This window comes from Brevundimonas sp., from assembly GCF_027484365.1.
In the GTDB taxonomy this organism is placed as follows: Bacteria; Pseudomonadota; Alphaproteobacteria; order Caulobacterales; family Caulobacteraceae; genus Brevundimonas.
In genome coordinates, this window is record NZ_JAIXTC010000019.1 from 110665 (window position 1) to 165991 (window position 55327).

The window sequence follows — 55327 nt, forward strand, 5'->3', positions numbered from 1 at the left end:
TTCGACCTTCGACTCTCGCCGGACGGCGGCCACGCGGCCCTCATTGAGGACGCCGAGGATCTTCAACCCAGTCCCGGCAGGCCATTGAGGGTCGGCGACCCTCTCCGCCGCCGTCGGCTGACGCTCATCGACCTGGAAACAGGCGCAACCCGGCAGCCGCTGCCGGATGAAGACCTGGCCATGTACCTGCTGTCATGGTCACCGGACTCGGCCCGCCTTCTGGTCTTCGGACGCCCTCTCGGCGGCGACTTCGACCAGGACGGGCGTTACTGGCTGGTCCCGGCGGACGGTCGCGCCCGACCGCTGGTCATGGGCGAGGACGCGCCCTGGATAGAGCGGACCTGGGACGGCGTCGCCGTGCCCCTGGCGAGTTGGGACGGCCCCCAACCTGTCGTCCAGGCACGCTCGCCAGCCGGCGCCAGGGTCTGGTTGCGGCCGGAAGCGGCAGGCGACCTTCGAGTCCCGGTCGTTGAACCGGCCGAACGCCTGGTGTCGCTTCACGGACGCGCGGCGATCCAACGGTCGGACGGCGTCTATCGCTTCGGCGGCGACGGCGCCCGCCTCGTCGCCGGGCGGCTCTGGGGCCAGGGTGCGAGTGGCGATGGCGGAAATCCGGAGCGGTGGAACCCCAGCGCGCTCGAGGCCGGCTCGCACACCGTCGTCGAGGGCGCGTGCCTGTCTCGCCTCGCCGGCGGCGGCCAGACGTGCGTGACGCCGTTGCAACCCGACGAGCGAATCCTCGCCGCCGGCCCGGACGCCAGTTTCCTCGTGACGCATTATCTGACCGATCGGGGTGACAGCGGTCTTCGCGTCCACCGGTCGGGCGGCGTTGAAGCGATCGCTCCCGCGAACGCAGGGTGGCGGGACATCGACTGGGGCCGGATCGTGCCGGTGCCTCACCCGGGCCCGGACGGGCAATCCCTGACCAGCTGGCTGCTGCAGCCGCCGGGCTTGCCGGAGGGCGCCCGGCCGCCGGTCGTGGTCGTGGTCTATCCCGGCTCCGCGCCGCGCTCGGCGCCGGCGGCCCTTTCGCCGGGCACGACACAGCTCCAGAACAACCCCGTGGTGCTTGCCGGGGCCGGCTATGCCGTCCTGGTCGTCAGCCTTCCCCTTAAGCCCGGCGGGCCTCCGGCGGCGGAGGGTCTCGCCGACCGCATCCTCGCGATCGTGGACGAGGCCGGCCGGCGGGGATTGATCGACGCGGATCGCGTCGCCCTGATCGGACACAGTTTCGGCGGATACGGCGTCCTGAGCGCCGCAACCCAGAGCGATCGGTTCCGCGCCGTGATCGCCTCGAACGGTTATGCGGACCTGAGCCGCTCCATGGAGTTGCCCGCCTTCTATCGCGTCGCGCCAGACGAGGGCGTTCCGGTCGGCCAGATGGCCGGCTGGGGCGAGACCGGCCAAGGCTCGATCGGCTTTTTCGCACAACGCCCAGAGGCCTATGTCGAGGCCAGCCCGCTGTACCGTGTGGATGATCTGCGCGCGCCCGTTCTCCTGATCGAGTCGGACCTGGACACGGCAAGGATGGGCTCGCTTTTCGGCGCACTCTACCGGCTCGACCGGGAAGCGGCCCTCCTCACATATTTCGGAGAGGGCCACACCTATGCGAGTCCGGGAAACCTGCGAGATCTACATGACCGGATTCTCGACTGGCTGGCGCGCTATCTGGGGCCGCCCACGCCGCTCGATCCGCTCAGTCCAGTGCCTGGCCCAGGTCTCCAGGACCGCCAGCAGTAGGGGACGGTTGCTGAGAGGACTCCATACCAGACGCTCCGGCGTCAGTTCGCGCTCCAGATCGACCCGGTCGATAAGGCGGTGTTCACTCAGCAGACCGTCGAGGAGAAACGGACGGAGCTCGGCGAGGCTGGAGAGGACGACCCGGCCATAAAACTGGCTGAGGTCGCCCTTGTCCCGGCGTTCGAGAATCGAGGGCGGCAACCGCTCGAAGAAGGCGACGCGAGCCAGTCCCCGATCTCTGACGCCCAGGATCAGACGATCCGCAGGGACCGCCATGACATGCTCGATCACCGGCTGGGTGAGGAGGGGATGCAGGAGTTGGGCCGCCCTCGCCCGTCGGCAATCGCTCCAGAACAGCTGGCAGTTCGCCAGCCGGAGGATCTGGCCGCGCTTCGCCGGTGGTATGTCATCGGCGTCGGCGAGCCAGGGATGGCGGCGGCGGACCGGGCTCGAAGGCCGCGGCGGCCAAAGGGCCAGGCCGCCCAAGGTCCAGGCCGAATGGCGCGTCCAACGTCCGACGTCGGCCCAGTAACGCGGGTCCAGACCACCCAGCCCTTCTCGGCGACGTCGGTCGATGACCACCTGGGGATCCGGAGCCTGGAAAAATACGGCATCCCCGCCCTGTCCCGTGATCAGGGCGGTGGCTCCGAGGCGGCCGATACGCTGGGCCACGTCCTCGTCGTAAGCTACGTCGACGCCATGAAGCGCGGGACGGAAACCCCAGCCGAGGGGCGCGAGCTTCTCCGGCGTGATGGGCGCGACCGGCTTGCGCGCCATCGTAAGGCGCGCACCACTTTTGTCAGCCGCAGCCTTTGCATAGGCGCGTTCGTCGCCCTCGGCCCAGTCCCCGAAATAATTGACGTAGGACGCCTTGGACCCTGCACCGACGGCCGCAAGGCTGCTGGAGACGATCGCGGAGTCCAGCCCGCCAGAGATTTCGCCGAGCAGGATCGAATGCCCTTCCGATACGCCGGCCACGGCGCCATCGACCACGCGGCGTAGGGCGTCGGGCGAGTCGTCCCAGGACCGCCCCCGGCAAGCGTCCGCGGGACGCCACACGGCGTGCGCCTCAAACTGATCACCGACCAGGGCGACGTCGCCCGGCGTAACCGAGGTTAGTCCACGCAGGGGCGGCCGATCGCTCAACAGACCGGGCTGGTCGGCGATCTCGTCCAACACGGGCCAGTCGATCGCGACCGCCTCCGGCAGAAGCAGATCGACCTCGGGCGGCAGTTGATCTGCGGCGACACGAAGCCCCCCGCGACGCCAGGCCAGGCAGTCGATCGCCCCGCTCGGGTCACGCAGCAGGCCGAGGCGGTCGTCGTCGGTGCCCCAGGCCAGGATGTATCGCCCCCAGCCGGCCCGGACGGCGCTGCGGCCCAGGTCGATCGGACCGCGGCTGCCGCCAATGACGGCGGACAGGGCCTGATCACGCCAGCGATACTCCCCGATAAGGACATGACGGCGTTGCACGAGACGCACGTTCAGCGGCGAGCGCGGTCCCAGATAGACCTCCAGGCCTCCCACCGAGATCGCGCATCGCCACCCGACCGCCTGAAGGGCTCCGCGCGCCCGGTCCAGGACGGCGGCGTCTTCGGCGCTGGGCCGGCTCGTCTGAATGACCAGATACCCGCGATCGGCCCAGGTCATCGGCAATAGATCGGGCTGTAGGCGGTCAGCCGTTCCACATCGTCGTTCAGACACAGACCGTCGGTCTGAACCCAGCAGTGGGCCATGAACGGGAAGAGCCTCACGCCGAAGACCCAGTCGGCCCGCAGCCCGCGTCGGCGAAGGAAACGCATCAGCAACGCCGATCGAACGAGACATTCGCCCTCGATCGGAAGCCAGGGCGCGAGCCGCCAGAAGGTCCGCGCCGCTTCGGCGACGCGGTCTGGCGTCCGATCATTCCCATCGTCGGCTGCGCCGGCGAGGTAGGCCTCGACCCCGGCCCCCGATCTTATGCGGCGCATCTCAGCCGTGGCGGCCAATGCCGCCCCCCAATCGAGAAGGCTCGCCGCCCGGGAAGGCCGCCCGTGGATCACGGTCTGTGTCGGCCGGGGCGGCGGCGGCGGCATGCGCGGTCGTGGTCCCTCAGCCAGAAGTCCGGCCTCAGCCAGGGCTCGCCCGACCATCCCCGCGCCAAAGATCGGGGCGCCGTCCGCGCCGCGGATCAGGTCACCGGCGCCATTGGGCAGGCAAAGATAGCTGTCGGCGGCCAGGTCGAGCAGGACCATGGCGTCGCCGACATAGGCGACATGCACATCGCCTCTCAGATCAGAGCCCATCGCCGTATCCTTCAAGGCGACAAGGCGCCGGCCTCTGGGGCCGACGCCTTGCGACAGGTCAGCGGGCTGCGCCGCCCATTTCCCAGCGCTGCACCGGGATCAGCTCCAACTGGCCTTCCTCGGAGTCAGCCCGCGTCCGCGTTTCGGCCGCGCCCAGGCGGACGACCTCGGCGCGCACCCCGGTGTCTTCGTAGGTGAAGACAGGGTTGAGCTCGGTCTTCGGGCCGGGACCGGTGGCGCGGGTTTCCTGGCCGGCGGCGCCGAGGCGCTGCAGGCCGATGCGACCGCCATCGTCGTCGTAGTGATAGATCGGATTGAGTTCGGCCTTCTCGACGCCGACCTCCGCGCGGGTTTGGCTTTCGGCCGATCCGAGGCGGATCAGGCCGGACAGGGTCTTCAACATGACATTGCCTCCTAAAGCCGGAACGGGATGCTCCGGCTGGACAGCAAGTCGTCCAACGCCCTCTATTTTCAATCTATATTTGATCAATACTTTCCGCTGATTTTCGCATCATGGCGAACACAGGCTGCGCATGCGCTGCTCGCTCACTGTGGTAGGTCTCGACTACCGGTGAGAGATGATCGAGCCGCGCCTGAGAAAGCAGGCCTTCCATGCGATCGACGACCTCGGAGGGAAGCGGCGCCACACGCTCCTCAACGATGCGAATCGGCCTTAGCTGCGCCACCGTTCGGCGATGAGCGCGGACAAGAGCTCCGTTTCCGGACGCCTCGACGAGTTGGGCGAAGAGCCGTTCCAAGCGCTCCTGCGGGGCCCCCGCTTTCTCCGCGACGGGCCAGACGAGGCTGCTCCCGCAACGGATGAGCGCCCATTGCGCCAATCGCCCGTGGAGCTCGTAAAGTTCAATGATATCCGACGAGCTGGGACTGAGCGCGAAATACCCGCGCCCAGGTCGATGCTCGATGACGCCCTCGCCGGCTAGCCGCGCGAGCGCCTCGCGTACGGGCGTCGGGCTTAGCCCCAGTTCCTCGGCGACGGCTGTCGTGACCAGCGGCATGCCCCAGCCGAACCGGCCGGCTCCAGCGAACTGGGTGAGGGCCGTCAAGGCGAGGTGATAGGGATCCCTTATCTTCACGACGTTTCGCCTTCCGTCTCCGGAATCGCTACGCCCAGGAAGTCTTTGGCATGGCGGATCATCCCGCTCGTCCCTTGGCGGACGTGGATCGAACGAAAATTCTACAGGTTTCGTTAGCAACCCGCATGTTGTTTGCGCCTTTCCGCAAGCTTTAAACACCGTTTCCTTGGCGCCTTTCATTTGAAGCGTCGTTGGCGCATTTTTCAACCAGTAGGGGTTCTGAGGCGTAAGTCCGGCAGCCTCGAGAACGACGAGGAAAGCCGACCGATGGATCGTGCCGAACGCCAGTCCCAGAGCGAAACCCTGTCGGCTGCGCTTCGCCTGATCCGGACCCATCGCCGGATGAAGACAACCGAGATTGCTCAGGCGATGGGCATGGCCCTTCGATCATACGAACATTTCGAGTCCGGCGGCGGGCGCGTGAATCTCGAACGAATTCATCGCTTCGCCGAAGCGACGGATTGCGACGCCTACGCGATCCTGGCCGCGCTCGCTCTTGGATCACCGGAGTTCGCCCTGCGAACCGCCGACAACAAGTTGATGACGATTCTGATGGTCGCTTTGCAAGAGTTCGATGCCGAGGTCGGCGACGTGCTTGGCGAACTCGACGCCCGCACGATCATAAACACCTTCACCAAGGCGCTTAAGGATCTGGCCCTGCAGTCCGTGCGCCGCGACAGCGCCGCCAATGCATGGTTGCAGCAAAGGTTGGGAAAGTTGGTTGCGCCCGGCAACGGCGAGGACGGAGAATCCTCCGGGAATCCGACACCGTAGACGTCCCGCCGAGAACCTGCGGGCTTGCCGCAAACCCGCCGCTGGGTCTGTGTTTGAGCGCATGTCCGCGTATTCGTCCAGTAACCCGTTTCCCGGTTCGGACCTGACCGAACGTCTTTCCGACCGGCAGCGCCAATGTCTCGCCCTGGCGGCCCAGGGTCTGAGCTCCGCCCGGATCGCCGAACAGATCGGCATCTCGGGGCGGACCGTCGACGAACATCTGATGCTGGGTTGCCGCGCGCTCGGCGTTCGCACGCGTATCCAGGCGGTGGCGCGCCTGGCGGGCCAGGCGCGGCGACCCGGGGAACCGCGGACCTTCCTACCGTAGATTTCCGGCGGGAGGCTCGCGGGTCGTCAGCTCTCGGGCCGATCAGGTTTGCTTGGGGCTCTCGATGGAGCCCGCCTTGTTGGACCTCAACCTGATCCTCAGCCTGTCCCAGGCCTGCGCGCCGCAGGTGGCCCCGGAAACCCTGGCCGCCATCGCCTATGCGGAAAGCCGCTTCAACCCGGTCGCGATCGGGGTGAACCGGGGTCCGCGCCCATCCCGGCCGCCGCGTGACGCCGCCGACGCGGCGCGCATCGCCCGCGGCCTGCTGGCGCGCGGGGCGAATCTCGATCTCGGGGTGGCCCAGATCAACAGCGACAATCTGGATTGGCTCGGCCTGTCGGTCGAAGCGGCCTTCGACCCGTGCCGCAACCTCGCCGCCGCCGGCGTCGTCCTGCGTGCGGGCTATCGGCCGGCCGAGGGCGTCGATCGGCAGACGACGCTGAGGGTCGCGCTCTCCCGGTACAACACCGGCCATCCCGAGCGCGGCTTCCGTAACGGCTACGTCGGCCGGGTCGAGGCCGCCGCCGCGTCCCTGGGCGTCCTGCCCCTGGGGGACGTTCGTCCTGCAACGGACGACAGCCCCGCGCAGCCGGCCACGCCGCAGTCCCCGCCGCCCGACTGGGACGTCTTCGCACGCGCCCGGATCAGCGCCGTCCTCACCTTCACAGCCGCCCCAGACACGGAGTTCTGAGATGACCGCACGCGCGAACGCCCGCAGGGTCGGCGCCGCCGGCGCTATCGCCCTCGCCGCCAGCCTTCTCGTGGTTCAGCCGGCGCTCGCCTCGGCCAATGTCGAAGGCCTTCTCCAGAACGTCGTCGACATGCTCACCGGCAATACCGCCCGTCTGTTGGCGGTATTGGCGGTCGTGATCGTCGGCATCCTGTGGATGTTCGGCCTGTTCGACCTGCGCCGGGCGGCGATCGTCGTGCTCGGCATCGTCGTGGTCTTCGGCGCGGCCGAGATCGTCAACCTCATCACGGGCGGCGCCTGATGACCGTCGCCCCGCCCTGGCTGTGGATCGGGTCGGCGTCGGCCTTTCTCGCCCTGTGTCTGATGCTCGGCCTGAAGCTGATCTCGCCCAAGCGGTTCGCCCAGATCCTCGCCGGTCTCGGCTCGGGCCTGGCGATCGGCTTGGCCCTGACGCGCCTGTCGGCGGGAGGGCCCCATGGCTAGCGAACGTCTGACCGAGGATCCGCTGTTCCTGGCCTGCACGCGGCCGGCGATGATCCTCGGCGTGCCCATGGAGGCGATGGGCGTCAATGTCATCGTGTCGGGCGTCGTCTTCCTCGTCGGCGGCAGCCTGCTTTATCTGCTCGTCGCCCCGGCCCTGCACCTGGTGTTCCGGGCGATCTGCCGGGCCGACCACAACGCCTTCCGGCTGCTCTTCGTCTATGTCGACACCAAGGGCCGGTCGCGCAACGCGGCGCTCTGGGGCGGGAGTTCGGCGTCGCCCCTTCCCCTCGTCCGCCGCTATCGTCTGGCGGAGCTGTCCCGTGGCTGAGGGCGGCGTTGCTCCGGCGCGGCTGCGGCGCGAGGCCGACGCCCGACCGCATCTGCCCTACGCCCGTCACGTCTCGGACCATGTGGTGGCGCTCGACAGCGGCGCCCTGATGATGGTGTTTCAGGTCGACGGGGCCAGCTTCGAGACCGCCGACGCCCGCGATCTCAACGACTGGCACGTCAAGCTCAACCAGGCCTGGCGCAATCTCGCCGACGACCGTCTGGCGGTCTGGCATCATGTGGTGCGACGCCCGGTCGAGCTGGAGCGGTCGGCCGGCTTCCGCTCGGCCTTCGCCGGCGAGCTCGGCGCCCTCTACGACGACCGTGTCGCGGGACGGCGGCTCTGGATCAATGAGTTGTTCGTCACCCTCGTCCTGCATCCCGGTCGGGACGCCGGCGACCGCGCCGCGGCGCTCGCCAAACGCCTGAAGGCGGCGCGCCGCCACGACGCCGAGGTCGAACTCGCCCATCTCCAGCGCATCGAGGAGGCCGGGCGCGATCTGGTTCAGTACCTCGGGCGCTATGCGCCGCGCCGGCTCGGCCTCTACGAACGCGGCGGCCTGTGGTTCTCCGAGCCGATGGAGGTCATGCGGCTGGTCCTGACCGGGCGCCGGTCGTCGGTCCCGATCGTGTTCGGCCACCTCGGTTCGGCGGTCTATACCGTGCGCGCCATCTTCGGGCGCGAGACCCTCGAGCTGCGGGACGCCGCCGAGGCGCGCTACGCCGGCGTCCTCGCCGTCAAGGAGTATCCGGCCACGACCCGGCCGGGACTGTGGGACGAACTGCTGAGCGTCCGGTTCGGCTTCGTGATCAGCCAGTCCTTCGCCTTCCTGTCCAAGGCCTCGGCCCGCGCGGTGATGGAGCGCAAGCAGAACCAGATGGTCTCGGCGCGGGACCGCGCGGCCTCGCAGATCACCGGCCTGTCGGACGCGCTCGACGATCTCGTCAGCAACCGCTTCGTCATGGGCGAGCACCAGGCCTCGATCCTCGTCCATGGCGACACCCCGACGGCACTGGCCGAGCACCTGTCCAAGGCCCGCGCCATCCTCGCCGATTCCGGCCTCGTCGTCGCGCGCGAGGACCTCGGCCTCGAGGCGGCCTTCTGGTCCCAGTTCCCCGGGGCTTTCGCCCGTCGCACCCGGCCGGCGGCGATCACCTCGCGCAATTTCGCGGCCCTGGCGCCGTTCCACGCCCATCCGGTGGGCAAGGCGCGCGGCAACCACTGGGGCGAGGCCGTCGCGGTGCTCCGCACCACGGCCGGTTCGCCCTTCTGGTTCAACTTCCATGTCGGCGATCTCGGCCACACCTTCATCTGCGGGCCTTCGGGGTCGGGCAAGACCGTGGTCCAGAACTTCATGCTGGCGCAGTTGGAGCGGTTTGACGCCCAGCAGCTCTTCATCGACAAGGACCGGGGCGCCGAGATCTTCGTCCGCGCCTGTGGCGGGACCTATCTCGCCCTGCGCAACGGCGAACCGACCGGCTTCGCCCCGTTCAAGGCCCTCGCCCCCAGTCCCGCCAACCGCGCCTTCCTCGTCCGCCTGGTCCGGACCCTCGTCGCCCGGCCGGACGAGACCCTGACGGTGCCCCAGGCCCGCGCCATCGATCAGGGCGTGGCCGCGCTGGAGGCCCTGCCGCGAGAGCGGCGATCCATCGCCGCCCTGCGCAGCCTCCTCGGCCAGGGCGACGCCAGCGGCGTGGGCGCGCGGCTGGAGCGTTGGCAAAGGGGCGGTCCCCTCGGCTGGGTCCTCGACAATGACGAGGACGCCCTCAGCCTGGAGGCCCGCTTCGCCGGCTTCGACATCACCCAGGTCCTCGACCACGACGAGGTCCGTACGCCAGCGATGTTGTATCTGTTCCACCGCATCGCCGACCGCGTCGACGGTCGTCGCCTCGTCCTCGACATCGACGAGTTCTGGAAGGTCCTCGGCGACCCGGCCTTCACGGAACTGGCCCAGGATGGGCTCAAGACCTGGCGCAAACAGAACGCCCTGATGGTGTTCGGCACCCAGTCGCCGGCCGACGCCCTGCGCTCCCCGATCGCCCACGCCATCCTCGAACAGTGCGCGACCAAGATCTTCCTGCCCAACGCCCACGGCCAGGCGCGCGACTATATCGACGGCTTCGGCCTCACCCAGGAGGAGTTCCGTCTGGTGCGGGAGGTCCTGACCCCGGAGTCGCACCGTTTCCTGGTCAAGCAGGGCCACGACAGCGTGGTCGTGGAACTGGACCTGAGCGGCATGGACGACGCCCTGGCGGTCCTGTCCGGCCGCACCGAAACCACGGCCCTGCTCGACCGCCTCCGCGCCGAGGTCGGCGACGACTACGCGCTGTGGCGCGATCCCTTCCATGACCAGAGGAGGTTCCTGTGAGAGCCCGCATCCCCTTCGCTGCGGCGGCCGCCGCCCTCGTCCTCGCCTGCGCGCCGGCCGTCCAGGCGCAGCAGATCGTCCACGACCCCCGGGCCCTGGCCCAGATGGTCGAGGAGGCCCGCACCACCCTGGACCAACTGAGAGCGCTGCAGACCCAGATCGAGCAGGGCCAACAGCTCTTCGACAGCCTGAACGACCTGTCGGGCGTCAACGCCTTGGCCGCTGAACTCGGCCTGCCGACGGTGCGCAATCCGCTGCCGGACATGCGCGCCTTGCGCGCCGCGGCCGACGGCGATCTCTCCGCCCTCGGCGACCTCGCCGACCGCGCCGACGCCATCCGCCGCGACACCCGGCTCTACACGCCGCCGGCGGGCGATCCGGGTTCAGCGGAAGCCTATTATCGCGACAGCCTCGAACGCGCCGGCGCCCGCACCGCGCGGGATCTCGCCATCGGCGAAGCCGTCGGCGGCGCGGCGGATCGCCGCCTGCAGGGTCTGGAGACGCTTCGCTCCGCCCTCGACACCGCGCCCAACGCCCGCGCGGTCATGGACCTGGAAGCCCGCCTCGCGGCCGAACAGGCCCTGATCCAGAACGAGCAGGTCCGGCTGCAGGGTCTCGCCCTGACCCAGGCGGCCGAGGCGCGGCTGGAGGAGCAGCGCGCCCGGGAACGGGCCGAGGCCGCCCGGGCGGCCCGCATGGATGTCTACGAACGGGCGTTCCGGTGAAACGGTCCGCGCTGCTCGTCGCTCTCGGCCTCGTCGGCTGCGGGGCGACCGACCGGACCGCTGAAGACTTCGCCGCCGATCCCGAAGCGGCCGAAGCGATCGTGGCGGCATGCGACGCCGGCCGCACCAACGACGAATGCGAGGCGGCGCGGCGCGGTCTGGCCGACGCGCGGCGCGAGGCGCGGATGCGCGCCTATGAGCGGGCCTTCTGAGGAACCCGACGATGAGCTTTCGCGTCTTCGAGCCCAGCTACGACTTCATCGACGAACGGCTCAACGTCTTCCTCGGCGACCGTCTGTCGTCGGTGATCGCCGAGGTCGAGGGACCGCTGCGCATCGCCCTGGTCCTCTATGTCGTGCTCTATGGCGTCGCCATCCTGAGGGGCGCGATCAGCGAACCGGTGATGGATTTCGCGGTCCGGTCGCTGAAGCTGGCCTTCCTGTATTTGCTGGCGACCACGGCCGCCTATTCGACCTTCGTCACCGAGCCGCTGTTCACCGGCCTGCCCAACGCCCTGACCCGGGCCGTCAGCGGCGCGGACACGCCCAGCGTCGGCGCGGCCTTCGACCAGTTCTTCGCCTATGCGGCCTGGCTGGGCGAGGACATCTCGCGCGAAGGCTCGGCCTTCAATCCCGGTCCCTGGGTGGTTTCGGCCGCCGTCTTCATCATCGGCGCCCTGGCCGCCGCCCTCGGGTTCGGCGTGGTGCTGGTGGCCAAACTGGCTCTGGCGCTGCTCGTCACCCTCGGCCCCATCTTCATCGCCTGCGCCCTGTTCGACGCCACCCGCCGCTTCTTCTTCGGCTGGCTCAGCCAGGCGGTGAACTATCTCGTCCTGTTCGCCCTGATCATCGTCATCTTCCAGCTGGTCCTGTCGCTCGTGCGCGACCAGTGGGGCGCGATCCAGGGAGCCGACCCGATGATCGGCGGGCTGATCTTCATCGCCCTGTGCCTGCTCGGGGCGATCTTCTTTCTGCAGACCCCGGCCATCGCCGCCGGCATCGCGGGCGGCGCCAGCGCCGGCCTCGCCGACTTCGCCAACGCCGCGGCCCTGGGCGGGAGCGGCTCGGGCCGCTCCCAAGGTCCGCAAGAAGCCAGCCGCCAGCCGCCCAGGGGCGGCGGCACCATCCGACCGAGAGGCGCCTGACATGACCTATCGCTCCCTCCTGTTCGCCGGCCTGATGCTGCTGGGCGCCTGCGCCCACCGGGGCGATCCGGCGTTGCCGACCTGCGACGGCTCGGCCCGGCGGCCCGCCAATCCCCACGGATCGGTGCTCGCGCCGCAGACCGAACCCCCATCGGTCCCCGAGGCCGTAAGCTCGGACACGGGAGGCTGCGCATGAGCGGCGTCCCCTCCCCTGAACTGAAGCGCTACTTCACCGAGGCGCGACGCTGGGATCAGGACCGGCTGGCCTCGGCGCTCCGGTCCCGACGCCTGGCCTGGTCGGCCGCCGCCCTGGCTACGGGGCTAGCAGTGATCGCGACCGGCGCGGTGGCGATGCTGACCCCGCTGAAGTCCACCGAACCTTTCGTCATCCGGGTGGACCAGACGACCGGGGCGGTCGATGTCATGCGCGGCCTCTCGGCCGAGGATGGGCCGGTCCGCTACGACGAGGCCGTCAGCAAATATTTCCTCGGCCAATATGTGCGCCAGCGCGAGGGCTACCTCGATCCGGCCGCCGAGGACGCCTTCCGGCTCGTCTCCATCCTGTCGGCCCCGGCCGAACAGCGGCGCTGGGCCGATCTGTTCCGCGGCTCCAATCCCGCCAGTCCGCAGAACCTCTACGGCCGAGACGGCGAGGCCATCATTTCGATCCGCGCCATCGGCTTCATCAACGACGGCGTCGCCAACGTTCGCTTCCACCGCACGGTCCGTCAGGCCCAGCAGACCGTGGAGAGCGACTGGATCGCCACCATCGCCTTCACCTACACCCGCGCGCCGATGTCCGAGCCGGATCGTCTGAGGAACCCCCTCGGCTTCCAGGTGACGTCCTACCGCGCCGATCCGGAGGTCATCCGATGAGACGCTCGCCTTCCCTCCTGGCCCTGATCGCCGCCCTCGCCCTCGCGTCCCCGGCCGCGGCGCAGGCCCCGCTGGACCCGCGGATCCGCGAGCTCACCTATGATCCGGCGGCCGTCTACCGGATCGCCGGGGCGTTCCGCACGGCGACCCAGATCGTCTTCTCGCCGGAGGAGACCATCCGCCATGCCGCCATAGGCGACAGCGTCGCCTGGGAGGTGGCCGCCGAAGGATCGGTGCTCTTCCTCAAGCCTCGGGAACGTCATCAGGCGACCAACCTTCTGGTCGTCACAGAGCGCGAGGGTGCGGTCCGGCACTACGCATTCGAACTGCTCGCCCGCGAGCCCGGCGACCGGACGGCGATCGCCTATCAGGTCCGGTTCCGCTACCCGGCCGACGAACAGGCCCAGGCGGCCGGTGCGCTGGCCGTCCAGGCCGCAGCCGTCGAGCAGCGCCTCATCGGACTGGAGCTGGAGCGAGGCGTGGTCGAGGGTCCCCGCAACCTGGCCTGGTCGGCCCAAGGCGACGCCGCCTTGCAGCCGAGCGAGGTCAGCGACAACGGCCGCTTCACCGTGCTGCGTTTCCCTGGCGTCCAGGCCCTGCCCGCTGTGTTCGAAGTCGGCGAGGATGGATCGGAGCGCCTGGTCCCCTACGACGTCCGCGGCGAGTTCGTGGTGATCCACGGCGTGACGCGGGGTCTGCGGCTGAGGCGGGGCCAGTCGGTCCTGTGCCTGTTCAACGACGCCTATGACGCCCGTGGGGTCGGCGTGGGCACCGGGACGGCCTCGCCGGTCGTCGATCGCGCGCCCCTCGGAGGCCGGTCATGAGTGCGCCCGACCCCACGCCGCCGGCCGACGCGCCTCGCCCGCCCTCCGCGCCGGCCGATCGCGGCGTCTCGCCGATTGCCGGACGGCTCGGCGGTCGGCAGGGCAAGGTCATCACCCTGGCCGCCCTGGCCGTCGGATGCGGCGTCTTCCTGATCGCCAGCTGGGATCGCGGTGATGCGGGCAACGCCGAACCGGCCCGTCGCGACGAGCCCGCCCGGCAGACGACGCCGTTCGAGCCCGCCCGCCGCGAGGCGCCGCCCTTGCTGAGCGACGCCGTCGTCGATCCCGACGCGCCGACCCTGACCGGCGAAGAGGCCATCCCGCCGCTCGAAGCCGCCCCCCGGGATGGCGCGACACCCCGTTCCGGCTCCAGTCCGGTGGAACAGCGGCGCGCCCTGGCCGAAAGCGCCCGGCGCGCGCCCGTGCTCGCCTATAGCCGGGCGGCGGGCGGCCAGCCGGGGGCGCCGCCGATCTCGACGACGCCGACGCCTCCGGGCGAACCGACGTCGCTCGACCAGCTGCGTCAGCTCACGCCCGTGGGCCAGACGCGCGCCGGCCGCCTGCCGGACCGCAACCTGCTGGTCACGGCGGGGACCAGCGTGCCCTGTGTCCTGCAGACGGCCCTGGACAGCACCACGCCCGGCTATGTGACCTGCGTCCTGCCGCGAGACGTCTGGTCCGACAACGGCGCCGTGGTCCTGATGGAGCGCGGCACCCGGGTTCTGGGCGAGTATCGCGGCGGCCTTCAACAGGGCCGCCGGCGGCTGTTCGTGCTCTGGACCCGGGCGGTGACCCCGACCGGGGTGGCTGTCGCCCTGGCCTCCCCGGCCGCCGACGCCCTGGGCCGATCGGGGTTCGACGGCGTGGTCGACACCCATTTCTGGGACCGGTTCGGCGGCGCCCTGCTGCTCTCCATCGTCGACGACGGCGTCTACGCCGCCGCCGGCCGGAACGACGGCGCCTCCTCCATGGCGCGCGTCCCGTCCGACGCGGCGAGCATCGCCCTCCAGGGCTCGGTCGAGATCCCGCCGACGCTGCGCAAGGGCCAGGGCGCCGAGGTGTCGATCTTCGTGGCCCAGGACTTGGATTTCGCCGGGGTCTATCAGCTGCGGTCGCGCTGATGGACGACACCTCGGTCCTCGATCACTACCTCGCGCCGCTCCGCCCTTTCCTGGAACCGGCGACCGTCACCGAGGTCGTCATCAACCGGCCCGGCGAGGTCGGGGTCGAGGCCGACGGGGTCTGGCGCTGGTCCGAAGCGCCGGAGCTGACCGAGGCCTGGCTGCGCACCCTGGCGGTGGCGGCCGCGGCCTATACCCGTCAGGACGTGGGCCCTGAACAGCCGATCTGTTCGACCACCCTGCCCGGCGACGTGCGCTGCCAGATCGTCCTGCCCCCGGTGGCGGCGGACGGCGGCCTCTCCCTGACCCTGAGAAAGCCGTCGCGGCGACGCCTCGGCCTGGCGGAGTTCGCGGCGGCCGGCCTGTTCGATCAGGTCGCGGACGCCCAGGCGGAGGCCACGGACCTGGCCGACGCCGAACTGGTGCGTCTGCGCCAGGCCGGGGATTGGCCGGGGTTTCTGACCCTGGCGGTCGCGGCCCGACGCAACATCCTGATCTCCGGCGCGACCGGCTCGGGTAAGACCACCCTGGCCAAGGGGCTGATCGAACTCATCCCGGACCATGAGCGCCTGCTGACCATCGAGGACACCCGCGAGTTCGTGGTGCCGCACCGCAACGTCGTCCATCTGGTCTATTCCAAGGACGGACAGGGTCTGGCCCGGATCGGCCCCAAACAGCTTCTGGAAAGCGCCCTGCGCATGCGGCCGGACCGCATCCTGCTGCAGGAGTTGCGCGACGGCACGGCCTTTTTCTACCTGCGCAACGTCAACTCCGGCCACCCCGGCTCGATCACGACGGTGCATGCGGATTCCGCCGCCCTGGCCTTCGAACAGCTCACCCTGCTGGTGCGGGAATCCGAAGGCGGGCGAGACCTGCCGCGCGAGGACATCCGCGCCCTGCTGCATCTGCTCGTCGACGTCGTCATCCAGATGAAGAAGGTCGACGGGCGCTTCCGCGTGACGGAGGTCTGGCATGACCCGGTTCGCAAGCGCCAGCCCGGGGGCTAGGGCGGCAGCGGTCGCGCTCAGCGGCCTGCTCGCCTTGAGCCTTCTGGCCGTCCTCGCTGTCCTCGTCGCCCTGGTCGGTCTGGGCCAGTTCTCCGGCGCCATCGATCCGGCCAAGGTTCCCGGTTGGCTCTGGTACTATCGCCAGGACCCCGAGGTGCGCCGCTGGTTGACCGTCGGCGCCTCGGTTTCGGCACTGGTCGGCGGCGTTCTCGTCGCGGCCGTCCTGCTCGCCCGACGCCGGCCCCTGCACGGCGCCGCCCGGTGGGCCTCAGGGTCGGAACAGCGGCGCGCGGGTCTGCGGGCGCATCGCGGCATCGTCCTGGGCCGGGCCGACGGCGACTTCCTCATGGCCGACGGTCCCGAGCACGTCATGCTCTACGCCCCGACCCGCACCGGCAAGGGCGTCGGCGTGGTCATCCCCAATCTCCTCGCCTGGCCGGACTCTGTGGTCGTGCTGGACATCAAGCGCGAGAACTTCCTCGCCACGGCGGGCTATCGCGCCGAGTCCGGCCAGACCGTGCGTCTGTTCGATCCCCTGGCGCGGGACGGCCGCACGGCCCGGTTCAACCCGCTGGGCCATGTCGATCGCACGGACCCGATCGCGGTGCTGGACGAGCTGCAGCGCATGGCGGCGATGCTGTTCCCGGTCCACGAGCGGGCCGATCCCTTCTGGGCGGAGGCGGCGCGGACCGGGTTCATCGGCGTGGGCGGCTATGTCGCGGCCACGCCCGAACGCCCCTTCACCCTTGGCGAGATCTTCCGCCAGCTCACCGCCGGCGACGCCCGCGCGCGGCTGCCCCGGATCGTCGCGGCCCGGGATCAGGAGGGTCGCCCCCTGCCCGGACCGGTCGTGGCCGCGCTCACCGATTTCACCAGTTCCAGCGAGAACACCTTCGCCTCGGTGCGCCAATCGATCACCACCCGGATGGGGCTGTGGCTCAATCCCCGGGTCGACGCCGCCACCGCCGCGTCGGATTTCGACCTGCGCGACCTGCGCGGCGGCCGTCTCTCCCTCTATCTGGGCGCCACGCCGGACAACATGCTGCGCATCCAGCCGCTCTACGCCCTGCTCTTCCAGCAACTGGTCGACCTGAACAGCCGCGCCCTGCCCGGCCCCGCCGACCGACCCGCCCTGATCGTGCTCGACGAGTTCGCCCGTCTCGGGCCGGCGCCGGTCCTCGCCCACGCCTTCGCCTGGGTCGCCGGCTACGGCCTGCGGCTGCTGGCGGTGCTTCAAAGCCCGTCGCAGCTGAGGGCGATCTACGGCCCGGACGTGGCCGAGGAGGTGATGACCAACTGCGGGGTCGAGATCGTCTTCGCGCCCAAGGAGCTCAAGATCGCCCAGGAGCTCAGCGATCGGCTCGGCGCCTATACGACGGACGGCCGCAGCCGCAGCCGGCCGACGGGGCTCAGCCCGGGTCGGCGCAGCACGACCGTCTCCGACCAGCGCCGGGCGCTCATGCTGCCCCAGGAGCTGATGCAGCTGCCGCAAACGGCCCTGATCGTGCTGAAGGCCGGCCTGCCCCCGGTCCGGGGCCGGAAGATCGCCTATTTCCGGGAGCGCGTCTTCCAGCGCCGGCTGCGGCCCGCCCCCGACCTCGCTCCGGTCGCCGCGCCGACATCGCCCCCCGCTCTGGAGGAGGATCCCATGGATTTCGACGTCATCGCGCGCGCCTTCGCCGCCGAAGGCCTGCCGCCGCCAGAGGCCGGGGCGGATGAAGACGCCATCGGCGCCTGGCTGGACCGGGTCGTCGATACGGCCGTGCTGGAGCGAGAACCGTGAAGGCGCCCGACGCCGCCGCGCCGTCCAACCGCCTCGGTCCCGCGGGCCCGGCCGGATCGCGCCGCTCGACCGCCAAGGGCGACGTGCCCGAGGCGGTGCTGGACCGTTATCTGGTCGAGCGCGACCTGCGGGGCCGGCCGGAACGCTTCTTTCGCGATCATCGCGCGGCCGAGCCGATGTTCCGCGACCGCGGCGGTTCACTCGTCTCAAACCAGGCCTATCCGGACGCCGTCATCGACATGCTCAAGATCGCCCGGCATCGCGGCTGGGACCAGGTTCGGGTGTCCGGCGATCCGGCCTTCCGTCGCGAGGTCTGGATTCAGGCCCAGGCTCTGGGAATGGAGGTGCAGGGTCATAGACCGCGCGAACGCGATCGGCAGGCCGCCGGCCTCGACCGTCCATTGCCCGGGCGAAACCCTGAATCCTCGAAGGCGCGCGACGCGTTCGCCGAGCGTCTGGCGAAAGCCGCCATCGTGGTGGCCCGGCTGGTCCCCGATCCCGCGATCCAGACGCGCCTGCTCGAGGCCGCCTGGGCGCGCGCGGGCCGATCTCGCCCGACGGAGCGCGAACCGGCGCGCGGACGCGACCGGCAGCGCTAGCGGCGCGCCGCTTGCAAGGGGTTCTTCAGGATCCGCGCGCCGAAGCTGAACTCGATTCCGCCGGGGGAAGGTGCTTCGTCGTGCACCCACTATTCGGCGACCAGCCAGCGAGATCTTCGGAGAACGCTGGTAAGCTTAACGGCAAGTCTCTACCATTGGTGGAGAACACCCCACGTAATGAGGGTGGAGCAATAGGTCGAGGATGGCCCAAGCGGATCTTTTTGCAGTCGATCAGACAATCAGCCTCGATCTGCCAATTCTGAACTACGGTCCGGTCCAACTCGGCATCGGCCAGGTTCGCCGTATTGTCAGGTTCGACGAGAAGGTAGAGGCCAGGTCCGAGGGCGAGGTCTTCGTCTCCGCGCGCATCAAGGAGCCGCTGTACCGGCTGCCATCCGGCGAGACGGTCGTCGTCACCACGCGCAAGATCGCCACGCGCCCGCCGGAGGCGGACGCAGTCTTGTTTCGTGAGGCCGACGGCACATTGCGCTGGCTGAAACACCGCGCCCTTGAGGCGATCGATCAGCGTGTGGCCGAGGCGGGATGGAAAGTTGCTCTCGACGAACTGGCGAACGCATGGAACGGCCGGTTCTTGTTCCAGGCCGAGCGCCCGGAAGCCGACGGAACTGTCCGTCCCGGCAATGAAGGTCTGCGACCGCCGCAGGTCGGGGCGCTTCATGCGATCGGTGCACACTGGAGCCTGTACCAGCAGCCTGCCACGGTCGTGATGCCGACCGGCACCGGCAAGACCGAAACGATGCTGTCGACGATGGCTGCCTACGCCCGCAAGCCGGTGCTGGTCATCGTGCCGTCGGATGCCCTGCGTTCACAGACCGCCAGAAAATTCCTCAGCTTTGGATTGCTGCGGAGGCTCGGCGTCCTGCTCGACGGCGCCCCTAACCCCTATGTCGGCGTCATCACCAAGGTCCCCAAGAAGGCCGAGGATCTCGAGATCTTTGAGCGCTCGAACGTCGTCATCGGGACCATGAGCGCCTTGGCGGACGCTGAGGCGCTGTGGCCGCGCATCGCGGATGCCGTCGGCCTTCTGATCGTCGACGAAGCCCATCACATCGGCGCAAAGACCTGGAGCGGATTTCGGGAGGCCTTTCGTGGCAAGCCCACGCTTCAGTTCACGGCGACGCCCTTCCGGCGCGACGGCAAGCTCGTCGATGGTCATGTAATCTACAACTACCCCCTGCGGATGGCGCAGACTGACGGCTACTTCAAACCGATCACGTTTGACCCCGTCTACGAGCCGATCCTGGATCATGCCGATGAGGCTATCGCCACAGCGGCCGTGGCGCGGCTACGCGACGATCTCGCGGGTGGCTTTAACCATCTGATGATGGCCCGGTGCCGGACGATCGAGCGCGCGACGGCGGTGTTCGCGATCTACCGGCGCCTCGCACCTGATCTCAATCCGATCCTGCTGCACTCGAAGCTGAACGACACCGACAGCCGGGTGGACGATCTGCGCGCGGGCAAGCACCGGATCGCCGTCTGCGTCAACATGCTCGGCGAGGGGTTCGACCTTCCTGAACTGAAGGTCGCGGCCATTCACGACCTCCACAAGAGTCTTGCCGTCCTCCTCCAGTTCACCGGGCGCTTCACGCGCAGCACCGGCGACCGGATCGGCGACGCCTCGGTGGTTGCGAACATCGCCGAACCGAACGTGTCCAGCGCGCTGGAGCGGCTCTACAGCGAAGATGCCGACTGGAACCAGCTCCTGAGCGAGTTGAGCTCACAGGCGGCCCGCGAACACGCGAAGCTGATGGAGTTCCTGAATGCGTCCAAACGGCTTGACGACAGCCTCGACGACGACACGGCGATCTCGCACCAGTTGCTGCGCCCAACCTTGAGCACGCTGTTCTATGAGGCCCCGAATTTTAAGCCCCGAAGCTTCCATGCAGGACTTCCGGAAAGCATGATCCCCCATGCGGTGTGGCTGAACGAGGCGAGCAACACCCTCTTCTTCGTCACCCGCACCGAACCGTTCCTGAAATGGACGCGAGCACGCTCGGTTCGCGACCGAACCTGGGACCTCTTCATCCTGCATTACGACGAAGCCAGGAAGCTGCTCTACCTCTCGTCAAGCGACCATGATTCCGCGTTCGAGGACCTTGCGAAGGCGGTCGGCGCGACCAGGCTGATATTCGGCGACGTCATGTTCCGCAGCCTCGGCCGCATATCGCGTCTGCTGTTCCAGAATGTCGGGGTGAAGAAGCACGGTCGGCGAAACCTGTCCTACGCGATGTATACCGGCGCGGACGTGAAACAGGCGCTTGGCCTCTCGGAAAAGGCCGGCTCCGTCAAATCCAATCTCAGCGGCACCGGCTGGGAGGGCGGCCGTCAGATCACCATCGGCTGTTCTTTCAAGGGTCGGGTCTGGTCGCGTGAGCAGGGCTCGATCCCGCGCTTCACTGAATGGTGCGAAACCGTCGGCGACAAGTTGCTGGATGGAAGCATCGACACGTCGAAGCTCATCGACAATGTGCTGATCCCGAACGAGGTCTTCGCGCTGCCGGCGGCCGACCCGTTCAGCATCGAGTGGCCGCTTGAAATGCTGCGGCAGGCCGAAGAGCGAGTCACATTCAGGAACGGTACGAGCGAAGGCGCGATGACGAGCTTTGAGCTTGTCCTGGGGACGACTGATCGTGCGGCCGACGCCATCGACTTCGAGTTGGTCGAAGCGACGCGCGGAACGTGGGGAACCTTCCGTTTCAGGCTCGGCGGGGAACATGGATTCTCGGTCAGCCAGGTTGCCGGCGCCACGGTCCGCGTGACCGTGGGCAAGCTGCAGCAGACGCTCGCCGAGTATTTCTCGAACTACCCGCCGCTCTTCAGGTTGGTGGACCTGACGGAACTCGATGCGAACCTGCATATCGGGCCGCAAATCCCGCAGACCCTCGTCATCTCGGAGGATCGGTTTGAGACCTGGGAATGGGACGGCGTCGACTTCAAGAAAGAGAGCCTGTGGAAGGCAGGTGTGGAGCGGGCGGACTCCATTCAGGCGCACGCCGCCCAGCACTATATCGAGAGTGGCTTTGACGTCGTTTTCGATGATGACGCCGCCGGCGAAGCCGCTGACCTAGTGTGCATGAAGATCGAAGACGGATTCATCCGTGTGGCGTTCGTGCATTGCAAGTTCGCGGGCGGCGCGACGCCGGGGGAGCGCATCAAGGATGTTGTGGAGGTTAGCTCACAGGCGGTCCGATCGGCGAAATGGAGCGGCAAGTTCCCTCAACTTTGCCAGCACATCCGGAACCGCGAAGCGACACTGCGCCGGGCTGACCGGCCCACCCGATTTCTGGCGGGCTCGGCAGCCGATATAAACAAGATGGTCAAGCTCAACCGCGCGATGCCGGTAAAGCCCGAAGTCCTGATCGCGCAGCCCGGGCTGTCCAAGGCCAATCGCACGCCCGATCAGACGGTGGTGCTGGCGGCCGCCCTTACCTTCCTCCGGGAAACCATCGACGTCGATCTCACCATCGTTTGCAGCGAATAGGTACGGATATGCTGAAATGGTTGTTCGGCGCCAATGAGCGCGCCACAGGGGAGCCGGAGCCGCCGGCCGGGTCAAGACGGCGCATCAGCCGACAGTCGCTGGATGATGTCAGCCCTATCGTTCACATTCCCGAGCTGAATTTCATCGGCCATCAGGTGCGATCGGCGAACGGTCGTTTCATCCTGCTATGGCGCGACGGCAACGACGCCGGGACGGTCGGGGGCGCCAGACAGTCAGGCTTGGGGCGCTACTACCTTATCGACGGGGATCTTGTCGTAGCCGAAGGCCGAGTGGAGCGCCCCAATGACGGCCGGGTCGCAAACAACGGCACCTTCACGCTGAACGACTGGCGCTTCACGTCAGAACTCTGCGGCATGTTTCTGGCCTTCCGCGCCGATGGAAGTCCGATCATCGCGCGGACCTTCGCCGCCAACATCTTTGACAGCGGATTGTCCGACGATGGACGCTACGCCGTTTGCCAGGCCTGCAACGCGCCGAATTCAGAAGACAGTTCACGCCTGGTCATCTTCGACCTCGAAACCGGGATCGAGACGGGAAGCTGTGTGCCTGAATCGGGTTGGGCGGCGCGCTATGAGTTCCCGACGGATCGCCCGGTGGTGCGATTGCTCTACCTTAAGGGCGAAGGATTCGACTACGGCCTCGACGGTGCCTTCCTGGATCGTGACGCGTGGGTTGAGGCCTCACTGGCCAAGGGCGATGTGTATCTCGTGCAGAAACTGTTCCGTGCGACGGGCGATGCGCCCTCCCCGGAACTGGCAAACCGGCTTCTGATCAGCCTGAACGGCTTTCTCATCAACGCTGGCGATCTGGAGCCGCACACGCGCGCCCTTGCATTGAAACTGAAGGGCGCCTGCTGCGAAATCCTCGAGGAGTTCCCGAAAGCGCTGCGGAGCTACGACGCGGCCCTGGCGCTTGATCCAAAGATCGGCGTCAAACGCCGGGCAGAGCAGCTCCGCAAGCTGACCGGCAGTTAGGTCGGTTACTCACCGTCGTCATCATCGTCGGCGGCGGCGAACCGGTCCAGCTCCAGCTCCAGCAAGCGCAGGCGGCTGTTGAACCCCGTGAAGATCGAGTTCGCGAGATCTCTGGGGAACCCCCGCGGCAGGCTGGCTTTGGTCGCCTGGATGGCCTCGGGAGCGTCAGCGACGAGTTGGGCGAACAGTCCGCGAATGGTCCCTTCGTCCAGGCCCGCTTTTGCGCCGGTCTGGTAGAAGTGCCGGGGCATGATGCCGTCGACTCGATAGTGTCGGCGGTCGCCTACGGCCATCGCCATCCGATAGCGGTTTCGCGTGAGTTGCCGGGCATCGTGGACGGGCTGAACGGATAGAACGTCGTAGAGAGGTGTGAGGCGGAAGCCGCTGCCGGGGTACAGAAATACGCTGAAGTTCTTTGCGTGCCCGTCGGTCGCACCGAGCAGCCAGAAGGCGATAATCGCCTTCATGAAAGCCTGACGATCAAGGGTCACCTCATCGCTCGCTCCGAGCAGATCGAGGCAGTCGATGATCCCAGGTCCGCCATCGTTCTCATACTTCTTCGTCCACGGCACCGAGAGCGCCTGGCAAAAGTCCTCCTGGGGCTGACGCAACAGGCGACCGTCGCGGGCGTAGGTGCGGTCAAAACGTTCGACGACAAGAACCCGCTTCCGACCGAAGGTCTGAATTTCGACATTGGCGGTGTCGAAGCCGAGCGCGCGCAGGAAGGTCAGACAGAGGTATTCGTTCTCGACGCTGTTGGAAAAATCGATGGCGCTGCCCGGCACCTTGCCGATCTGCGGTTTAAAAATGTGGGTGGTCGGCGTGGTGCCGTTCGGCTTCAGCCATTGGCCGTCATGACGGAGGAAGGCGGTCTTGTCCTGAACGCCAGCGAGTGAAATCCGGAAGTGCTCGCTGTCGTCGAGCCCCAGAGGATTTGCGGTCAGATCATCCAGAATTTTCGCAATGGCGCGGTCAGTGAGGGGCTCACCCTCGATCTTGCCCGGCCGGGGCGGTTCGCTGCCTTCGGGCAGGAATTGCAGGGCGCCCACGCAGTCACGGCCAATGACGGCCAGGAGGCTGTAGGCGTCGATTCCCTCGGCATCGACCCGCGCGGCGACCCGCCCGCGGATCTTCTCATTGTCGGGCAGCAGGTTGTCGAACACGGCGACGACCGGCGCCCCGAGATAACGATCCTCGCGAAGCGGCAGCGAAAGCGACACCGGGATCGCGTGCTCCCACGCCAGCCATGAGGGATCGTACTGAAAATCGATGGCTCCGCTGGTTTCCCGGCGAAGGCGACCGACGAGCCTGCCATTGAGGAAAACCAGGAGGGGCGCATTGCTCCGTCTGCGGGCCATCAGAACAGGTCCCCGATTTCAGGCGCCCGGCCCCGGCTTCTGCGCCGCACGACGATTTCCAGCTCGAGCGCACCAAGAGCGGCGAAGAGGGTTTCAAGCGTGCCGGAGCCGCTTTCCAGATTGGATATGGTCGCCTGGCGTTTGCTCGCCTTGGTCGCGAGATCGCCTTGGGTCATATCCGCCAACTTCCGAAATCGGCGAATGGCTGCGGCGAGCTGTTTTTCACTGCGGGCGATGGGCTCCATGTGAAACTCCTTTCATCGCCACATACGGAAATCCGCATCATTTGTCAATATACGCTTACGCGCATAAATTTAGACAATACGGAAATGCGGATAAAACGACGTCATACGCAAAACCGCACGGGATAGCGCCCGAAGCCAGACTGCAGAATACCTAGGACCGGATAAATCAAAGGCGAGCGTGTCGATGTTCCGCGGAAAGCAGGTCAGGCATGCGCCGTCTGGCTGACCGAACGCGCCAGCCAGGTCGGCAGACGCGACCCGACGGACACCAGTTCCCCGAAAGCCGAAGGCCCCAGCTTCCGTTTCAAGGTCTCGAGCGCCGGTCCCGCCTTCTCCGGCCCGAGCCAGGCCAGGGCGCGAACCGCTTCGCCGGCCGGACGATCGGCCAAGAGCAGCTGCCATGCGGGCGCGTGCTGGAATTCCACCGTCTGCTTGCCGACGCTGAAGGTGCGGCTTCTCCCATTGGTCAGATAGATCATGCGGATCGGCACCTGGGTGGTCAGACCCAGGGCGTTCGCCGCTGCCGCACCGTTGGAGGCGACGACCTCGCCGCGCTGTTCGCCCACGGCGCGCACCACCTTCTCGACCGAGGGGGTGCGGGAGCCGAACCGGCTTTCCAGCGGGCGCATATAGACGCCGCGACCGGCGCGCATGAGCCGACCCCGGCGAACCAGCCGCGACAGGGCCTGGTCCACCGCGGCGCGCGTGCCCAGGTGCAGCAGCGACTTGGCGGCGATCGGCGCGCCTTCCGGCAGCGTCGAGGCGCGCTCCATGATCTGGTCGGCGAGTGCTTGCATGACAACCTCAGTGTCAGAAATATAGGATAACTTCTGACACTTCGCCAAGACGACGGCGGCGACTCCGATGAAGGCCTGCCTAGCGGTCACGCGTCCGCCCGGGGTCGCGCTGAGTCTCGCCTCTCTGTCGCAGCGCCTGATCCCGCGTCATCGGCGCCGGTCGCTCCCGCACGAACCGCTCCACCAGAGCGGCAAGGACGCGGTTCCCGGGCCGCTCCGACCGCGACAGACGCAAGGCTTCGCCCACCAGGACGCGCCGGATAGCCAACTCGCGCGCCCGGATCGCCTCCAGCCACGGCGCTTCGCCTCCACCCGTGGTGAGCGCCGCCCGATAGGCGACGGCGAGCACCTCGGGTAGAGGCCCCTGCCCCGCCGCGAACCGTTCCCGCATCTTGCGCACCGGAATCCGTTCCGCCTTGCGGGTCACGCCCCGCGTCCGCCGCGGCGTCGCCTCGGCCTCTATGGCTCGGTCGCGAAGCGCGCGGGCGAATCCTTCCCGCCAACCCTGCAGGTCCGCCTTACGCGGATTGAGCCGCTCGCCGTCCTGCCCGAGCCTTCGCACCGACAGATGGACATGCGGGTGCCGGCCTTCGTCATGGAGGGCGAAGACATAGGGAAAGCGTTCGCCGAAGGTCTCGGCCGCGAAGGCCCGCGCCGCGTCATGCAGGCGGACGGCGTCGGTTCCGGCCGGCATGCTCAGGATGATCGACAGGCTGATCGATGCGTCCCGTCTGCGTCCCGGCTCAAACGCAAACTCCTCGGCCCAGTCGCGCGCCAGATCCCGCACCTGTCCACGGCCTTCCAGCCGCTCCGCATCGGGGCCCTCCAGCGCCAGGGCGCCGTTGCGGCTGATGTAGTCCAGGTGCGCTTTCAGATGGGCGCCGTCCCGGGTCCGGCCGGTGATCTTCACCATCACCTCGGGTGCGCGCCGCGCCACCCGCGCGAACCGGGCGGACGGATCGCCACCGCCTCCGCGAGCCGGCCGCAGCACCGCGGGCGTGATCCGGGCGCGACGGATATCGACGGGCGGCCGCAGCACCTCATCGAACCCGCGCGATGACCGGAAGTCGGTCACGAGGCCGGCGCCCAGTAGGCGAGATTGCCCTCGAAGGCCTCGCCGAGCGCATCGACCCAGGCCGAGATTTCCACTTGGAAGGCGCCGAGTTGACCCAGCTCCAGATCCAGCACCGGGCCGTCCATCACGGCGGTGTTCAGGGCCCGGGCGATCTGGTTGACGTTCACGCCGATCCGCCTCAGTTCGCGGCGCACCTCGATCAGGGCCAGAGCTTCGGGCCGGCTGAACTGCGGCCGATCGTGGAGACGGCGACGGATGAGCGCCGCGCTCCACTGGGTCCGCGACAGGCCCATCGCGGCCGCCTCGACCTCCAGGAGACGCAGGTCCGCTTCGCCCAGACGCAGGGTCAGCTTGCCCGACCTGGCCGTGGTCGGCCCTTGCTCCGGCGCCGGCAGGGGCGCTTGGGCGGCGGCTTCCATGAGCCTTCGCAACAGCCGCGAGCGTCCGCCCTGACCGGCCGCGGCGGCGTCGAACCGGCGGATCAGATCGGGTGAAAGGCGAAGAGTGATGCGGTCCATCGGAGAGCGGGTTTGTCAGACATTGCCGGCGCAAAGCCTATCCTGCCCTAGACCGTCACCACCCTCGCCCCGTAGACCTCCGGTGCTGCCCGCCCTCCCCTCGGCGTCCGCTCCACGGCCGCTCGCCCGCCGCCCAATGGGCGCCCCAGCCGGACGGATCAGAAGGATGAGGTCTTCGCCGGCAGACGCCCGCGCTTTCGCGCGGGCGTCCTTCTTCAGCGGATCAGCAGCAGGGTCCGCCGTTGCAGCAGGCCGCGAGAAGCTCGCAGCAGGAAGCGGCGGCCTTGACCACCGAGTCGGGCGCGGCCGCGAAGGCAGCCGAGGCCGAGGTCAGCAGCACGAGGGCCGCGAGCGAAAAAGCACGTTTCATTGTTGATCTCCATGGATCGGTTTTTTGAGAAAGGATCGTCGGTGGAGATCAGGCTCGAGGAGGCGGGTCCTCCGCTTCCGGATCCACCCCGGCGAGGGGATCGACCGGCGACCAGGGACGAGGGCCGGCGGCGGGCGTCAGGGGAGCGATCGCGGCCGGCGTTGGAACGAGCCCGTGGCAGAGCACGGCGCACAGTCGGGCGCAGGTCATCTTCACGGGATCGCAGGGGCTGTCCGAGCCGGTGTCGTCGGCGGGCGCCATGGCCGTCGCCATGGGCGCGGCCGGCGTCTGCCAGGCCATGACCGGGCTCGACGCGAACAGCAGGGCGAACACGGCCAGAATGGCCGGCGCCCAGGCCGCAGTCGTTCGACGTCCGATCATCAAGCTCAATTCGTCCAGCAAGACGCCAAGGTTACAGCCCAGGTGAAGCGTGCGCCAGCCATGGCTGGCGCACGCCCCTGCGTCTTTACGTCTCCGGGTCAGCAGACTTGGCCGGCCCATGAAGAAAGTCGATCGCGCGCTGGGCGTGGGCGGCGGCGGAGAAGATCAACCGATTGTCCTGACGCAGCGCCTCGAGCCATGAGGCGAGATAGGCGGCGTGATCTTCGCGCGGCTCCAGGGCCAGCCCCAGGTCGGCGCAGAGGAAGGCGGCGCCGAGTTCGGCCACCAGTTCCTCCCGGGCGTAGCCGTCGTCTCCATGCCGACGGCGTCCGAGGTCGCGATCGAGCCGGCTGGAATGCCGGGTCCAGTGCGTCAACTCATGGCCGAGGGTGGCGTAGTAGGCTTCCGGGTCAAGGAAGCTCTCGAACACCGGCATCTGCACGAAGTCCGGTCCAGGCGCATAGAAGGCGCAGCCGCCGCCGTGGCGAACATCGGCGCCCGTCGCGGCGAAGAACGCTTCGGCTCGGGCGATCCTTTGACCGAGGTTCACGACCGGCGCGGGCGCCGGAGCGTACGAGGCCGGGAGACCCTCGATCTGTTCGACGTTGAACACGGTGTAGGCCTTCAGGAACGGAATACGTCGGGTTGCCTCCTCCCGGGTGTCGTCCTCGTCGGTGCGGACCAACGCATTGGCGTAGACGACCGTGGAGCCCTTTTCGCCCTTTCGGACATGAGCGTCCAACGCCAGCGCCTGCCGGAAGGTCATCCAGGTGGAGGACTGGAAGCCTCGGGCTGCGGCCTCGGCCCACAGCAGGACGACGTTGATGCCCCGGTAAGGCGTGCCGTCGTGTCGGAGGGGTCGGCTGACGCTCTGGGATACGACCCAGGGCCGGGTCCAGGGCCGAACGCCCGTTTCGAGCTGGGCGACGATCTGGTGGGTGATGCGGCTGTAGAGGTCGGGACGTGAGGGTTCGTTGGGGCGCGACATGGCGGCCTCCTCAGGATGGGGATTTGAAGAAGGGGCGGCGGCGCTGCCTCAGCGCCGCCGCGGCTTGGTCAGCGGGACCAGATCAGGCTGTGTCCGCCCTCGATCTCGACCAGCGAGGCGTAGATCGGCGCCGGGAAGCTGGGATCGTCGAGCTTGACCGACAGGTAGTCGCGGTTCTGCTGGCTCGTCTTCTTCCAGGCGGCGCCGAACTCGGTCTGGCCGGAGAAGATGCGGAAGTCGGGAGCCTTGTCGTCGGTCTTCTCGTTGGCCCGCAGCTGGGCCGCCTTGACGTTGAGGGTCAGGGTCTTGATCGAACCGCTGTAGCTGCCGTCCGCTTGCTGGGTGAAGGTGCCGATGGTGGCCATGGAAGTCTCTCCTTGCTGATGTCGGGCCACGCCTGCCGCGGCCTCGATGGCGATCGGCGGATCGGGGGCCGGACGGCCCGCAGGGCGAGCACGGCGAGACCCCGCAGCGCAGCGGAGGACCGGTCGCACGGCTTTCTTGCCTCGCGAGGAAGGCCGCCAGGCCGGGGAAGAAAGCCGAGCGACCGGTTGCGGAAGCCGGACGGACTTCGGTCAGATCAGGCCATTGAGAGGCCGCGCAAGGCTGGCCTGCTGCACAGGAGACAGGTGGTCACCCACGCCTGAACCACGCGGGCCAGTCACGCCGGTCGTAGGGATCATGTCGCCAATGTCGACGCAGCCTTTCGACCACGAAGGGTTCGCCAAGGCTCCACCGTTCAAGCGTCTTCTGCAGCTGCCCCCGTTCGATCAGTTCAAGCCTGGACGCCGGCCGCAGGCAGGTCGCACACCTGAAGCGCCCAGCGAACCACAACTCGCCCACGGCGACAGCGCGCGGGATCACGGGCAAGGCTCCCCCCTCGATCGACTCGGTCCTGCCGCAAGGTTCGCAGGCGATGCGCAACAGCAGCCCGTGCCGCCGTGCGGACTGCACCGTAATGAGGCGCGGCGGAGCTGGCGGCCCAAACGGTCTGTGCATCTAGAACCAGAGCTTGAGCGCAGCCAGCGAAATCGGTCCCTCGGCCTGATCCGCATTGTCGGTATAGGAGACGCACGCCACCCGATGCCCGCACCAGCACCGGAACCGATATGACGGCCCGACAGCCGGCCAGTATCGCAGCGCGCCGAAGACCGGACGCGGATCCATCAAGAGAGCATGATCACAGAGCGGACTGTCACACCGTACGACCAAGCGTCGCCCGACCCCGGGAGCTATGTCTTCTCGCGACCTTCTCCGCTCACCCTGTATCATCACGGTCCGCTCCAACCAGCCAACCGACCCGGGTCCGCTCTATGAGCGGCAGCCGATTGAGACAAGCCAGAAGTTCTCGTTATGTTCCACAATCTGTGGACACATCCGCTCCGTGCTCATCAGCCATAGCTGAATGCGCGCCAAGCCTTGGCAAGCCGTTCCCACAGCTTCGGTCTGACCGGTCTGACTTCACCGAGAAGGTCCCCGACTGCCGTCGTCGTATTCTCCTGTACCTGCCCAAGCCGCTCAAGCAGGTGCACGAGGCAAACCGCATAGGCTTTGCGCGCCGAGGGCAGATCAAGCTTTGATGATGTGGAGCCGGAATGAACCACGTCCCCCCGGGCGCTGAACAATTTCCGCACAATCTCGACCACAGGGTCAGGCTGCCCCTCTGCAGTCAGGATGTGAGCTGCCCGATCCACAATACGGGCCGTCACGCCTCCGGCGTAGCTGTCTATCAGCAGTGACTCGAACGAGACGGCCAAACTGACGATCGCCTCGTGATCCGTTCCACTGCCGGTAAAGGATCGTCTGAACCAATAGACGGAATCGCTGACCTTGGCAGCAAAACGGGTCCGAGCTGTTTTGGGCCGCGCCGGCCCAACATTGGCTCGATGGAAGTCTCCTAAAGCGGTCACGGCAGCCTCTACCCTGTCCTTCACAGCTTGGGCGGCGGCCATTGCCTCGAGCTGTAGATCCACGTTTAGGTCAGACAGTTGCGCCAACCCGGTCGCCGAGAGGTTCATCGGAACGCGACGGTACGACAGGTCGCGCCCCCCACCGGCATTCTCGAATACGAGGTAGTGCCTGATATCCAGCGTCTCACCGCTGGAGCGCGAGCTGCTGTATCGCCCGCTGGACTGTGGATCGATCAGAACCGAAAGCAGCATGACAAGTGCTGCCCCGAGCCCGAGCTTGCGCATATACTCGGATTGGTTCTCGTAGGCCCCCACCGCATACGACCGCACGCGGATCATCATCAGTGGGTTCTCGGATAACCACTTGAGCCGAGGATTGGCGTGTTCCTGAAGAAGCGCGTGGGTCGGAATGGGCGACGAGATTCCAAGAGCCAAGGCCGCTCGCTCAACGAACTCTACGGTCTTTTGGATCGACTGGGTCTGCGGCACTACGGCGATGCCTAACGCCGCGAAGGCGACATCTTCAATCTCGCGCGCGGCGAGTCGAAACCGCCGCATCACGCCATAGCCGTGGAGCGGGTAGAGAACGAACCCGGGTTCATGGAATGACTGCTGGTTCAGTTCAGCCACGGCATCGCCGACCGGATCGACAGATCCGCCGCGGATCAGCCTGAAGATCAGAGGATCGATTATCTCGATCCCGACGTGCACGTCCTGCTGATTCAGCAGCGCGTGAAGCTCGAGGCGCAAGGGCTTGATAGCCGCCTCGACCTGTTTGAACTCCCGAGTATCCTCACCAAAATTATAGACGAACTCATCAAGGTTTTCGGAACCCAGAAGCCGGTTAAGCAGAGAGGTCGTCGCGACAACCTGCTTTCGCCGTGTCGCCGTGATCGGCGCTGGACTGGGGATCATCAAACACTCGCGGGCCCGGGGTTCATGACAACATGCCTAGCGGCGAGCGACCTCCAGACCAACACCTTTGCGCCAGCGTCTGCGGCCACTCTGACCAGTTACTGCAGGGCCTTAAGCACCAATTCGACAGCCGCCTTCAGGTCGCGAACGATGAGAGCGCCAGGCACCCGTACCGTCCGGATACCGGCCGCCTCCAGGCGCTGGCTGATCTCCTCATCTTTCCGAGCGGCCTTGCCGCCTCGGTGATGCCGGGTCGAGTCGCAGAAGACCGCCAATCTCTGCTCGGGAAAGAACATATCGGCTTCGGTGATTAGCCCCGGCAGATCACTCAGATCTTGGGCCCAAAGGTCGTAGAGCGACGGATGGGCCGAGCCGTCGTCGAAAAGTAGCATCTGCAGGATCGGCGTCTGGTTCTCTCGCAGCAGGCCCTGCAGCAAGAAGAGTTCGATCGGCGATTCCGCGCCCCAGACGCGACGTGCTTGAAACGTCTCGAACGGCGAGAACATCAGCCTGGTACGGTGCCGGTGATATTTGCGGAAGGGTTTGCCCTCCCCCATGCCCATGTTGACCACGCCCACGGTATCGGGATCGAAGCCGAGTTGAAGGTAATACATGTCCGTCACCAGACCGAGCCCGTCCGGGAACGCGTTCCGCGGCTGATCACCCAGAAACACGGTGATGTTGCCCCAGCCGCCCCAGTGGCCCGTGAACGGATTGAACTCAACGTAGCAGGGCTCCTGTTGCTGGAGCACTGCATTCAGATCGATCTGGCGGACATAGTCGACGTCGACATTCGACAGAACGGTCCCGCGCTTGTTCGCGGGGACCAGCGATATCGCATACGGCACCCCCACCATGACGCCGTCGACTTCGCGAAAGGCGGCGATGCTGGTCACCACCGAGACCATCTGAAACCGCGTGCCGTTCCTCCGGTAAAGCTCGATCTCTCCGTCGGACGGACGGTCCTCGAGAACGAAGCCTGCAGCTTCCATCATCTCGCCTGTGATCGGCTGGACGCCGCCGAGGTGAAGCATGCTGAGCTTGACCCAGTCGGGTACGGTGCTGAGCTCCAAGCCGATCGGCAACGCCGGGATGACAGCGTAGTTCGGGTCCTCGATCAGATAGGCCGGCCGGTTGTCGATCATGGCGTCGACCGGCGGTTCACGCGTTGTCCGCCTCGGCCTCGCGACGCAACTGAACAAGCCGTTCTTCGCACACGGTCCTAACCAGGCCACGCAGGACCTCGACGCGCTCCGTCAACCAGGCCAGTTCTTCGGCGCTGATCTTGTAGTGCTTGGAATAGCGGGCCTTCACATAGGCCTCGCGCAGCAGTTCGAAGCAGCGGCGCTCGAACTTGGTCTCGCGCGGCCAGGCCTCCGCGAGGCGCGTGTCGATGGCCTCGGCCTTCTTCCGAAGAAAGGCGAGGTTGTGGGCCTTGCCGCTGTAGAGCGTCACCACCAGCAGGACGCAGTGATAGAGATGCTCTGCAGCTTGATGCAGGCTGAAGGCCGCGAGCTTGTTGTTGCCCCGTTCCGTGTAGAACCCTGCTCCAGCCTGAAACTCCTCCGAGCTACTGGTCCATTCCGCGAAGAATCCTTCGGCTTCGATCAAGGCGGCCTGAGCCTTGATATCAGCTGGCTTGTGCAGCTTGGCGCCGGGCGTATCGAATAGGAGCACACCGTCGCGCAGGATGTCCGCAAAGAAGTAGCGGCCTCGATCCAACTGCTGGTTCACATCATCCAGACTGTGAACGATGATACTAACCGGCGTTCGGATTTCCCCCTCCCCGGGCATGGTCCGATTGGTCGCGTCGTGCCAGAACTCTCCGTCCGTGAGGTCTTCGTGGTCGACCACGACCAACAGGTCGAAGTCTGAGAAGTAACGCCCGACCGGGTCGTGGACCCAGTCGCCACGCGCGTATGATCCGTACAGAATGACCTTGAGGATCTTCCCGTTTTTCAGACGCGCCGCCCGACGCGTCGAGATCGCCTCCGCAAAGGAGTCGTGGATGACCTCGACCACACGGCGCAACTCGACCTGCTTACGCAGCGGCAGATGATCGAGGCTCTTCTTCATGGCCAGAGTCTCTCCGAAGGCGGGCTCAGCGGCAAGTCCTGCATTCGAGAGCGCTCAACCGTCGGTATCGCGCACCCCATATGTGGATAGGTTAACATCCCCTTGCCCCAACATCTGGTGTCGAGTAGCGTGGAAGACCGCGCAGGGCTGTTGGGGAGCAAGCTTATCGCGCGACGGCCTAAGGAAGGGAGCGTCGTGGCGTTATCTACAGTCAGTGAAGCGAGTCGGTCGGAAGGCCAAGTGACTCCTTCGATCTCCGTCGCGCCGACGATGGATGTCGCGCAGTTCATGCGTCTGTTTCAGATGCGGGCGACGCAAGTCATGTGGTTGCTCGGGGCAGGCGCGTCCCGCACGGCTGGCATCAAGACAGCTTGGGACGTCATCTGGGATCTCAAGCAAAAGCTCTACTGTTCACAGAAAAAGCTAGCTCTCGGGGCCATTACCGACCTCAGCGATATGGTGGTTCAGAGGAAGATTCAGGACCACTTCGACAGCTTGGGCTCCTTCCCAGCGGCAGGCGCCGAGGATGAATACTCGGCCTATTTCGAAGCCGCCTATCCGTCCGCCCGGGATCGCCGACAGTACCTGGACGGCATCATCGAGGACGCGAAGCCTTCCTTCGGTCATCGGGCGCTCGCTTTGCTGATGCGAGAAGACCTGACGCGCACGGTTTGGACGACGAATTTCGACAAGCTCGTCGAAGACAGCGTCGCCAAGCTCTATGAGAGCACCGGCCGGCTTACAGTCGCCGATCTGGGCGAGCCTTCGAAACTGCAGCGCGCCATACAGGAGAGCCGCTGGCCCGTTCTGGGCAAGTTGCATGGCGACTTTCATTCCCAACGGCTCAAGAACACGAGCGACGAACTTCGAGACCAGGATGCGGCCATGAGGCAGGCGTTCGTGGGGGCTTGCCAAGGCAACGGCCTCGCCGTGGTCGGTTACAGTGGTCGCGATGCGTCGATCATCGCGGCTCTCACGGACGCCATCAACGGAGGCGCTGGTTTCCCCGGAGGCCTGTTCTGGTTCAAGCGGTCCATGGAGACTCCGTTCGACGGCGTCACCGCCGTGATGAAGGCGGCGACGGACGCCGGGATCGAAGCCTTCTTCGTCGAGGTTGAGACGTTCGACGAATTGATGTCGGACCTGGTCCGTTTTCTGCCGACAACGACCGGCAAAGTCGACGCCATCGGCGAGGCTGATCGGCCCAGGTTGGGAAAGGCACCCCTCCGCGCGATCGGCACCAAGTTTCCGGTGGTCCGGACCAATGCCTTGCCGATCATATCCTGGCCTGCATCCTGCCGACTGGTGGCGTGCACCATCGGAGGTGTCTCGGAGGTCGTTGCCGCGGTGAAGGAAGCCGGCGTCGATCTCGATGTCAATCGGGTCCGCGCCGGCGTTCTGGCCTTCGGTAGAGATGCGGACCTTCGCCGGGCGCTGGCGACCCGCGAGATCACCAGCCTGGAAACCTATGCCATCTCGCCGGCGCGCCTCCGCTACGAGAGCGGTGAGCGGACGCTGGTGCGAGACGCTCTTGTCCGGGCGCTTGGCCAGCGCGAAACCCTGACCATCGACCGTCGAGGCCGCCGCATCCTGCTGCGGCCGGCCCCAAGCGTCGGGACAGCGCTGTTCAACAGGACGATCGCCTCAGTCGAACGTCTGGCTGGCGTTGTCCCGGGAACGACCGTGGCCTGGAGCGAGGCCTGCGAGATCAGGCTGGACTGGAAGCTGGACGCGCTCTGGCTACTGCTAGAACCGCGCGTTGTTCTGGAACTTGAGGACGGCATGGCTGACGATATGGTGGCGAAAGCCAAGGACTGGGTGCGCGAACGCCGCGCGCAGCGACGCAACAAGCACGCCAACAGTATGCTGGACGGTTGGATCGAACTGATCGTCGGCGCGTCAGCCTCAGTTCGCCTGCGTTCGTTTGGAATCTCCGACGGCGCGGATGCCGACTTCGAGATTGCCCGAACCACCGGCTTCAGCGGGAGGGCTCCGCAATGACCGCCCCCTACAAGCTTCCCGGGCACACGCAGTTTCCAGAACCCCAGCTTCGCTTCGGCGGCATGTCCGATCAGAACACGGATATCCACCCCTTGCTGGGTCTTTCCCGCTTCGGACCTTACAGCCGCGATCGGTTGTCGGGCGTGGCCAGCCCGATCCGGATCGCCATGATCGCCCCTGCGGGCGGTGTCGATCGATTGGACCGATTGATGCAGGAGTTGGACCAGCCGCATCGGCCGAAGGAGCGGAAGGCCTACCTTCCGGACTATCCCGGCTTCTCAAAGCTATTCGGCGTCAGTCTCGCCAAGGCCGTCGGGCCGACCGCCATCGAACTTCCAGCGGATCTGCAACGGCAGATGGCCGCTTCGGCGCGTCCGCACCAGATACTGGCTGATGCGATAACACGAGCGCTTTTCGCGCTCCGCAATGTCCGGACGGAGTTCGACATCGTCTTGATCCATGTCGATCGAAGCTGGTCAGACGGCTTTCGAACGACCGATGGTGAGGACTTCGACCTGCGACATCATCTCAAAGCCGTCGCTGCCTCGGAGGGCATCTGCATCCAAATCGTCCGGGACGAGGGTGCCTTGGGCTACTATTGCCGGTGCAGCGTCGCCTGGCGGTTGGGCGTCGCCCTCTACACCAAGGCCGGAGGGACTCCATGGGTCTTGGCCGATGTGGAGCCGGGAACCGCATTTATCGGCATCGACTATGCAATGCGATCCGAGGCCGGGCCGGCATCGCGCTATGCGATCTGCTGCAGTCAGGTCTTTGACGCGGAAGGTTCCGGCATGGAGTTCGTCGCCTATGAAGCCAACGACGTTCGCATGTTCGGCAAGAACCCCTTTCTGCGCCGCGACCAAATGCTGAAGGTCATCTCGCGCAGCCTTCTGATCTACCAGCGCAAGCATGCAGGGCAGTCTCCACGGCGTGTGGTCGTCCACAAGAACACGGAATTCAAACCTGAAGAAGTCGAGGGGTGTTTCGACGCTCTTCCTCGAACCGACGCGATCGACCTCGTTCACGTCCAACAAAGCAGTGGATGGCGGGGGACGTTTATTCCGGAGCCGAAAAAGCCCCACGGCTATCCCGTTCATCGTGGCACCGCTCTCCAGCTGGGTCCCTATGAAGCTCTGCTTTGGACCCAGGGTAATCTGCCCGTTGTCGCCAATGATCGTGACTACTTCAAAGAGGGCAAAGGCATACCTGAACCGCTCATGCTAGTTCGTCACGCAGGAAACGGACCGATGGATGAGCTTTGTCGGCAGACCTTGGGCCTGACCAAGATGGACTGGAATAATGATGGTCCCTACGATCGGCTGCCGGTCACCCTTAACTTCGCGCAGACTTTGGCCAAGGTCATTATCCGAATGCCATCTCTAGAACCGCGCTCTTATCCGTTTCGGTTATTCATGTAGCGACAGCAATCGCTGCGCTACTCGGATCTGGGTTGGCCCCACTTAGGCAACCCCGGTCAGCAAACCCCACAGCTTAGCAGCCCCGACGATGGCGCCGAAGACCGGCGCAACCGCGGCGCAAGCTGCTATCGCCGGATGCTCCCTGATCCAAGCCACGGCCCCGCCGATGCCTCCCAAGCCATCGAACATGCCCGCGTGGGTCTTCAGGGTGCCTTCGTTGGCCTTGGTGGCGATCGCATACATCAGGTCGACCTTGTTCAGCAGGGATCGATCCACAGTTGCGAAGTCTCGACGCCGCAGGGCGGCGGCCTGATCCGCGCCGTCGATCAGATGCTTCATGGCCAGCCCATTTCGGGCCGCCAAGGAACGCAGCCTGTTCTCGATGTCGGCGTAGCCGTCGCCGTAAAGATCGATCATGCGGGCGGCGAGATCGAGCCGCTGGGCATCCGGAACGGACAGCGGCTGCCCACCCAGCAGACGATGACGGTTTTCCAGCGCCGGAAACCCGAACGTGGCGTTTCGCATGTTCCAGTGCAGCCAGTAGGTGCCGTTCAGTTTGTGAGCCACGAAGTCGTAGAACGCGTCGAGGACAGCCTTCTCCGCACGATCAAGGTCCTGGGCCGTAGCCGTCGCCGGATCGAGGCCCGCACGGCGCAAGCTCGTCTCGATTTCGAAGCTTTGCGTCGCGCCCGTCCCGAGGTTGCGTGCCGCGATAGCGGTGATCCGCCGGTCCGGCGACTCAAAGCCCTCACAGGCATAATGCAGCACATAGGCATGCGATCGCGATTGCATGGCCCGCCCCATGTCTTCGCGGGCGGCTTTCCGGCGAGTTGGCGTCGTAGTCATCAGTCGGCCTTCCCGGTCGGACGCCGCTTGGGCGCGCTCTTGTGAACGGCCAAGCTACGAGCCTTGGCCGCCGTTGCCGCGGCGTCCTTCAGATCCTTGGTCACGGCTTCGAGACGCGCCACCAGCGGGGTCAAATCATAGCGGTTCGAGGTCTGGCCTCCGTGCGCCCTGTGACGCGCTTCGGACATGATCAAACCGCGCGACTCCAATCGGCGCAGTGCGCGCTGGATGGTCTTTTCAGAGACGCCCAGCAGGCCGGCAAGCTTGGCCTTGGACGGCCAGGGCATATCGTCAGGCTTCCACCAGAAATCGATCAGGCAGACCAGTACCGCCAGTTCCGATGCACGGATGCCCAGACCCGGGAGGGTTTGCAGCAGTACGGACGGCACGACCGTGAAACCGCCGTCGAGGCTGGACTTCCACTTCTGCCGCAGAACCTTATCGCTTTCGGGCTTCGCCCGCCTGTCGGCCAAGCGGATGACCTTGGCCTCTTCCTCGTCGTCACTCATTGTACTTTCCCGTTAGGCAGCGTGCCTATGATACAAAGATGCGACCGATCCTCGAGGAATTCCAGCACTCGGGCGGGTTTTTGCTGGGTCATCTGCGTCTCGGGGGCCGAGACACATTCGTCTCCCCGCCCTCCCCACCGATGACCCAGGAATCAGGACCCGTTGCCCAGCATCCGGGTCGAACGACGCCCATGACTCCGGGACCCCAAGTCAGATTGACCCGGGGCTCAAGCTTTACAGTAGAGTTTGTGCGTTCTCAGAACGAAAAAAGACCGCGCGCCCCCAAAGGGCGCGCGGCGAGTTTTCGTATCGAGGACGCTATTCAGCGGCGAACGAATAGGCGTCGTCGTCACGCGGATCGTCCGCGCCCTCATCCCCCGGCTCCGCTGCATCCGACACCGTTCGCAGCACAGACGGCAACCAGCCCTTGCCGTCCACCAGCCGCTCCGCCGCCTCGGCCATGTCGCCTTTCTTGAACCCGGCGATCCGCCCCGCCTCCTCCGGATTCACGGCCTCTGTCACCGCCTCCAGCACCCGCGCCTTGGACACGCGGGCGAAGAAGCTGGCCGCCGTCGCCGTCCACGTCCCGGCCATGTCGAGCCCGACCGCCGTCGCCAGCGTCTCGGCCTGCGCCAAGGCGCCGGGCCGCCGGTCGTGCGGATCGCGCACGGCGTAGAGGCCGACCCCGGCGCAGCAGGCCATCAGGTCCAGTTGCTCGGACGGCGGCAACGCCGCAACCACGCCCCAGAGGTCTTCCGGGCGCTCGGGCAGGCGCGCCCCCCACGCCTCGCACCGGTCGCGGACCCGGCGACCGGCGGGGCCGTCGTCCACCCCCGGCGCCAGCCGCTCCAATCCGGTGGTCGTCAGCCGAAGCTGCAACGGCGTCCAGACGCCATAGGTCGGATAGAAGACCTGCAGGGCGAGCGCGTGGACCACCGTCACCAGCGCCGCATTCACATCGGCCTGCACCGCGTCGCGCAGCCCCATGGTCTTGTGGGCGGTCAGGTCGATCAGCAGACGATCCGACAAGGCCGAGGGCGCCTCGTCCTCGGCGGCCTCCACCTCGGAGCCCGGCCGGTTGCCCGCACCCTCGTCCGCCGCCTCGTCCTCCTGCCACGGCGACGGCGGATCGGCGGGCACGTCCTCGACGCGGACCAGTCCGCGCTCGAACCGGGCGAGGCCGTCGTGACCCAGCGTCACCACCACCCCCGCCCGCGCCCTGGCCTCGTCGGCGTAGGCGAAGTCCGGACCGAAGGCCTGCAAGGCCTTGTCGATCTCCTCCAGCCGCGCATCCGCCTCCGGCGACAGCCCCTCCACCCCCGCCTCGGAGACGATGCCGTCGTATTCCTCGGACAGGGCCACGATCTCGGCGGCGTCCGCCTCCGACCGTTCGACCGCCACCGGATAGACCCGTCCGAACGCCGAGACGTCGGGATAGTCGAGACTGGTCTCGGCCCATTTCCAACCCTCGCGCTCGCGCGCTTCGTCGGCCAGCCCGGCCAGCTTCTCGCCGACCAGCCGGTCCAGCAGGACCACGTCCTCCAGCCAGCCGCCGCCATCCTCGGTGAACAGGTCCCGAAGCACGTCGCCGCCCGCCTCGGCGTAGGCCTCGACGCCGACGAAGCGGACGCGCCGGTCATCGACCCGCACCTTGGCCTCGGTCATGGCGCGCCGGATGGCGTAGGCCGGGGTGTGGGGCCCGATCTGCTCGAACACCTGCCGCTGACGGTCCTGATCAGCGCTGACACAGAAGGCCATCAACTGTTCGAGCGCCAGCGCTCCCTCCCGATAGGCCGCCATCAGCCCGGGCGCCGCCGCCCCCAGCCGAAGCCGTTGACGCACCACCTGAGCCGAGACCCCGAACCGGGCGCCGATCTCTTCTGGTCCATAGCCCTTCTCCAAGGCGAGCCGCTGGAAGGCCTCGAACTGGTCGGCGGGGTGCATGGCTTCGCGAGTGATGTTCTCGTCGAGGCTGATTTCATGGGCGTCGTTCTCCGCGTCCACGAGGCACCGCACCGGATGGGTCCGCTTGATCGCCTTGCGCTTGGCCAGCAGCCGAAGCCCCTGACGGCGCCCTTCGCCGATGGTGACGAGGTAGTTCCCGGTCGGGGCGCCCTCCCCGTCCCGCTCGATCTCGACCACGGGCGGCTGCAACACCCCCTTGACCTTGATCGAGGCCGCGAAGGCCTCGATGGTCGCCGGACTGTGCGGGGTCTTCCTCGCATTCTTCGGCGAGGCCTTGAGCCGGTTCAACGGCACGATGATCTCGGCGCCGTGCTGCGGCGCATCGGCCTGCCCGACCTTGGCCGGGGTCGCGACGGCTTGGATGGATTGGGTGGTCATGTCTGCCTCCTTTGGGCTTGGGTTGCAGGCACGCGAACTGCGCGCCTGAAACCCTGCCCGTCGGCGAGACCGGGGTAGCAAGGGCCAGGGCGGACCGGCCGGAGGGGGATCGCCCGACCTGCACAAGCCTCGTCGCCCAGACATCCATGACCATCATTGCCGGCGCGGAAGGTCGGGGAGACCGGCCGGTCCGGCGGCGCAGCCGCGAACCCTGTCCCGCGCGAGGGCGGAGCCCTTAGCGCTCGGCCGTGCGATGCGCCGCTGCGCGCCTTTGCTTCGGGCTCGTCTGTCGTCCTGCGGCGTCAGGGGCCGTTGACGGGCCCGCCTGACGGGCCGATCAAGACGTCATCCTTCCGGGAGAACGAAGATGAGATTGACCACCGTCGCTGCGGCCGCCGCCGCCCTGCTGGCGCTCAGCGCCGGCGCCGTCGTCGCGGCGGAAGCCTGCGCCTGTTGCAAGGACATGGCGCCCGGCGCCGCCATGGAATGCTGTGATGAGATTAAGGCCGACGATCAGGCCCCGGAACCCGCGCCTGCGCCCGCGCCCGCACCAGCCCCGCAAGCACCGCAAGGCGACGCTCCGCACACGGGCCACACGCCCGGCTGACACCCTGCGGAAAGCCCTTTGGATCGCCTCGCCATGACCACGGTCTTGAACCTGCCTCGCCGCTCGCTTCTCGCGGGACTGACCCTCAGCGCCCTGGCCGGCCCGGCCCTCGCCGCGCCCCCGAAACGCATGACCGCCTACAAGACGCCCTGGTGCGGTTGCTGCGGCGGCTGGATCGCCCACATGCGCCAAGCCGGCTGGACCGTCGAGGTGGTCGAGCGCGAGGACCTGGCCCCGATCCGGGCCCAGCACGGAATCCCGGACCGGCTGGCTTCCTGCCATACGGCGGTCGTCGGCGCCTACGCCATCGAGGGCCATGTCCCGGCCGGCGACGTCGACCGGCTACTCAGCGAGCGTCCCGCCGCCAGGGCCTTGAGCGCGCCCGGCATGCCGGCGGGCTCGCCGGGCATGGAGGCCGCCGGGCGCGAGCCCTTTACGACCGTCCTGATCCTCAACGACGGCTCAACCCGCGTGTTCGGCCGTCACAACGGCGCCTGACGCAGAGGATGGCGGAACCGCCGCCTGATCTCCAGCCGTCCGGCGGGAGCGAGGCGGATTGAGCCAGGTCTGGACCGGACGGTCGAACCCGTAGCGGAACACGGCCGCCGCCGCGAAGGCGCCGGCGAAGCCGACGGACCACAGCGCCCAGCGCGCGCCCGACGACAGGGCGTCCTGACCCATCGCGTCGAGCAGGCCGAACCAGACGATGCGGGTGACCTCATTGGTCAGGAACATCGAGAACGACATCAGGGCCAGATGTTCGATCAGGCGCGAGGGCCGGCGCACCGGCACGGCCCCGGCGGCCCAGATGATCGCCGTCATCAGGCCCAGGGACAGCAGGCTGAAGGCGCCGAAGGTCTGAAGGAGCACGAGGGCGACGGCGGCGCCGGCCCCAATCATCCCGGCCATGCGGGGCGCGACATAGACACGCGCGCCGTAGAAGGCCGCCGCGACGCCCAGCAGGAACAGCGGCAGGGCGCGCAGGATGCCGTAGCGCATCGGCAGGCGGTAGATCGGATCGCCGAGCCAGAGCGAGGCGGCGAGATCGGCGACCACGACCAGGACCGTCGCGCCGATCAACACCAGGGCCGGCGGCCACCGCCACAGGGCGCGGCAGATCCACGGCAGGAGCAGGTAGCAGCCGATCAGGGCCGAGAGGGTCCAGGTCGGGGCGTTCCACCCCTGCCCGCCCGGCACGCCATAGGCCTGGACCAGCAGCACCTGGGCCGGCAGCTGCGACCAGTCGAACCAGCGTGGATTGCTGGGCGCGATCCCCGCCAAGGCGGCGCCGCCGACGATCGCCACGAGAATCAGGCTGACGACGAGGTGGGCCGGAATGACCCGCAGCAGGCGCTGGCGCGCATAGGCGCGCAGCGACGCCTGTCCGGACGCCAGGCGGTCTCCATAGATGCGGGCCAGGACATAGCCGGAGTCGATGATGAAGAAGTCGGTGAGCAGATAGCCGCGGTCGAACACCGGATGCAGCTGCGGCAGCGGGACCGGCGAGGCCTCGCGGAAATGGTATAGGATGATCAGCGCGCCGACGATGAAGCGGAGCGCGTCCAGCCCGCCGCCGCGGGCGATGCGCGGCGGGGTCGGGTTCATCGGCTCGTCGGCGGCGCGAGACATGCCGGACCCTAGTCCCAGAGCGGCCAAGGAAAGGTTAGCGCCCCGTCCACCGTGGGCCGACGGACTCTCAGTCCTCCGCCTTGTCCACTACGACCGGCTGGGCGACGGTCGCATGCCGATGAGGGGGTATAAAGATGTCGGCTTGGGCGGCGAACAGGCCGGCCGATCCGATCAACCAGAGCACGCCGATCGCGCCGGCGATCATCCGTCCTCCGCGGTCCTGAGGCCCCAGAGTCAGACAGGCGACGCCGACGCCCCCCAGGATCACGGCATAGCCCAGATACACCGGAACGCCGTGAGACCCGGACAGGATGAAGGCGAGGCAGAAGACGACGCCGGCCGCAAGGAGGCCTGCGACCCCGGCGACGACCAGATCGAGAGCCAGGATCGGCGTGGGCGCGGGCTTCGGCCGCGACCGCCTGATCTTGACGCGGCCCTCCTTCCAGCGGATGTCGCGACTTCGGACGGTGAAACGTTTGCCGGCCACGGCGTCAGGGCCTGACGCCACGGGGCGGGGCGTCCTCGTGACGCGCCAGCAGGATCCTCATCCGGATGATCTCGGCCTCCTGGGCGGCGATGATCTCGCGGGCGAGGCTTTGGACGTCCGCGGCCTCGCCGTGCTCGACGGCGATCTTCGCCATGGCGATGGCGCCCTCGTGATGCGCGATCATGCCCCGAAGGAAGTCCACGTCGGCGTCGCCCGTATAGGCGATGGCCATCTCCCGGTGCATCCGGTCATTCGCTTCGCGATAGGCCAGCGTGGAGGGCGGATCCCCCGGCATAGCTCCCTCGGTCTGATGAGCACCGACATCCCCGGTCGATGAGGGGGGCGTCCCGTCCGCTGCGGGCCGTGGACGCGCCGACAGCATGCCGTAGGCGAAGGCCGACAGCGCGAGGAACACGGCGATGACGGCGACCCAGCCGATGCGCTTCATGACGTTGGCCCTTTCGCGTCCAGAGCCGCCGTGGCGGCCGAGCCCGTCGATGGGCCAGCCTTAGAAGTCAGATCGCGGTAGCCGAGGAGCCGGAGGGCGTTGAACACGACCAGAAGGGTCGAGCCCTCGTGCATCGCCACGGCCGGTCCGATGCCGAGTCCGAAGATGGTGGCGGGCACAAGGAAGGCGACCACCCCGAGGCTGACGACCAGGTTCTGGAGGATGATGCCGCGGGTTCGGCGGCTCAGCCCGACCGCGAACGGCAGCTGCGACAGATCGTCGGACATCAGGGCGACATCGGCCGTCTCCAGAGCGACGTCAGAGCCTGCCGCGCCCATGGCGATGCCCACAGTCGCCGTGGCCATGGCGGGGGCGTCGTTCACACCGTCCCCGACCATTGCGATCTTGCCCTCGGCCCGAAGCCGCTTGATGGCGTCGACCTTGTCCTCGGGCATGAGATCGCCCCAGGCCTCGGTCAGACCGACCTGGCCGGCGATGGCCTGAGCCGCCTTCTGATGGTCTCCCGAGATCATGATCATCCGCGACACGCCCAGCCCGCGCAGGGCGTCCAGCGCCGCGCGAGCCGCAGGCCGCGGCGTGTCCAGAAGGCCGATCACGCCGAGATCGCGCTCGCCCCGGCGCACGACCATCAGGGTGCGGCCCTCCAGCCGCAGCCGCGTGACGGCCGCCTCTGCCTCATCGCTGAGCGGGCCGACCCCGTCGACGCCGAACATCTCCGGCTTGCCGATCCAGACCGGCGCGCCTTCGAAGCGGGCGGTGACGCCCTTCCCGGTCAGGCTTTTCAACTCCGAGGCCGCGGCGATGGCCGCGCCCTTGAGGCGCTCCAGCCCGTCGCGCGCGATCGCCTCCGCCAGAGGGTGGTCGCTCAGCCGCTCGACGGCGACGGCGGTCGTCAGGAGGTCGACTTCCTTGGCGCCCCCCACGGGAACGATGTCGGTGATGCGAGGGCGTCCTTCCGTCAGGGTGCCGGTCTTGTCGAAGGCGATGGCGTTGAGCGAGCCGAGGTTCTCCAGGGGCGCGCCGCCCTTGATCAGGACGCCGGCCCGCGCCGCGCGCGCGACGCCCGAGAGAACGGCGCTGGGCGTGGCGATGGCGAGGGCGCAGGGGCTGGCCGCCACCAGGACCGCCATGGCCCGGTAGAAGCTGTCGCGGAACGGCTCGTCGACCACGACCCAGGCGAAGAGCAGGACGAAGGCCAGGCCGAGGACCACGGGCACGAAAATCCGTTCGAAGCGGTCTGTGAACCGCTGCGTGGGAGACTTCTGGGTCTCGGCCTCGCTGACCATGCGGACAACCTTGGCCAGGGTCGTGTCCGTGGATTTACGCGTGGTCTCGATCTCGATCGCGCCGGCCCCGTTGATGGTGCCCGCGAAGACGATGGAGGCGGAGCCGATCTGCGCCGGCCGGGCGCGGGCTGCAGCGGCGTCGGGAACCGGCTGCTTGTCGACCGGCATGCTCTCGCCGGTGACCGGGGCCTGATTGATGCTTGTCGCGCCGACCAGAACGAACCCGTCGGCCGGCAGTCGTTCGTTAGGACGCACGACCACCGTGTCGCCAACGGCGACCTCCTCGACCGGAACTTCCACGACCTGGTCGCCGCGCCGAACATGCGCTGTACGGGGCGCGAGGTCGGCCAGGGCTTCGATCGCCCGTTTGGCGCGGCCCATGGCGTAGTTCTCAAGGGCGTGGCCGATGCTGAACAGGAAGAGGAGCAGCGCGCCCTCCGCCCATGCGCCCAGAGCTGCCGCCCCGGCGGCGGCCACGAGCATCAGCGTGTCGATCTCGAAACGCCTGTTGCGGAGGTTCTCGAAAGCCTCGCGGACCGTGAAGAAGCCGCCGAAGCCATAGGCGATCACATAGAGGGACAGAGACAGCCAGACCGGGACGCCGGGCGCGAGCTTTTCGAGACCGAAGCCCAGGGCCAGGGCCGCGCCGCTCGCCAGGGCAAAAATCACCTCGGTGTTCGACCCGAACACGCCGCCATGCGCGTGCGGGTCGGCCCCCGCCTTTTCGCTCGCATGGTCGTCTTTGTCGCCCTCGGCGTGACTGTGACCGGCCATCAGCGTGTTCCCTCTTCTCGGGATTTTCGGGCGTCTTCCAGGATCTCGAGGCCGCCCTTGGCGGCGATCAGCGCGACGAGGGCGCCGACCACCAGGTCCGGCCACGACCGGCCGAGCCAGAGGACGAGGCCGCCCGCGACCAGGATGCCGCCGTTGGAAATGAAGTCGTTGAAGCTGAAGGTCTCGGCCGCCCGCATGTTCACGTCGTCGACCTTGATCCGTTTTAGCAGCAGCAGGCACCACAGGTTCACGCCGGCGGCGACCACGGCCATGACCATCATGGTCGGCCCGAGCGGCTCGGCCCCGGTCAGCCACCGCCGCACGACGTCGGCGATAACCCCGGCGGCGAAGATCAGGAGAAGGACGCCCGACGCGCCGGCGGCGCGGGACTTCCAGGCTTCGGAGCGGCCCACGGCCAGGAAGCTGATCAGATAGACGACGCTGTCCGAGGCGTTGTCGAGCGCATTGGCCAGCAAGGCGCTCGAATCGGCCAGCCAGCCCGCCAGGCCGAGCCCGACGAACAGAGCCGCGTTGAGCACCAGCACCCACAGGAGGATGCGTCGTTGATCGCGTTCGGCCGCTGGGCTGCTCACATCATCGCTCCGCTCATGCCGGCGCGCTTGCCGTGTCCGGCCAGCGCAGGACCTCGACCGCCTCCAGGGTGACCGGGCCAAGGTGTTCGAGATCGGCCAGCGTCTTCAGGAACGCCCGAAGCTTGGAGTCGTGATCGAGCAGTTCCACGATCAGGGACTGGTCGTCGTTCAGCACATGGCGGCGATGCAGGTGAGGGGTGTGGCCGAAGCCGACGAGCGCCTGCAGCACGGTCGCGCCGGCCAGGCCGGCGGACCGGGCCCGCTCGGCCACGATTTCGAAGACCTTGCGGTCGCCGAAATAGGCGGCCTCGTCGGTGTAGATGCGCATCAGTTTGATGGGGTCGGGCATGGTCGCCTCCTGAAGGGGAATCCCCGCCGCCGATGCGACGGCGGGGATCGGGACTATTCCGCCGGGACCGGCTCTGCGGCTGGCGCGTCGGTGGGTTTGGGACGCCGCCCCTCGGTCAAACCGAGGACCAGCCGGCTCATGGCCGGCAGGACGAGCAGCGTCAGCAGGGTCGCCGTGACCAGGCCGCCGATGACGACCATGGCCAGGGGCTTCTGCACCTCGGCGCCGGTGCCGTGGGCCAGGGCCATGGGCACGAAGCCGATGGCCGGGACGAGACCCGTCATGATGACCGGGCGGACCCGCTCCATGCAGCCCTCGATGATGGAGCGGGAGAGCTCCATCCCGTCATCAAGCCGCTGCCGGATCGACGACATGACCACCAGGCCGTTCAGCACCGCGACCCCGGCCAGGCAGATGAAGCCCACCGCCGCCGACACCGAGAAGGAGATGCCGGTGAGGGCCAGGGCGAAGACCCCGCCCGCCAATCCCAATGGCACGGTGAGGAAGACCGCCACCGCCCGCCCGAACGTCCCCACGGCGAGGAAGAGCACCGCGAAGATGGCCAGGAAGCAGATCGGCACCACCAACGACAGACGGTCCGAGGCCGCCTTGAGGTTCTGGAACTGGCCGCCCCACTCGATCCAGGAGCCGGCCGGCAGGGCGACCGTCTCCACCTTGGGCATGGCCTCCCTGACGAACGACCCGACGTCGCGACCGCGGACGTTGGCCTGGACGACGACGCGGCGCTTGCCGTTCTCGCGGCTGATCTGGTTCAGCCCCTCGGCGAAGCGGAACGAGGCCACCTGACGCAAGGGCACGGAGGCCCGGGTGCGGCCCTCCGCTTCCGGCAGCATCACCGGGATGGCCCCGAGCGCATCAAGGTCGTGGCGGCTGGCGTTGGGCACGCGCACCACCACGTCGAAGCGGCGGTCGCCCTCGAACAGCTGCCCGGCCTCGCGCCCGCCCATGGCGGCGGCCACCGTATCGGCGACCTCTTCCACGGTCAGACCGAAGCGCGCGATCGCGGCCCGGTCGAAGGTGACGTCCAGCGACGGCGCGCCGTCGGTCTGTTCGACCTTGACGTCGGCCGCGCCCGGAGTGGCGTTGAGTTGGGCCGCGATCTGGTTGGCCGTGGCCGTCAGCTTGTCGAGGTCGTCGCCATAGAGCTTGATGGCCACGTCGCCGCGCACGCCGGCGATCAGTTCGTTGAACCGCAGCTCGATCGGCTGGCTGAGTTCATAGCCCTGACCGACCTGGGCGTTGGCCGCGGCCTCGACCCGCTCGATCACGTCCTCCTTGGTGTTCACCCCTTCCGGCCACTGGTCCTGTGGCTTGAGAATGATGAACCCGTCGGAGATGTTTGGCGGCATGGGATCGGTGGCGACCTCGGCGGTGCCGGTCTTGGAGAACATGACCTCGACCTCGGGCAGGGCGACGATCGCCCGCTCGACGCCGCGTTGCATGCGGATGGACTGCTCCACCGCCGTGGACGGCACCCGTTGGGAGGCCATGGCGAGGTTGCGTTCGTCCAGGGTGGGAATGAATTCCTGGCCGAGCATGGAGAAGACGATCCCGGCCACGGCGAATAGGGCCAGACCGCCTCCCACGAAAGGCCAGGGCCGGGCCACGGCCTGACGCAGCACCGGCTCGTATTTCGCCTTGATCCAGCGGATGACGAACACGTCCTTCTCGGAGACCTTGTTGCGCATCACCAGGGCGACCATCGCCGGGATGAAGGTGATGGACAGGATGAAGGCCGCGACCAGGGCCAGCATCAGGGTGATGGCCATGGGCGAGAAGGTCTTGCCCTCGACGCCCTGGAAGGTCAGCAGCGGTGCGAAGACCAGCAGGATGATGGCCTGACCGTAGACGGTCGGCTTGATCATCTCCTGGGTGGCGATGGTGGTCTCCTCCAGCCGCTCGCGCAGGGTGAGTAGACGGCCTTCGTGGTGTTGGCGTTCGGACAGGCGCCTCAGACAGTTTTCGATGATGATCACCGAGCCGTCGACGATAAGGCCGAAATCGAGCGCCCCCAGGCTCATCAGATTGCCCGACACTCCCATGAAATTCATGCCGATGGCGGTCATGAAGAAGGAGATCGGGATGATCGCCACCGCGATCAGGGCGGCGCGGACGTTGCCCAGCAGCAGGAACAGGGCGATGGCGACCAGGATGGCGCCCTCGATCAGGTTGCGCTGGACCGTCGAGATGGTGGCGTTGACCAGCTTGGACCGGTCGAGGACCGGCGTGACCTTGATGCCCGGCGGCAGCGACCGGATGGTCGTCTCCAGCTGTTCGCCGACCGAACGGGCGACCGTGCGGCTGTTCTCGCCGATCAGCATCAGGGTGGTGCCGATGACGACCTCGTGGCCGTTCATCGTCGCCCCGCCGGTGCGGAGGTCGCCGCCGAGGCGAACGGCAGCGACGTCGCGAACGGCGACCGGGACGCCGCCGCGCGTGGCGACGATCGCTTCTTCGATCTGGCTGAGGCTGCGAATGCGGGCGTCAGCCCGCACCAGATAGGCCTCGCCGCCGCGCTCGACGAAGTTGGCGCCGACCGAGAGGTTGGCCGACTCCAGACCCTCGGCCAGTTCGCTGAACGAGACGCCGTACTGGGCCAGCCGCGTCGGGTCGGGCTCGACGACATATTGTTTCTCGAAGCCGCCGATGGTGTCGACGCCAGCGACGCCGTTCACCGACCGCAGCTGCGGCGCGATGATCCAGTCCTGCACGGTCCGGAGATAGGCCGCGCGGGAGATGTCGTCGGTCAGTCGATCGCCTTCAGGGGTCAGGAAGGACCCGTCCGACTGCCAGCCCGGCTGGCCGTTGCGTACGGTCGCGCCCCGCCCGCCCGGGTTGGTGAAGTCGATGGCGTACATGAACACTTCGCCCAGGCCCGTTGTGACGGGCCCGATCTGGGGCTGGACGCCCTCGGGCAGGCTTTCCTGGGCCTGAACGAGGCGTTCGCTGACCTGCTGGCGCGCGAAATAGAGGTCGACGTTCTCCTCGAAGATCACCGTGACCTGCGAGAAGCCGTTACGCGACAGCGACCGCGTTTCCTGAAGGCCGGGAATGCCGGCCATGGCCGTCTCGACCGGGAAGGTGACACGCTTCTCGATCTCGACGGGCGAGAGCGAGGCGTCCTGGGTATTGATCTGAACCTGGTTGTTGGTGATGTCCGGCACGGCGTCGATGGGCAGCTGTGTCAGTTGCCAGGCGCCGTAGGTGGAAACCATCAGCACGAGGGCGATGATCATCCATCGCGCTCGCACCGACAGGGCCATGAGGTTGGCGATCATGGGCTAGTGCTCCACTTCGCCGGCGCCGAGCGCGGCCTTCAGCAGGAAGGCGTTGCGGGTGGCGACGGTCTGGCCCGCGGTCAGGCCGGAGGTGATCTGGGCCCGGCCGGCGCTGCGCTGGCCGACGATGACCGGCGCGGCGGTGAAGCCGGCGGCGGTCCTGAGGAACACCACTTCGCGGCCTTCGACGGTCTGGATGGCTTCCTCGGGCACCGAGACGCCCTCGCTCGTCCCGGCGTCGCGGGTGTAGATCCGCACCGCGATCGCCTGGCCGGGCCGCAAGCCGCCCACGCCCGAGACGTTGAGAAGCACGGTGGCGGCGCGGCTTTCCGCGTCCACGCCCGGGGTGATCGAGCGCACCGTCGCCTGGACCTCGCCTTCCGGCAGGGTGATGGTCGCCCGGTCGCCGGGGGCGATCCGGCCCGCGTCGTCAGCGGAGACCGAGGCCTGCACCTCGATCTGACTGGCGTTGGCGACGTGGAACAGTTCGGTCCCGGCCGTCACGAAGGCGCCGAGCGTCGCGTTCGATTCCGTCACCCGTCCATTGATCGGGCTGACCACGCCCGTGCTGCGACCGTCGCCGGAGACGCGGGCGGCGGCGGCGGCGGACGACGTCCGCCGGGATTCCGCCTCGGCCTCGGCCAGGACGGTCTGGGCCGCCTCGAGATCCTGCCTCGCGGTGATCTTCGCGTCGAACAGCCGTTGCTCGCGGGCGAGCGCCTGCCGGGCGGCGGTCAGCCGGGCCTGGGCCGTCGCCCGCTCAGCGGCGATCGAGGAGGCTTCGCGGCTTTCAATGAGCGCGACGGTCTGGCCGGCGCGAACGCTGTCGCCGAGGCGGAGCGAGACTCGTGTGATCACGCCGTCAGCGCGGGCCGCGAGGACGGCCTCGCCCTGAGGCGTTCCGACGACGGTGCCCTGGGCGACGATCTCGGCGCTCAGCGATCCGCTGCCCACCGGCGCCACGACGATGCCGGCCGCCTGAATGCGGGCGGCGTCCATCTCCAGGGCCTCGCCGGCGCCGTGTTCCTCTTCGGCTTCCGCAGCGGCTTCTGCCGGCGCTTCCGGACCACGGGTCATGCTCCAGACGGCGAACCCGCCGCCCAGGACGATCACGGCCGCCGCCGCGCCGCCGAGCAGGCGTTGCTGGTTGGTCAATCTCTTCATCGGGCGGATCCTTCGGTTTCGGTGGCGCGGGTCAGGGCGGCGACGGCTTGCGCGCGCTCCAGCTCGGCGGTGATCATGTCGGCCTGGACGGTGTTGAGCGCCTCTTCGGCGTCGAGCACGTCCAGCAGGGTGAAGCGGCCGGCCGAGAAGCCTTCGCGTGCGATGCGCACGGCCTCGATCGCTTCGGGTTCGGCCTGGGTTTCGAGGAAGGCCAGTTGCGCCTCGGCCGTCCGAAGGGCGGCCTGGGCGTCCCGCGTCCGCCGGATGGCGCCGGCGAGGGCGGCATTGCGGCGGGCCTCGGCCCCGGTCCGCTCGGCATTGGCGGCGGCGATATTGCCCTGGTTGCGGTCGAACAGACCGATGGGCATGGACGCGCCGAACACGAGGGCGGTGTCGTCCGTTCCGCGGAACTGACGGGCGCCGACGCTGACGGTCACATCCGGACGCGACAGGGTGCGTTCCCGCTCGACCACGGCGATCGAGGTCGCGACCTCGGCCTCGGCCAGACGCACGTCGAGCGCGCTGGCCGGGTCGATGACGGCGCCCGGCGCTGACGGGGTCTCGGGCGCGGTCGGTTCGGGCAGGTCTTCGCCGCCGCCCCACAGGGCGGCGAGCGCCCGCTGGGCTTCGGCGTATTCGGCTTCCGCGGCCCGAACCCGTCCGACCGCTTCCAGGGCGGCCGTCCGCGCGCGCAGGGCCCGCAACGGCGGCTCTCGGCCGGCGTCCACCAGTTCGGTGGCGATGGTCTGCAGGTTGTCGGCGCGCAGGAACTGGTCGCGGGCCAGTTCGACCCGGCGGCTGTCCGCATAGGCCTCGGCGTAGGCGTCCCGCACCTGTTGTTCCAAGTCCGCACGGGCGACGGCGAGGCGCAGCCGGGCGGCGTCCACCTCGGCCTGGGCGGCGCGCTCGCGGGCGGGCCGCTTGCCGCCGAGCTCAAACCGCTGGCCGACGCTCAGGGTGCTTTCCGCGTCGTCCACGCCGGAGAAGGCGCCCGTGCCGGCGAAATTCTCGACCTCGAGGCCGAGTTCGGGATTGGGCCGGAACCCGGCCTGTTGGGCGCGGCCGACGGCGGCGGCGACATCGGCCTCGGCGGCGGCCAGGGTTGGCGAGGAGGCCGCGGCGCGAGACAACGCCTCGGCCAGGGTGACGGGTTCGGCGAAGGCTGACCCTGGGGCCAGCATGGCCAGGATCGCCGCGAGGGTGATCGCGGCTCCGCCGGCCGCGGGGTGCGGCAGACGGCGATTAGGGGATGGCATAGGTCCTGTTTCCCGGATGGTTGACGTGGAGGGCGCGCGTTCGCGCGCAGTCCCGTCAGCCTCTGGGAGGGCGGTGCGGACCTGTGGGCATGCGGGACGGCAAGCCGTCCGCCAGCGGCAGAGCGTTCAGGTCCGCACCGGCATGGGTCACGATTGGCGCTTCGGAGGCTTGCGGCACAGCGATGCCGCTGTGGTGACAATGGCCGTGAGCGCAGATGGCGTGGCTGTCGGGTCCGCCCCCATCGCTGTCATCGCCGGGGATGTCGGCGATCAGGCTGGCGGCGGAGGACGTGGCCCCTTCGGGACCGCAGGTCGCCGCATCGACGGCGGAGACCAGGACGAACAGCGACAGGAACGCCGCGAGCAGCGCCGTCATCAGTCCATGCCTGATCGTAGGGAATCCCATGCGGTCCATTACCATGATCCGTCGCCGCTTCAATCGCGTCATCGTCGCACCGTCGGCGGCGCGGCTTCCGGGAGGGATCGCTCCGCCCGATAGAAGGAGATCGACCCGGTCAGCGTGGCCAGCGTTTCACACTCTCGAACATTGGCGAACCCCGCTTCGGCGATCAGCCGAGGCAGAACACCGTCCGCGTTCGGCTGGGTGTTCTCATAGCCGTCCAGCGATTGGACGATCCGGAACAGCAGCCGCATGACGCCCGCCTGGCGGCCGTAGTCGGCGATGTGCAGCGTTCCGCCCGGCTTGAGCGCCCGCAAGGCGGCCGCAAGTCCCCGGCGCTTTTCCTCCATCGGCAGTTGATGAAAGACCAGGCTGGACACGACCTTGTCCGCGACGCCGTCGCCGAGGATCGTGGCGACGTCGCGGGCGAAACCCTTGACGAAACGGATGTCCTGGCCGGCGGCGTCCGCCTTGGCCCCGGCGCGCCTCAGGATGTCGCCATCGGGATCGACGCCGATGATGCGCGCCCCCGGCGCCCGCTGCGCCAGGCTCACGGCGAACGAGCCGGTTCCGCAGCCGAGGTCGATGATCGTCTCGCCCGGCTTCGGCGCGACCTGGTCGAGCAACCGCGCCCGCCACACGCGTTCGCGCGTCAGCAGGGCGATGGCGGGATCATAGAAGCCGCTGAGGGCGGCATGACCGAGCGCGGGGGTGAAGCTCGCCGTCACGCCGCGGCCTTCAGTTCTTCCCGGGACTGTTTGAGGATCGACCAGGCCGACTGGAGGAACACCACCGCCAGGATCGCGCCAGCGATGAGATCGGGCCAGCGGGAGGCGGTCAGCCAGACGGCCACCCCCGTCGCCGCGACCACCAGGCTCTGGATCAGGTCGTTGCGCGTGCAGAGCCAGACCGAGCGGACATTGGCGTCGCCCTCGCGATGGCGGACCAGCAGGAGCGCGGCCAGGGCGTTGGCGAAGAAGCCCAGGCCGCCCAGTCCGGTGATGACGAACCCCTCCGGCGCCGCCCCGGAGGTGGTGCGCCAGATCGCATAGCCCAGAATGAACAGCGCCAGAGCCGCGAGGCTCGCGCCCTTGACCACGGCGGCTCCGGACCGCACGGCGACCGAGCGGTCGATCACGGCCAGGCTGATGCCGTAGGTGGCGGCGTCGGCGAGGAAGTCCAGGGCGTTGGCGCCCAGTGACGCCGAACCCTGCAAAGCGGCGCCGCCGGCGATGGCCACGAAGGCAAGGCCGTTGATGGCGATCACCGCCATCAGGATACGGCGGTATGCCGGGGTGGCGCCGTCGAATTTGACGGTCGCGCCGCAGCCGCAGCTGGAGGCGGCCGGTTCGGAGGATGAGGGATGTTCGGTCATTGAGCTCCACCTGTCATCGTCAGGATGCATGCTCCAGCCGCTCGAGGATCAAGTGCAAAAATGCGCAACCGCTGGCGCGGGCCGACCGGGCCGAAAAAGGGCCTTGATCCTCTAGTGGCTAGAGGGCGCACAAGAGGGCGACAACAGGAGGCACCATGATCACAGTATTTCCGGCGCGTCGCGGCCCTGGCCGCCTCCAGGCGACGGCTCTCGCGCTTGCCGCCGTGATCGCCGCCATCGACCAGGGCGCCAAGGCGCTGGCGCGCGCCCGGCTCGAGACCGCGGTGGACCTCACACCCTTTCTGGCGCTGCGGCTGGGGTTCAATCCGGGCGTCACCTTCGGCCTTTTCGCCGACTCCGGCGCCGCCGGACGCTGGGCGTTGAGCGGCCTGACCCTGCTGATCATCGGCGCGCTGCTCGTGTGGATCTGGCGGACCCGCAGCCCTCTGACCGCAGCGGCCGCGGGCCTTCTCGTCGGCGGAGCCTCGGGAAACCTGCTCGACCGCCTCCGGTTCGGCGCGGTGACCGACTTTATCGATCTGCATTGGGGCGACGCCCACTGGCCCACCTTCAACCTGGCCGATGCGGCCATCGTTTGCGGCGTCGGGCTGCTTCTGCTGGCCGCCCGAGGCGTGAACGGCCCCGCCTCGTCACCGATCCTGGAACGGAGCGCGCAATGACGCCTTCCGCCGAACAGAAGGCCATCCGCGTCCGGTCGGCGCTCGCCGTCGGCCTGACCGCCGCCGCTGTGGCGCTGGCCTGGCTGTGGCTTCCGCCGTCGCTGCTGGGCGCCTCGGCGGACATGGCGACCGCCGATCGGCTCGCCTACGCCCTGAAGGCGGACCTGCCGGTGTTTCTGTGGCTCGGGGGCTGCCTCAGGACCGTCGCCAGCATTCGCTACCGGTCGGACGCCGACCGGCCCGGCGCGGCCTATGGCCCACCCAGCGCCCGGCTCGCCGTGCCGGCCGCCGTGCTTCAGAACTCCCTTGAACAGACCCTGCTCGCGGTCGGCGCCCACCTGATCCTGGCCACCGTCTTGCCGGGCGAGGAAATGATCCTCGTGCCGGTTCTGGTCGCCCTCTATCTGGTCGGCCGGGTGCTGTTCGCGGCTGGCTACGCCAGGGGCGCCGCCGCGCGCGCCTTCGGCATGGCGCTCACCGGCGCCTCCACGATCGGCGCCTTCGGCATCACCCTGGTCCTGCTGGCGCTTGGCCGATGA

At 67.8% G+C, this 55327-nt stretch carries 57 protein-coding genes (1 of these 57 cut by a window edge); 26 read left to right on the forward strand and 31 right to left on the reverse strand.

Annotation, left to right across the window (positions count from 1 at the left end; genetic code table 11):
* On the forward strand, positions 1-1740 hold the 3' portion of the coding sequence (locus Q0044_RS09955; protein ID WP_298161904.1) for a S9 family peptidase. Its footprint begins 708 nt before the window's first position; the window shows 1740 of its 2448 coding nt (coding positions 709-2448); its start codon lies beyond the left edge, outside the window; its stop codon occupies positions 1738-1740.
* On the opposite strand, the gene Q0044_RS09960 is transcribed toward Q0044_RS09955, so the two are convergent.
* The 4 genes from Q0044_RS09960 to Q0044_RS09975 form a co-directional block, all read right to left on the reverse strand.
* A complete protein-coding gene (locus Q0044_RS09960) occupies positions 1633-3390 on the reverse strand; it encodes an asparagine synthase-related protein (RefSeq protein ID WP_298161906.1) in 1758 nt (585 codons plus the stop codon). The genes Q0044_RS09955 and Q0044_RS09960 overlap by 108 nt on opposite strands.
* A complete protein-coding gene (locus tag Q0044_RS09965) occupies positions 3387-4025 on the reverse strand; it encodes a lasso peptide biosynthesis B2 protein (protein WP_298161909.1) in 639 nt (212 codons plus the stop codon). Before Q0044_RS09965 ends, Q0044_RS09960 begins: the two co-directional genes overlap by 4 nt.
* Before the next feature lie 58 nt (positions 4026-4083).
* Entirely contained in the window at positions 4084-4428 is a 345-nt protein-coding gene (locus Q0044_RS09970; protein ID WP_298161911.1) for a hypothetical protein, read from the reverse strand.
* Between the two features lie 73 nt (positions 4429-4501).
* Complete coding sequence (locus tag Q0044_RS09975; RefSeq protein WP_298161913.1) at positions 4502-5119, reverse strand: GntR family transcriptional regulator; 618 nt, start codon at positions 5117-5119, stop codon at positions 4502-4504.
* A 267-nt stretch (positions 5120-5386) separates the two neighbouring features.
* Here Q0044_RS09975 and Q0044_RS09980 point away from each other — a divergent pair, with 267 nt between their 5' ends.
* The 19 genes from Q0044_RS09980 (at position 5387) to Q0044_RS10070 (ending at position 22670) form a co-directional block, all read left to right on the forward strand.
* Positions 5387-5893: a helix-turn-helix domain-containing protein gene (locus tag Q0044_RS09980; RefSeq protein ID WP_298161915.1), complete on the forward strand. Its 507-nt coding sequence runs from the start codon at positions 5387-5389 to the stop codon at positions 5891-5893.
* 61 nt (positions 5894-5954) lie between these two features.
* On the forward strand, positions 5955-6221 hold the full coding sequence (locus Q0044_RS09985) for a helix-turn-helix domain-containing protein (RefSeq protein WP_298161917.1): 267 nt from the start codon (positions 5955-5957) through the stop codon (positions 6219-6221).
* A gap of 76 nt (positions 6222-6297) precedes the next feature.
* Positions 6298-6912: a lytic transglycosylase domain-containing protein gene (locus tag Q0044_RS09990; protein WP_298161919.1), complete on the forward strand. Its 615-nt coding sequence runs from the start codon at positions 6298-6300 to the stop codon at positions 6910-6912.
* Between the two features lies 1 nt (position 6913).
* On the forward strand, positions 6914-7213 hold the full coding sequence (locus Q0044_RS09995) for a TrbC/VirB2 family protein (protein WP_298161921.1): 300 nt from the start codon (positions 6914-6916) through the stop codon (positions 7211-7213).
* On the forward strand, positions 7213-7395 hold the full coding sequence (locus tag Q0044_RS10000; protein WP_298161922.1) for a hypothetical protein: 183 nt from the start codon (positions 7213-7215) through the stop codon (positions 7393-7395). The genes Q0044_RS09995 and Q0044_RS10000 overlap by 1 nt, the downstream gene beginning before the upstream one ends.
* Positions 7388-7723 carry a VirB3 family type IV secretion system protein gene (locus Q0044_RS10005; RefSeq protein WP_298161923.1) on the forward strand — a complete coding sequence of 112 codons (336 nt, stop codon included), beginning with the start codon at positions 7388-7390 and terminating at the stop codon, positions 7721-7723. Before Q0044_RS10000 ends, Q0044_RS10005 begins: the two co-directional genes overlap by 8 nt.
* Positions 7716-10091: a VirB4 family type IV secretion/conjugal transfer ATPase gene (locus Q0044_RS10010; protein WP_298161924.1), complete on the forward strand. Its 2376-nt coding sequence runs from the start codon at positions 7716-7718 to the stop codon at positions 10089-10091. Before Q0044_RS10005 ends, Q0044_RS10010 begins: the two co-directional genes overlap by 8 nt.
* Complete coding sequence (locus Q0044_RS10015) at positions 10088-10816, forward strand: TrbJ/VirB5 family protein (RefSeq protein ID WP_298161926.1); 729 nt, start codon at positions 10088-10090, stop codon at positions 10814-10816. The genes Q0044_RS10010 and Q0044_RS10015 overlap by 4 nt, the downstream gene beginning before the upstream one ends.
* Entirely contained in the window at positions 10813-11028 is a 216-nt protein-coding gene (locus Q0044_RS10020) for an EexN family lipoprotein (protein WP_298161928.1), read from the forward strand. The genes Q0044_RS10015 and Q0044_RS10020 overlap by 4 nt, the downstream gene beginning before the upstream one ends.
* An 11-nt stretch (positions 11029-11039) precedes the next feature.
* Positions 11040-11960, forward strand: a complete 921-nt coding sequence (locus tag Q0044_RS10025; protein WP_207931446.1) for a TrbL/VirB6 family protein — start codon at positions 11040-11042, stop codon at positions 11958-11960.
* 1 nt (position 11961) lies between these two features.
* Positions 11962-12156 carry a hypothetical protein gene (locus Q0044_RS10030; protein ID WP_207931445.1) on the forward strand — a complete coding sequence of 65 codons (195 nt, stop codon included), beginning with the start codon at positions 11962-11964 and terminating at the stop codon, positions 12154-12156.
* Entirely contained in the window at positions 12153-12836 is a 684-nt protein-coding gene (locus Q0044_RS10035; protein WP_298161930.1) for a VirB8 family type IV secretion system protein, read from the forward strand. Before Q0044_RS10030 ends, Q0044_RS10035 begins: the two co-directional genes overlap by 4 nt.
* A complete protein-coding gene (locus Q0044_RS10040; protein ID WP_298161931.1) occupies positions 12833-13660 on the forward strand; it encodes a TrbG/VirB9 family P-type conjugative transfer protein in 828 nt (275 codons plus the stop codon). Before Q0044_RS10035 ends, Q0044_RS10040 begins: the two co-directional genes overlap by 4 nt.
* Complete coding sequence (virB10, locus tag Q0044_RS10045; RefSeq protein WP_298161932.1) at positions 13657-14781, forward strand: type IV secretion system protein VirB10; 1125 nt, start codon at positions 13657-13659, stop codon at positions 14779-14781. Before Q0044_RS10040 ends, virB10 begins: the two co-directional genes overlap by 4 nt.
* Positions 14781-15788 carry a P-type DNA transfer ATPase VirB11 gene (virB11, locus tag Q0044_RS10050; protein ID WP_298161933.1) on the forward strand — a complete coding sequence of 336 codons (1008 nt, stop codon included), beginning with the start codon at positions 14781-14783 and terminating at the stop codon, positions 15786-15788. The genes virB10 and virB11 overlap by 1 nt, the downstream gene beginning before the upstream one ends.
* Positions 15754-17571, forward strand: a complete 1818-nt coding sequence (locus Q0044_RS10055) for a type IV secretory system conjugative DNA transfer family protein (protein WP_298161934.1) — start codon at positions 15754-15756, stop codon at positions 17569-17571. The genes virB11 and Q0044_RS10055 overlap by 35 nt, the downstream gene beginning before the upstream one ends.
* Positions 17568-18170, forward strand: a complete 603-nt coding sequence (locus Q0044_RS10060; RefSeq protein ID WP_298161935.1) for an LPD7 domain-containing protein — start codon at positions 17568-17570, stop codon at positions 18168-18170. Before Q0044_RS10055 ends, Q0044_RS10060 begins: the two co-directional genes overlap by 4 nt.
* A 202-nt stretch (positions 18171-18372) precedes the next feature.
* Entirely contained in the window at positions 18373-21675 is a 3303-nt protein-coding gene (locus tag Q0044_RS10065; RefSeq protein ID WP_298161936.1) for a DEAD/DEAH box helicase, read from the forward strand.
* A gap of 8 nt (positions 21676-21683) precedes the next feature.
* Positions 21684-22670 carry a tetratricopeptide repeat protein gene (locus tag Q0044_RS10070; RefSeq protein WP_298161937.1) on the forward strand — a complete coding sequence of 329 codons (987 nt, stop codon included), beginning with the start codon at positions 21684-21686 and terminating at the stop codon, positions 22668-22670.
* Positions 22671-22675: 5 nt separating this feature from the next.
* Here the strand turns inward: Q0044_RS10070 and Q0044_RS10075 are convergent, their stop codons facing one another.
* From Q0044_RS10075 to Q0044_RS10130, 12 genes are all read right to left on the reverse strand, one after another.
* Positions 22676-24028: a type II toxin-antitoxin system HipA family toxin gene (locus tag Q0044_RS10075; protein ID WP_298161938.1), complete on the reverse strand. Its 1353-nt coding sequence runs from the start codon at positions 24026-24028 to the stop codon at positions 22676-22678.
* Positions 24028-24273: a helix-turn-helix domain-containing protein gene (locus tag Q0044_RS10080; protein ID WP_298161940.1), complete on the reverse strand. Its 246-nt coding sequence runs from the start codon at positions 24271-24273 to the stop codon at positions 24028-24030. The genes Q0044_RS10075 and Q0044_RS10080 overlap by 1 nt, the downstream gene beginning before the upstream one ends.
* 203 nt (positions 24274-24476) lie before the next feature.
* Positions 24477-25070: a DUF6088 family protein gene (locus Q0044_RS10085; protein WP_298161941.1), complete on the reverse strand. Its 594-nt coding sequence runs from the start codon at positions 25068-25070 to the stop codon at positions 24477-24479.
* Positions 25071-25149: 79 nt separating this feature from the next.
* Positions 25150-26145, reverse strand: a complete 996-nt coding sequence (locus Q0044_RS10090; RefSeq protein WP_298161942.1) for a relaxase/mobilization nuclease domain-containing protein — start codon at positions 26143-26145, stop codon at positions 25150-25152.
* A complete protein-coding gene (gene mobC, locus Q0044_RS10095) occupies positions 26142-26663 on the reverse strand; it encodes a plasmid mobilization relaxosome protein MobC (protein ID WP_298161943.1) in 522 nt (173 codons plus the stop codon). Before mobC ends, Q0044_RS10090 begins: the two co-directional genes overlap by 4 nt.
* Positions 26664-26886: 223 nt before the next feature.
* Positions 26887-27033: a hypothetical protein gene (locus tag Q0044_RS10100; RefSeq protein ID WP_169802110.1), complete on the reverse strand. Its 147-nt coding sequence runs from the start codon at positions 27031-27033 to the stop codon at positions 26887-26889.
* Between the two features lie 48 nt (positions 27034-27081).
* Positions 27082-27414, reverse strand: coding sequence for a hypothetical protein (locus Q0044_RS10105; protein ID WP_298161944.1), 333 nt, complete (start codon positions 27412-27414; stop codon positions 27082-27084).
* 85 nt (positions 27415-27499) lie between these two features.
* Positions 27500-28402: an ArdC family protein gene (locus Q0044_RS10110; protein WP_298161946.1), complete on the reverse strand. Its 903-nt coding sequence runs from the start codon at positions 28400-28402 to the stop codon at positions 27500-27502.
* Between the two features lie 68 nt (positions 28403-28470).
* The gene (locus Q0044_RS10115; protein ID WP_207931433.1) at positions 28471-28767 is read right to left on the reverse strand and encodes a DUF736 domain-containing protein; all 297 of its coding nucleotides are present in this window, start codon (positions 28765-28767) and stop codon (positions 28471-28473) included.
* 1026 nt (positions 28768-29793) lie between these two features.
* Entirely contained in the window at positions 29794-31227 is a 1434-nt protein-coding gene (locus Q0044_RS10120) for a HEPN domain-containing protein (RefSeq protein WP_298161947.1), read from the reverse strand.
* A 98-nt stretch (positions 31228-31325) separates the two neighbouring features.
* Positions 31326-32372: a putative endonuclease domain-containing protein gene (locus tag Q0044_RS10125; RefSeq protein ID WP_298161948.1), complete on the reverse strand. Its 1047-nt coding sequence runs from the start codon at positions 32370-32372 to the stop codon at positions 31326-31328.
* 16 nt (positions 32373-32388) lie between these two features.
* Positions 32389-33303 carry a HEPN domain-containing protein gene (locus tag Q0044_RS10130; protein WP_298161949.1) on the reverse strand — a complete coding sequence of 305 codons (915 nt, stop codon included), beginning with the start codon at positions 33301-33303 and terminating at the stop codon, positions 32389-32391.
* 240 nt (positions 33304-33543) lie between these two features.
* On the opposite strand from Q0044_RS10130, the gene Q0044_RS10135 reads away from it, so the two are divergent.
* Together Q0044_RS10135 and Q0044_RS10140 are read left to right on the forward strand one after the other, a co-directional pair.
* Positions 33544-35304, forward strand: coding sequence for an SIR2 family protein (locus Q0044_RS10135; RefSeq protein WP_298161950.1), 1761 nt, complete (start codon positions 33544-33546; stop codon positions 35302-35304).
* Positions 35301-36722 (forward strand): argonaute/piwi family protein, encoded by a 1422-nt coding sequence (locus Q0044_RS10140; RefSeq protein ID WP_298161951.1) that lies wholly within the window; start codon positions 35301-35303, stop codon positions 36720-36722. Before Q0044_RS10135 ends, Q0044_RS10140 begins: the two co-directional genes overlap by 4 nt.
* A gap of 42 nt (positions 36723-36764) precedes the next feature.
* Here the strand turns inward: Q0044_RS10140 and Q0044_RS10145 are convergent, their stop codons facing one another.
* The 3 genes from Q0044_RS10145 to Q0044_RS10155 form a co-directional block, all read right to left on the reverse strand.
* Positions 36765-37568, reverse strand: coding sequence for a hypothetical protein (locus Q0044_RS10145; protein WP_298161952.1), 804 nt, complete (start codon positions 37566-37568; stop codon positions 36765-36767).
* On the reverse strand, positions 37568-38077 hold the full coding sequence (locus tag Q0044_RS10150) for a helix-turn-helix domain-containing protein (RefSeq protein WP_298161954.1): 510 nt from the start codon (positions 38075-38077) through the stop codon (positions 37568-37570). The genes Q0044_RS10145 and Q0044_RS10150 overlap by 1 nt, the downstream gene beginning before the upstream one ends.
* A 318-nt stretch (positions 38078-38395) precedes the next feature.
* Positions 38396-40420, reverse strand: coding sequence for a ParB/RepB/Spo0J family partition protein (locus Q0044_RS10155; protein ID WP_298161955.1), 2025 nt, complete (start codon positions 40418-40420; stop codon positions 38396-38398).
* A 367-nt stretch (positions 40421-40787) separates the two neighbouring features.
* On the opposite strand from Q0044_RS10155, the gene Q0044_RS10160 reads away from it, so the two are divergent.
* Both Q0044_RS10160 and Q0044_RS10165 read left to right on the forward strand, forming a co-directional pair.
* Positions 40788-41027, forward strand: a complete 240-nt coding sequence (locus Q0044_RS10160) for an ammonium transporter family protein (protein ID WP_298161956.1) — start codon at positions 40788-40790, stop codon at positions 41025-41027.
* Positions 41028-41060: 33 nt separating this feature from the next.
* On the forward strand, positions 41061-41525 hold the full coding sequence (locus Q0044_RS10165; protein ID WP_298161957.1) for a DUF411 domain-containing protein: 465 nt from the start codon (positions 41061-41063) through the stop codon (positions 41523-41525).
* On the opposite strand, the gene Q0044_RS10170 is transcribed toward Q0044_RS10165, so the two are convergent.
* The 12 genes from Q0044_RS10170 to Q0044_RS10225 all read right to left on the reverse strand — a co-directional run bounded on the left by Q0044_RS10170 (position 41490) and on the right by Q0044_RS10225 (position 54108).
* Positions 41490-42656, reverse strand: coding sequence for an acyltransferase family protein (locus tag Q0044_RS10170; protein ID WP_298161958.1), 1167 nt, complete (start codon positions 42654-42656; stop codon positions 41490-41492). The genes Q0044_RS10165 and Q0044_RS10170 overlap by 36 nt on opposite strands.
* Positions 42657-42723: 67 nt before the next feature.
* Complete coding sequence (locus Q0044_RS10175; protein WP_298161960.1) at positions 42724-43143, reverse strand: hypothetical protein; 420 nt, start codon at positions 43141-43143, stop codon at positions 42724-42726.
* 4 nt (positions 43144-43147) lie between these two features.
* Positions 43148-43591: a CopM family metallochaperone gene (gene copM / locus Q0044_RS10180; RefSeq protein WP_298161962.1), complete on the reverse strand. Its 444-nt coding sequence runs from the start codon at positions 43589-43591 to the stop codon at positions 43148-43150.
* Positions 43588-45672, reverse strand: a complete 2085-nt coding sequence (locus tag Q0044_RS10185) for a heavy metal translocating P-type ATPase (protein WP_298161963.1) — start codon at positions 45670-45672, stop codon at positions 43588-43590. Before Q0044_RS10185 ends, copM begins: the two co-directional genes overlap by 4 nt.
* Entirely contained in the window at positions 45672-46265 is a 594-nt protein-coding gene (locus Q0044_RS10190; protein WP_298161964.1) for a cation efflux transmembrane domain-containing protein, read from the reverse strand. The genes Q0044_RS10185 and Q0044_RS10190 overlap by 1 nt, the downstream gene beginning before the upstream one ends.
* A 13-nt stretch (positions 46266-46278) precedes the next feature.
* On the reverse strand, positions 46279-46614 hold the full coding sequence (locus Q0044_RS10195; protein WP_298161966.1) for a putative PII-like signaling protein: 336 nt from the start codon (positions 46612-46614) through the stop codon (positions 46279-46281).
* A 53-nt stretch (positions 46615-46667) separates the two neighbouring features.
* Complete coding sequence (locus Q0044_RS10200) at positions 46668-49913, reverse strand: efflux RND transporter permease subunit (protein WP_298161967.1); 3246 nt, start codon at positions 49911-49913, stop codon at positions 46668-46670.
* A gap of 3 nt (positions 49914-49916) precedes the next feature.
* Complete coding sequence (locus Q0044_RS10205; RefSeq protein WP_298161970.1) at positions 49917-51077, reverse strand: efflux RND transporter periplasmic adaptor subunit; 1161 nt, start codon at positions 51075-51077, stop codon at positions 49917-49919.
* Entirely contained in the window at positions 51074-52333 is a 1260-nt protein-coding gene (locus Q0044_RS10210; protein WP_298161971.1) for a TolC family protein, read from the reverse strand. The genes Q0044_RS10205 and Q0044_RS10210 overlap by 4 nt, the downstream gene beginning before the upstream one ends.
* Positions 52334-52388: 55 nt before the next feature.
* A complete protein-coding gene (locus Q0044_RS10215) occupies positions 52389-52709 on the reverse strand; it encodes a hypothetical protein (RefSeq protein ID WP_298161972.1) in 321 nt (106 codons plus the stop codon).
* Between the two features lie 68 nt (positions 52710-52777).
* Positions 52778-53461 (reverse strand): class I SAM-dependent methyltransferase, encoded by a 684-nt coding sequence (locus Q0044_RS10220; RefSeq protein ID WP_298161974.1) that lies wholly within the window; start codon positions 53459-53461, stop codon positions 52778-52780.
* Positions 53458-54108: a cation efflux transmembrane domain-containing protein gene (locus Q0044_RS10225; protein ID WP_298161975.1), complete on the reverse strand. Its 651-nt coding sequence runs from the start codon at positions 54106-54108 to the stop codon at positions 53458-53460. The genes Q0044_RS10220 and Q0044_RS10225 overlap by 4 nt, the downstream gene beginning before the upstream one ends.
* Before the next feature lie 155 nt (positions 54109-54263).
* Here Q0044_RS10225 and lspA point away from each other — a divergent pair, with 155 nt between their 5' ends.
* Positions 54264-54788, forward strand: coding sequence for a signal peptidase II (gene lspA, locus Q0044_RS10230; protein WP_298161976.1), 525 nt, complete (start codon positions 54264-54266; stop codon positions 54786-54788).
* Positions 54785-55327 carry an MAPEG family protein gene (locus Q0044_RS10235; protein WP_298161977.1) on the forward strand — a complete coding sequence of 181 codons (543 nt, stop codon included), beginning with the start codon at positions 54785-54787 and terminating at the stop codon, positions 55325-55327. Before lspA ends, Q0044_RS10235 begins: the two co-directional genes overlap by 4 nt.

What these genes read in the sequence shown, in the direction of transcription:
- Q0044_RS09960 (WP_298161906.1), bottom strand. Translation starts at nt 3,390, where the DNA reads ATGACCTGGGCCGATCGCGGGTATCTGGTCATTCAGACGAGCCGGCCC.
- Q0044_RS09965 (WP_298161909.1), bottom strand. Translation starts at nt 4,025, where the DNA reads ATGGGCTCTGATCTGAGAGGCGATGTGCATGTCGCCTATGTCGGCGAC.
- Q0044_RS09970 (WP_298161911.1), bottom strand. Translation starts at nt 4,428, where the DNA reads ATGTTGAAGACCCTGTCCGGCCTGATCCGCCTCGGATCGGCCGAAAGC.
- Q0044_RS09980 (WP_298161915.1), top strand. Translation starts at nt 5,387, where the DNA reads ATGGATCGTGCCGAACGCCAGTCCCAGAGCGAAACCCTGTCGGCTGCG.
- Q0044_RS09985 (WP_298161917.1), top strand. Translation starts at nt 5,955, where the DNA reads ATGTCCGCGTATTCGTCCAGTAACCCGTTTCCCGGTTCGGACCTGACC.
- Q0044_RS09995 (WP_298161921.1), top strand. Translation starts at nt 6,914, where the DNA reads ATGACCGCACGCGCGAACGCCCGCAGGGTCGGCGCCGCCGGCGCTATC.
- Q0044_RS10000 (WP_298161922.1), top strand. Translation starts at nt 7,213, where the DNA reads ATGACCGTCGCCCCGCCCTGGCTGTGGATCGGGTCGGCGTCGGCCTTT.
- Q0044_RS10005 (WP_298161923.1), top strand. Translation starts at nt 7,388, where the DNA reads ATGGCTAGCGAACGTCTGACCGAGGATCCGCTGTTCCTGGCCTGCACG.
- Q0044_RS10025 (WP_207931446.1), top strand. Translation starts at nt 11,040, where the DNA reads ATGAGCTTTCGCGTCTTCGAGCCCAGCTACGACTTCATCGACGAACGG.
- Q0044_RS10030 (WP_207931445.1), top strand. Translation starts at nt 11,962, where the DNA reads ATGACCTATCGCTCCCTCCTGTTCGCCGGCCTGATGCTGCTGGGCGCC.
- Q0044_RS10035 (WP_298161930.1), top strand. Translation starts at nt 12,153, where the DNA reads ATGAGCGGCGTCCCCTCCCCTGAACTGAAGCGCTACTTCACCGAGGCG.
- Q0044_RS10040 (WP_298161931.1), top strand. Translation starts at nt 12,833, where the DNA reads ATGAGACGCTCGCCTTCCCTCCTGGCCCTGATCGCCGCCCTCGCCCTC.
- virB10 (WP_298161932.1), top strand. Translation starts at nt 13,657, where the DNA reads ATGAGTGCGCCCGACCCCACGCCGCCGGCCGACGCGCCTCGCCCGCCC.
- virB11 (WP_298161933.1), top strand. Translation starts at nt 14,781, where the DNA reads ATGGACGACACCTCGGTCCTCGATCACTACCTCGCGCCGCTCCGCCCT.
- Q0044_RS10055 (WP_298161934.1), top strand. Translation starts at nt 15,754, where the DNA reads ATGACCCGGTTCGCAAGCGCCAGCCCGGGGGCTAGGGCGGCAGCGGTC.
- Q0044_RS10065 (WP_298161936.1), top strand. Translation starts at nt 18,373, where the DNA reads ATGGCCCAAGCGGATCTTTTTGCAGTCGATCAGACAATCAGCCTCGAT.
- Q0044_RS10070 (WP_298161937.1), top strand. Translation starts at nt 21,684, where the DNA reads ATGCTGAAATGGTTGTTCGGCGCCAATGAGCGCGCCACAGGGGAGCCG.
- Q0044_RS10075 (WP_298161938.1), bottom strand. Translation starts at nt 24,028, where the DNA reads ATGGCCCGCAGACGGAGCAATGCGCCCCTCCTGGTTTTCCTCAATGGC.
- Q0044_RS10080 (WP_298161940.1), bottom strand. Translation starts at nt 24,273, where the DNA reads ATGGAGCCCATCGCCCGCAGTGAAAAACAGCTCGCCGCAGCCATTCGC.
- Q0044_RS10085 (WP_298161941.1), bottom strand. Translation starts at nt 25,070, where the DNA reads ATGCAAGCACTCGCCGACCAGATCATGGAGCGCGCCTCGACGCTGCCG.
- mobC (WP_298161943.1), bottom strand. Translation starts at nt 26,663, where the DNA reads ATGGACCGCATCACTCTTCGCCTTTCACCCGATCTGATCCGCCGGTTC.
- Q0044_RS10100 (WP_169802110.1), bottom strand. Translation starts at nt 27,033, where the DNA reads ATGAAACGTGCTTTTTCGCTCGCGGCCCTCGTGCTGCTGACCTCGGCC.
- Q0044_RS10105 (WP_298161944.1), bottom strand. Translation starts at nt 27,414, where the DNA reads ATGATCGGACGTCGAACGACTGCGGCCTGGGCGCCGGCCATTCTGGCC.
- Q0044_RS10110 (WP_298161946.1), bottom strand. Translation starts at nt 28,402, where the DNA reads ATGTCGCGCCCCAACGAACCCTCACGTCCCGACCTCTACAGCCGCATC.
- Q0044_RS10115 (WP_207931433.1), bottom strand. Translation starts at nt 28,767, where the DNA reads ATGGCCACCATCGGCACCTTCACCCAGCAAGCGGACGGCAGCTACAGC.
- Q0044_RS10120 (WP_298161947.1), bottom strand. Translation starts at nt 31,227, where the DNA reads ATGATCCCCAGTCCAGCGCCGATCACGGCGACACGGCGAAAGCAGGTT.
- Q0044_RS10125 (WP_298161948.1), bottom strand. Translation starts at nt 32,372, where the DNA reads ATGATCGACAACCGGCCGGCCTATCTGATCGAGGACCCGAACTACGCT.
- Q0044_RS10130 (WP_298161949.1), bottom strand. Translation starts at nt 33,303, where the DNA reads ATGAAGAAGAGCCTCGATCATCTGCCGCTGCGTAAGCAGGTCGAGTTG.
- Q0044_RS10140 (WP_298161951.1), top strand. Translation starts at nt 35,301, where the DNA reads ATGACCGCCCCCTACAAGCTTCCCGGGCACACGCAGTTTCCAGAACCC.
- Q0044_RS10145 (WP_298161952.1), bottom strand. Translation starts at nt 37,568, where the DNA reads ATGACTACGACGCCAACTCGCCGGAAAGCCGCCCGCGAAGACATGGGG.
- Q0044_RS10150 (WP_298161954.1), bottom strand. Translation starts at nt 38,077, where the DNA reads ATGAGTGACGACGAGGAAGAGGCCAAGGTCATCCGCTTGGCCGACAGG.
- Q0044_RS10155 (WP_298161955.1), bottom strand. Translation starts at nt 40,420, where the DNA reads ATGACCACCCAATCCATCCAAGCCGTCGCGACCCCGGCCAAGGTCGGG.
- Q0044_RS10160 (WP_298161956.1), top strand. Translation starts at nt 40,788, where the DNA reads ATGAGATTGACCACCGTCGCTGCGGCCGCCGCCGCCCTGCTGGCGCTC.
- Q0044_RS10165 (WP_298161957.1), top strand. Translation starts at nt 41,061, where the DNA reads ATGACCACGGTCTTGAACCTGCCTCGCCGCTCGCTTCTCGCGGGACTG.
- Q0044_RS10170 (WP_298161958.1), bottom strand. Translation starts at nt 42,656, where the DNA reads ATGTCTCGCGCCGCCGACGAGCCGATGAACCCGACCCCGCCGCGCATC.
- copM (WP_298161962.1), bottom strand. Translation starts at nt 43,591, where the DNA reads ATGAAGCGCATCGGCTGGGTCGCCGTCATCGCCGTGTTCCTCGCGCTG.
- Q0044_RS10185 (WP_298161963.1), bottom strand. Translation starts at nt 45,672, where the DNA reads ATGGCCGGTCACAGTCACGCCGAGGGCGACAAAGACGACCATGCGAGC.
- Q0044_RS10195 (WP_298161966.1), bottom strand. Translation starts at nt 46,614, where the DNA reads ATGCCCGACCCCATCAAACTGATGCGCATCTACACCGACGAGGCCGCC.
- Q0044_RS10200 (WP_298161967.1), bottom strand. Translation starts at nt 49,913, where the DNA reads ATGATCGCCAACCTCATGGCCCTGTCGGTGCGAGCGCGATGGATGATC.
- Q0044_RS10205 (WP_298161970.1), bottom strand. Translation starts at nt 51,077, where the DNA reads ATGAAGAGATTGACCAACCAGCAACGCCTGCTCGGCGGCGCGGCGGCG.
- Q0044_RS10210 (WP_298161971.1), bottom strand. Translation starts at nt 52,333, where the DNA reads ATGCCATCCCCTAATCGCCGTCTGCCGCACCCCGCGGCCGGCGGAGCC.
- Q0044_RS10215 (WP_298161972.1), bottom strand. Translation starts at nt 52,709, where the DNA reads ATGACGGCGCTGCTCGCGGCGTTCCTGTCGCTGTTCGTCCTGGTCTCC.
- Q0044_RS10225 (WP_298161975.1), bottom strand. Translation starts at nt 54,108, where the DNA reads ATGACCGAACATCCCTCATCCTCCGAACCGGCCGCCTCCAGCTGCGGC.
- lspA (WP_298161976.1), top strand. Translation starts at nt 54,264, where the DNA reads ATGATCACAGTATTTCCGGCGCGTCGCGGCCCTGGCCGCCTCCAGGCG.
- Q0044_RS10235 (WP_298161977.1), top strand. Translation starts at nt 54,785, where the DNA reads ATGACGCCTTCCGCCGAACAGAAGGCCATCCGCGTCCGGTCGGCGCTC.